The following is a 57,671-nucleotide window of genomic DNA, read 5'->3' on the forward strand; positions in this document are numbered from 1 at the left end:
CACCTCAGCCAATCGGCCATCAGCCACGCCCTGGCGCGCCTGCGCACCCAGCTGGACGACCCGTTGTTCGTCCGCGAAGGTTACGGCGTGGCGCCGACGCCCCTGGCCAAGCAACTGGCGCCGGGGATCCAGGACGCCCTCAGTGGCCTGCGCCGCAGCATCAACCCGGCCCAGGGCTTCGACCCGTCGCGGGACCGGCGGCGTTTCACCCTGAACATGCCGGAGCAGCTGGAGCCGGTGATCCTGCCCTTGATCCTGGCGCACCTGAACCGCGTCGCCCCGCACCTGGAGGTGCGCAGCACCAGCGTGCACTGGGCCGACCTGAAGCTGGAGATGATTGCCGGGCGCATCGACCTGGCCATCGAACTGTCGCGTCTTACCGACCCGCAGCTGCAACAGCAACGGCTGCTGCAGGACTCGTTCTGCGTGATGGCCGGGCCCGGCTTCAGCGGCGAACTGACGGTGGAACGCTACCTGGCGGCCGAGCATGTGGCGGTGACTTCACAGCGCCGAGGCATCTGCGTCGAAGACCTGGCCCTGGGGCACCTGGGGGTGGTGCGGCGGATTCGCCAGCACTGCCAGCATTTCCTCACCGCCGCGCAACTGGTGGCCCAGGGCGATGGCCTGCTGACCCTGACCCGCAATAACGCGCGGCTGATCAATGCCGGCCTGGGCAATCGCCTACTCGACATGCCCCTGACCCTGCCCGAGGTATGCCTGAACCTGTACTGGAGCAAGCAGGTGCAGAACGAATCGGCCAATCGCTGGCTGCGCGAGCAGTTGCTGGCGTTGGCTGGCCGAGCCTGAAAGGCGCGCGCACCGCCAATTTCGCCTTGCGCGGCGTCGCTGTGCTCTAATCCGCAGCCACTGAAGCGCACAAGGAAGCCCGTGGATGCACGAATCCGCCCGCCATATCGTCGATCTGTACCAGCGGCATGCTCACGCGTGGGACCGCTTGCGCCAGGCCAACCGCGAAACCTTCGCCCGGGAACGGGTGTGGCTGGAGCGCTTTCGCCAGGTCATGGGCGGAGGCCGCGAGGTGCTGGACCTGGGCTGCGGAGGGGGCGAGCCGGTGGCGCGCTACCTGATCGAGGAGGAATACGCGGTGACTGGCGTCGACAGCTCCGCCGCCTTGCTGGAGCAGTGCCGCCAGCGTTTTCCCCAACAGCAATGGCTCAACGCCGATATGCGCGGCCTGGCCCTGGACCGGGACTTCGACGGCATCCTCGCCTGGAACAGCCTGTTCCACCTGAGCCCGGACGATCAACGCGCGATGTTTGCCGTGTTCGAGCGCCACGCCCGCCCGGGCTGCGCCCTGATGTTCACCAGCGGGCCGCAGGCCGGGGAGGCCATAGGCGAATTCGAAGGCGAGGCGCTGTACCACGCCAGCCTGGACCCGGGGGAGTACTGCACCTTGCTCGACACCCATTGTTTCGAGGTGGTGCAGCAGGTCAGCGAGGACCCGGACTGCTGCGGGCTTACCGTCTGGCTGGCCCGGGCGATGGATTTCGGATAAAGAATCGCCAGCGCGAGAAAAACCTGCGGCGGGGCGCTTGCTCCCGTTGGGCCGCACAGCGCCGCAAAAAAAATGGGACGGCTACGCCTCAGGGCGTCGGCCAGTCCCACGGGAGCCCTACAGGGCTTGTCAGTGCTTCATCATGCTGTGGTCCGGCGCATTCAGCGCTCGGGCTTCGGCTTGCACCTGGACGGTTTCCTTCTCGCCCTTGGCGTTTTCCACGATCAGGGTCAGCGGCACGGTGTCACCGGCTTTGATCTGGCCGGTCAGCTCCATGAGCATCACGTGGTAGCCGTGGGTGTCCAGGCTGACTTTCTGCCCGGCCGGCAGGGCGATGTCCGTCACTTGCTGCATGCTCATCACGTCGTTGTGCATGCTCGACTGGTGAATCTGCACGTTCTTGGCCACTGGCGACTGCACCTCGATCAGCTTGCTGTCAGTGCTGGCGGTGATGTCCATGAAGGCGCCGCTGGCGTGCTGGCCGGCCACGGTGGCGCGTACCCAGGCATTGTCTACTTGGGTCGCGGCGCTGGCAGTGCCGGCCAGGCCGAGCAGGGAAGCCAGGAGCAGGGCGGCTTTGAGACGGGTTGGGCGCTGTAGCGAATGCATTAACAAACCTCCATGACGGTGAGCAGATCTTCCGCGCATTCTTGGGCGGTCAGGGACTGGGAGAGCCCCAGGCGCAAGGTGCCTCGGGAATCGAAGACAAAACTGGTGGCGGTGTGCGACAGGGTGTAGGTCGAACCGCTGGGAATCTTTTCGTAGAACACGCCGAATTCCTTGGCGGTGGCCGCGGTCTGTTCCAGGGTGCCGTACAGCGCCTCGAAGCTCGGGTCGAAGGACTTGACGTAGGCATCCAGCACTTGCGGGGTGTCGCGCTCCGGGTCCAGGGTGATGAACACCACTTGCAGGCGCTCGCCATCACGGCCCATCAGCTTCTTGGCCTGGGCCGCGCGGGCCAGGGTGGTGGGGCACACGGCCGGGCACTGGGTGAAGCCGAAGAAGATCATCGGCATCAGCCCGCGGTAGCTGGACAGCGACTTGGTTTCGCCTTGGGAATCGGTGAGTTTGAAGGTCCGGCCCAGAATCTGATTGCTCAGGTCCTTGCCGTATTTGAAGGACAGTCGGGGACTGTTGTCGCAACCGGCGAGCAGGCCCAGGCCGAGCACCCCGGCGCTGGTAAGCAGGGTGCGGCGAGTCAGCAGAACACTCATGAAATAACGCCCTTTGAACAGCCAGACAGGCAAAAACCCGCGCATGGTAACAAACAGACGAAAGTGGCGGCGGGCTAATTAGACCAATGCCTGCGGCCATCGGTCGCAGGTTGGCCTGGGTTGGCGCGTGGATTGCGGGGCGGATAGCCGCGTGGATTGACGCGTGGTTTTTCAGCTTTCCAGGGCGGCCATCTGCACCAGCGCGCGCACGGCGCTGCGGGTGGCCTGGGTCAGGGGCTGGGGCAGGCGGTCGAGTTCGAACCAGGCCACGTCGCTGTGCTGGTGCGGTTCGCCATAGTGTGGCGCCATGGCGGGGGCCGAGGCCAGGTACACCGGTGATACCCAGTGCTCCTGGCGCTGCGGGTCGATCTGATCAACCACGCACAACAGGCTGACGCCTTGCAGGGTCAACCCCAGCTGTTCGTGGACTTCCCGGCGCATGGCCTGTTCCACCGGCTCCAGCCAGCCGACCTTGCCCCCGGGCAGGCCCCAGCAACCGGCTTCGGGATCGCCCAGGCGCCTGACCAGCAGCAACTGGCCGTCTAGGACAATGGCGACACCGCACCCCAGGCGTGGCTGTTGTTGCATGGCGGGTCCTCCTAGCGCTCATGGGCGGGGCCCGACGGGCCCGATACCGCTCCGACCCTCTCGGCGGCGGTGCTCGGCGCAGATTATTGCTTTGTTGTGTCGGTGTGATGACGGTTGCAGGTCAGCGGCTCAGTGGCGCCACAGGGTGGCGCCGATCACCAGCAGCGCCAGCAGGATCAACACCACCCCGGTGCCGCGCTCCAGCCAGGGCAGGGCCCGGGCAAACCGCTCGCGCACCCGGCGGTTACCGATCGCCAGGGCGACCAGCACATCCCACAGCAGCACCGCGCTGAACATCCACACGCCGTAGACCAGCTTCCAGCCGGCACTGGTCTGGGCCCCCACCAGGGACGCCAGGCTGACATAGAACAGCGCGTTCTTCGGGTTGAGAATGCCGGAGAGAAACCCCATGCCCAGGCCCCGCCACCAGCTGGCGCGACCCAGCGCCCGGGTTTCGCCGTTGCTGTCCACCGCGGCCAGGGAGCTGGCGCCGGCATGGCGGATAAACAGCCCGCCCATGTAGAGCAGGTAGCCGCAGCCGGCCAGCTGGATGGTCAGGAACAGCGGGCTGTCCGCGCGGAACACCGACACCCCGGCGAACGCCAGGACGATGAACGCGCCGTTGGCCAGGGCGATGCCCAGGCAGGCACCGGTAGCCGCACGCCACCCGGCGGCCATGGACATGCGCGCCACCAGAAAGAAATCCGGGCCGGGGGAGAGCAGGGCGAGAAAGTGCGCGGCGGCGACCAGCAGGAACTGTTGAATCATCGGTGAAGACTTCCAGTGACGGTAGAGCCCGGAAGTCTGCGGCGCCGCAAGGGCAGGGGTATTGAAGAAAATTGCGCGGCCTCAGGCCTTGTACAGCCCCGGGGTCACGCCGACGTGGGCCTTGAACACCCGCTGGAAGTGCGCCTGATCGGCAAAGCCCAGGCGCTGGGCCAGGGCCGCCGAGGCTTCCCCGGCCTGCAGCGAGGAGCGGGCCTGGATGATCCGCTGGTTCAACTGGTAGGCATGGGGCGTCATCCCGGTGGCCGCGCGAAAGGCCCGGATCAACTGATAGCGGCTGATCCCGGCCAGCTCCGCCAGTTGCTCCAGCGCGCGGCTCTGCTCCGGGTCGCGCTGAAGAAACGCCATGACCCGGCGCACGCCGGCACTGGCCCGGGCAGGGTCCGCCGCCAGGGCGATCACCGGTTGTTCATGGGCGGCAAACCCGCCGATGAACTCGATCAGCGCGGCCTCCTTTTCCTGCCAGCTGTGCGTGGAGAACAGCAGGTCGTTGAGCCGGCAGAAGCCCTGGTAAAGCTCGTCATCGTTACTCAGCAGCACCTGGCACAGCGCGCTTGGCGCGTTCTGTTGCGCTTCCTGGCGCACCGCTTCGACCCAGAGCGGGTCTAGGTGCAGCATCTGGTAGCTCCAGGCGTGGTCGGGTAAAGGGTTGCAGGCATGGGCGCAATCGGCCGGGACAAACACCACGCTGCCCGCCTGAATCAGGGTTGGGCCCTGGGCACCGCCACTGAACACGCTGACACCCCGGTCCACGGCGCCGATGGACACCGTGGGATGGCTGTGGGCCTTGTAGTTGGCGCGGCTGTCACAGGCCCGGCGGCTTTCGACGTAGGGCAGGTTGGGGTCGCGCCAGAATTGCGCTGAAGGGGGCATGGGGTGGTTCCTGGCTGAGGCGAACCAGCCTAACAGGCTGGCTTGCGCCCGTGCCAGTACTGCCTGAGCGCATATTTAGAGAAAAGAACAAGACGCATTAGTTCCTGGCAATTGCTGTTCATACAGCGCCATCAGAACTTTGCTGTATTCATCTTTAAAGTTCGGACCCGTCTTACATGCTTTTCGCGATGTTTAATTTAGTATCCGTGGGCGACGGGTTAACTTGGCCTGCTTCAGAATGGCCCCACCATCTATTTCACACTTGATCACGTTAATCGTAGTGCTCTCTACGATTGTCCAGTCAGAACCAGGCAGCTTTGCTCGGTACTTATCAAACACAGCATCCACAGGGCATCTTGGAATGAGATATTTGAATAGATTGGCCGCGCGGTGCGCCGGTTGGCGCCGCCATGACTACTTGTGCCTGGTGTTCCTGATGCTGGGGTGTTTCGTGATGAACTCGGCGAACGCGGCGCCGTTAGCGACATGCAGCGTGCGTAACGGCACCTTCACTCCAGTCGGCGGGTGGACGGTAAACAACGTTCCCAATCCGACCAATAACTCGCTGCTGGCCAGTATCGATTTACAAATGGACATTGACTACACGAACCTGGCGGCCGGGAGCAATAACACTGAAACGACATTGACTGTTTCTCCCTCCGCGGACTTCACCGGTTTCAACTCGGTGACAGCGGCGTTGCCGCTCAAGTCGCTGCCAGGCGTGGGGGCCACCGTGACCTTTACAGCAGGCATGACACCCACGATGCCGAGTCTCTGGATATGGCCTTGGCCGTCACAGACGGGGACGGTCTTTACAAAAAAGGGCGACTTTTTGTCTTATGCCTATCCCGGAGCGTTATCAGGTGCTCGATACAACACCAGCATGAAGGCGGTCTTTCGTTATCAGCTGTATGTCACCGATGCCACGGCCTATGGCAAGGATCTGTCAAAGATCAACATGAGCCTGGAGAAAGGCCCGCAGATTCTTTGGACGGCGCAACTGGATGGCGTCATGAGCAATTGTTTTGATGGCGCCAACGCCGCCAATCGGTTGACCAACGTTCCTGCGCCAGTGCTACCGGTGCCCACGGTACCGACCTGTGATTTCAACATGACCCTGATGAACCAGGCCGTCTCCCTGAACCCGGCAATCAGCTCTTCAGTGGCCGCTGCCGGCGCGGGGCGCAGCGCTGGCGCCGCGGGTGAAAAGAGTTTTCAGCTGCAGGCCTCGAACTGCAAGAACGGCGCGCTGATGAATATCTACTTCACCGACACCAGCAACCCGGCCAGCAGCAACGATTATCTGCTGCCGACGGGGGGCGGCTCGAGCGCCGGCAAAGTGGGCATACGCCTTTACCACGACAGCTCCCCGACCCCTATTCAGTTCGGTCCTGCACCGGTGGGCAGCACCTTGCCTTCGCGCGCTCCCATCACCTACAGCTCCAGCGGCGGCAGCCTGACGGTGCCTTTCACCGGCCAGTATGTGCGCATACCCGGAGGCACCGGCAGCACCGCTCCTGCTGGAGCCGTGTCGGCGGCGACCACCGTGACTATTGTCTACCCATGAGCCAGCCCCCCGATGAGCGAGCGCCGTCGAGGGGGCCGAAGGTGGTTTTGACGGCCGTAAAGAGCGCTCAGGCGCCTTCGAACTTGAAGGCCGGGGTGACCTTGAACGCGCTGGATACTTCGCCGGAATAGGTCGTGGACTGATCCTTGCCCAGGTCCAGTTTCATGACCTGGCCTGTACCGCTGGAGAAGTCGATCTTCTTCAGGTCCACCCAGAACGTGTTGGGTGTCAGCGCCGACTCGAAGAAATACAGCTTGCGTTGATGGTCGACCACCGAGCGCCAGCGGGTCGAAGAAATGTTCGGCTCACCCGGTGTGGAGATGCCGTAAGGCACGGAGACGTTCCTGATCACGCTGAACACGCTGGCCAGCGACACCTGTGGGTTCTCGGTCTTGGGTATCGCGTTGACATAGAACGAGGCCCTGGCGAAACGGTCCGCCGCGCGGTTGGTGCCCGGCAACATGACCGTGCCGCCAATCGCTTTCCAGTAGCTGTTCAGGGCCAGTTGTTGATCAAAGGTCGGGGAGTTGGTCATGACCTGATATTCCCGGCCATGGTGAATCACCGGCTTGCCCTTGATGTATTCGATGATCGCGCTGTCGCCTGTGGCGTCGGAAATCGACAGGTGCAGGGTGGCCAGGCGGGTGTCCCCGGGAACCGTGGCCGTCACCAGGGTAAAGGGTTCTTTTCTCAAGGCGTCCACGGCTTCGGCCACGGTGGCGTAGTTGTCCAGCACATATTGGGCCCAGGCGGCGATGCTCAGGCCGGGTTTGCCGCGGTCGGGTGCCGGGTACTCGGACTCCACCAGCCACAAAAGGTTGGTCACCAGACCTGCCTGATTGACTCCATCGGTGGTGGAAATGTCGTAGCCCGAGGCAATCACGCTGCCATAGCGCGAGGTCCATTTGATCGAGTTCGGGCCCACCTCGCCATGGCGCTGCATACCCTGCGGGAAGATCCACAGGTTGGTCGCCACATCGGTTTTCCAGTCCATGGAGCGGGCGGTAATCACCGTCTGGTTGTCCCCCAGGTAGGTCAGTCGGGTGCAGGCCTGGGCCACTGGCAGGGCACACAGGAAGCCGGCCAGGCTCAAGGCCAGAGCGCGGGCGAGGGGTTTCGGGGCTGGCAACGCGGGCTTCATTCTATGAGTCCTCAAGGGCTGATCAAAAACGCACGGACAGGCCGAGTACCGGGCCGCGCTGGGTAACGTCGTACTTGAAGCGGTTACCGGTGAAGTCACGGGTCTGATACTCCTGGGACAACACGCGATAGCCCGCACGCAGGATAGTCGGGTATTGGAAAAGGTAGGTTCGATAACCCAGATTGCCCTGGGCGTTGTAGCTGTTCTTGGTGGCGGTATCGAAGCCGCCCAGGTCGGCTTCGCCGGAGAGCGTCCAGCGATCGGTCAGGTCCGCCTGCATCCGCAGGCCGAGGAACGGGTCGCTCCACTGGGCCTTTTTCTGCGTGGCAAAGCCGAGGCTGTCGATCTCCAGTTTGCTTGCCAGCCGGGTCCAGCGCACACCCGCGGTGGGCTCGACACGCCAGGCCCGAGGTTCGCCGAAGATCGTCGCGCCGCCCAAAACCTGCTCGTAGGCGCGGTAGTAGGCACCGACGGCAACGGTGGTCTGGGTGATGGAGAGTCCGACTTTCTGGCCCATTACGCGATGGGACTCGTGGGTGTCGGCGTAGACCCCATCGACGTAGAAGCCAAGGGTACGGTTGGTGACTTCGAGATTGCCCATGAAGACCGAGTTGAGGTTGCCCAGGGTCTGTGAAAAGGGCACGTCGACATGGGTATTTACCCCGCCCAGCGTGGCCTGTCCGCTCATCGAGGGCGCCCAGACAAAGGGGCTGACCAGTACCAGCCATGGAGCGTCGTCACGATCGGCGATGGTGCTCGAGCCTTCGGCCCAGGCCATGGGGCCCATCATGGAGGTGCCCATCATGGATAAGGCGGCGCTGGCGATGAGCAGGTGGAGGCGTGTTGTCTTGGAACGCTTGGGCGTCATGGGCGGTATTTTCCACTTTTGCACAATGGGTTCGCTCCCCGAAATCAATGCTGATCCAAGTCGGTTCCACTGTATCGGGGGGATGAGGTGACAAGCAGGGACATTAACTAATAAAGCAAGTAAGGATTTTATATTGCGCTCTATTAGTTGGAGAAGGAGGGGCTGTCCGCATTCATTCCAGTCTCATTCATTTGCGCTAAAAAGCAGACGAGTACGAGAGTCAGTAATGCGGGTGGCAATTATATTATTCCTCCGACACTGATGGAACTTAACCATCATCACCCTGTGAACACCATGAAAATAAATCTCATTATCGCTGACGATCACCCTGCACTCATTGCAGGCATAAAGTACGAGTTGTCGAGTATTCATACATTGGAGGTGGTGGGAACCGCCAGCAACTCTACCGAAATAGTGGAGTTACTGGCGAAAGAGCATTGCGACATCCTGATCACGGACTATGTGATGCCGGGCGGGGAGTATGGCGATGGCATGACCATGCTTTCCTTCCTGCGGCGGCGCTACCCGAACCTGAGAATCATCGTCTTCACCACGATTGACAGCCAGATCATGTTGACCGAACTGATCAAGCTCGGCGTGCATTCGGTCCTGAACAAGGTTGAGCACATCAGCCACCTGATATTCGCCATCCACGCGGTGCACGCCGGGGCGACGTATTTCTCGCCGAAGCACTATCCCAGCAGCAGTACCTCAAGGCACGCACAGCCTCACACGACCCGCCGCCTGTCGCGGCGTGAAGCCGAAGTCATACGCCTCTACGTGTCCGGTCTTTCCATCAATGAAATTGCCAGCCAGTTCAACCGAAGCAAGCAAACCATCAGCTCGCAGAAGACCAGTGCCATGCGCAAACTTGGCATTAAGCGCGATGTCGAGTTGATTCGTTTTGCACATGAGATGGGATTGGTCATCACCACTCGCCCTGATGATTGCTTCGAGGCAAAGATCGATTAGTTGAAAGGATTCAGTGGCCAACTTGGCACTTTTGATACTGGTCTGATTGTTCGGCTACAGGCGTCTCTAGATACTGACGGCGTTCGCCATCAATAGCGGTTACTTCATCGTGCACAGGGAACTTTCGATTGTTAAATCCCTTTTCCTGCTGTCGGCATTCCGCTTTCTGGCACGTCATCAGAGGATCGACCATGAGTTGCCATGTGCTCCAAAATATTGAACTCGCTGCCAACTGCACGTCGGCTGTACAGGCCATTGCTCATGACTTCGTATACCTGCCTGAAAATCCAGAGGTGGCCGATGCACGACACCCGGCGGTCTTCTCGCGTATTGAGCCGTTGATCAACGACAAGGAACTTATCCAGGCGATTGTCGGCGACAAGGCGTTCCGTGTGGTCTTGCAACCTCAGCATGACCTGCACAGCGGCGCCCTGGTCGGCGCTGAGGCGCTTGCACGCTGGAACCATCAGCGTCTCGGGGAGGTGGCGCCGTCGGTGTTCATGCCAGCCTTGACCCGCATGGGCATCGAGCCGGTACTGTTCGAGCACGTCATCAACCAGACCCAGGCGCTGCTGCGGGTGTTGGTGGCGGCCGACGCTGCGTGCCCGATTTCAGTCAACACGTCGGTGTCGACGCTTTCGCTCCCGGGGCTCTTGCGCCAGCTCGATTCCAGCCTGAACCAGAGCAGGGTGCCCGCGCGCCTGATGAAGATCGAGATCACCGAAGACCTGGCCATCGATGACGTGCACAGCCTGGCCGATGAACTGCAGTGGCTGCGTTCCAGGGGGTTCGGGATCAGCATGGATGACTTCGGCACCGGCACATCCACCCTGGAAAGATTGATTCAACTGCCGTTCACCGAGCTGAAGATAGACCGCTCGTTTGTGCGCCGCATGCTGGATGAACCCGCCGCTGGCGCGGTGGTGCGGGCAGCGCTGGAGCTGGGCAAGGCCCTGGGCGTGGACGTCGTGGCGGAAGGGATCGAGTGCGCCGAACAGATCCAGGCGCTGCGTGAGCTTGGGGTACGAGTGGGGCAGGGTTATGGGTTGGCGGCGCCCATGGAGCTCGATGCCTTCATTGCCTACGCGCGGGCCGATGCCGCCGGGCGCCGCACTACCGCTCGCCCCCCTAGCTGAACCTGCCCACGGGCGCATGCCTCACTGCGGGTTGGAATCCGCCACGCGGGGGGAGTCGGATGCCGTGGCGATACCGGTTTCGTAGGCGAAGCGGAACAGGTCGGCATCGCGCTCTATGCCCAGCTTGCGCATGGCGCTGGTCTTCTGCGAACTGATGGTCTGTTTCGAGCGGTGCAGTTGTTCGGCGATTTCGTTGATCGATTGCCCGGAAACGTAGAGCCTGATCACTTCCAGCTCTCGCTTGGTCAACTCCAGCCCTTTCCCGCTATTCCCATGAGCGCTGGCCGATCCTGCGCGCGCGTTCTCGGAAGGGAAATAACGAGCCCCGGCATGCACGGCGTGGATGGCCGAAATCAGATGACTGGTTTCATTGACCTTGCCCAGCACCGAGTCCACTCCAAGCTTGGCCAATTCCTGAGTGATGGCGGGACTGTCCAGTGTGGTGAAGACGACAATCTTCAAGGTCGGAAAACGGCGGCGCAGATAGGAAATGAAGATGATCCCGTCGCCATGTGCGCCTCCCGGCATCGCGTAGTCGGTGACCAGCACATCGCAGGGGTGCTGCTGCAGCAACTCGACCAGTTCGCCGGAGTCGCGAGCAACCCCCACGACCTCAAGGGTCGGGATCGCCGCCAGGTCATGTTGAATACCCGACAACAGGGCAGGGTGATCATCGGCCAGCAGAATACGAATTTTCATGATGGATGCGCATGGCTCTTGGGAAGTGGAGAGGCGACCGATTAAAACCGCCTCGAATCTATAATAAAACCACTGGCCAGAGTAGCTCGCTGATTGTTTCCAGGGGAAAGGAACTAACGCCTTATTCATTCCAGTACTAAAAGCTGGGCAATAGGACTAGTGCCTGTCCACAACGACGCTCAAGCCATCCTGAGTAAGTCTGACTGGGTTCATAGTGTGCTCTTTCAACAGGTTGAGCCCAATGCTGTGATCGACTCCCACCTTAAAGTCTTGACTCGCTATCGCCGTTTTCAACGACTGCTGCTGTTTGGAGGAGGCCTGTTCACCACCCTGATGGTGTTATTGACTTTTTCACTGGGAGTGCAGGATCGCCTGCGCACGCATTTGGAAGCCTTGCGTCAGGTTTTCATCGTCAACCGCAACCTGCTGGCGACACAGGACACCAACGCCCTGGTGGCGCCATTGAGTTCCAATGGGCTGTGCGGCAGCGTGCTGATCTTGTCCCGCGAGGGCGAAGTACTGGCGGGTACCAGCGGCCTTTGCGATGACGACCAGGTACTGCCGACCGCCTATTTGCTTGAGCTGGTCGAGCAGCTCGAAAAAAACCACTCTCCGTTGCAGGAGCGCTATGAGAATGGGCTGTTCAGCCTTTCCGGAGTGGTGGCGAACAAGGACTGGGTGCTGGTGCACACCTGGACCTGGCGCAGCATTGGTGTGGTGATCGGCCGCCAGATGGGCATGGAAGGGCTGCTGACCCTGGCGACGCTGGTCCTGATGTGGCTGTTGTTGATCTCTCTCAAGATGCGGGTCTTTCGACCGTTGCTGGAATGGGCTCGACGCGTTCATGAAAGCGAAAAGCTCAACCGCGCCCTGATCGACACGGCGCCGGTAGGCCTTGGCTTGATTACCCTCGACAGCGGCCAGGCGCTGCTGTGCAGCCCGGCGATGCTGGAGGTGAGCAAGCACATGGCGCCCGAGGAGTCTTCGTTGCCGGCGGCCTTCATCAAGCGACACAACGAATTGATGCGCGAATACTCGGGGCCTTCTGGGAAACAGCGCGCGGCCTTCCAGGAAGAGTTGAGCTTCGCGCTGCGCGATGGCTCCAGGATCGACCTCTCGGTGAGCATGGTGCGAGCCCGCCATAAGGGCCGGAACGTGCTGGTAACGGCCTTCACGGATATCACGGCGAAGAGCCGGGTTGAAGAACAGCTGCGTGAAGCGCGTCAGGCCGCGGATTCGGCCAATGCCGCGAAATCGGCGTTCCTGGCGGCCATGAGTCATGAAATACGCACACCGCTCAATGCCATTCTCGGCAACCTGGAATTGCTGTCGCATTCCGCGCTGGATGCGGTCCAGCGTGACCGGCTGGGGGTGATCAGGGCGTCGTCTGATGGGTTGCTGGCGATCATCAGCGACGTCTTGGACTTCTCCAAGATCGAGGCGGGAGAAATGCGCCTGGAGCACATCGAATTTGACGCGCTGGAGGTGCTGTCCCGGGCGTTGATGATATTTGCCCCAGTCGCCAGTGCCAAAGGCCTGACCTTGATGGGAGAACTCGGGCAGGCCTCGACGCAACCGGTGCGCGGTGATCCGACCCGGCTTGGCCAGGTGGTCCACAATCTGCTGTCCAACGCGATCAAGTTCACGGAGTCCGGTCAGGTCCTGCTGCGCCTGACGACGGACAAGCCCAGATCGCAGCTGGTGATCGACGTCCAGGACACCGGCATCGGCATGTCTGCCGAGCAACTGGCGCGCTTGTTCCAGGCCTTCAGCCAGGCAGATACGTCGATCAGCCGACGGTTTGGCGGCACCGGCCTGGGGCTGGCCCTGTGTTCGCGCCTGACCCAGGCCATGGACGGTACGCTGGCCGCGGACAGCGTACCGGGCCAAGGCAGCCGCTTCACCCTGTGCCTGCCCTTGGGCGCCTGTACCCAAGCGCCGTTGCTACCAAGCTTCAACGGCCAGCACGTGCTGTTGATGGCGGCCGCGCATTCGGCCTGCAACTACGTCTGTGGCGTGCTGCAGGCCTGGGGCCTGCGCGTGACCTGCTACAGCCATCCGGCGCAGGTTGGCTCGGGCGCAGTCGCTGCGGCGGCGGCACTGATCCTCTGGGGAGAACGCAACAGCTGGCAAGCCGTCGAGGAAAACCGCCTGGTGGAAGAGGCCGCCTGGGTTGTCGACTGCGCCATCGAGGGCACGCGGGAACCCGTAGCCGCAGGACGCTTGCTGAGTGTCTCGATGTTCGCCCTGCGGGGCCTGGCCACGTGCCTGCGTCATGCCCTGCAAGGCGAAGCGCTGGCGGCCCCGCAAGATGGCAGAAAAGTGCTGCTCAAACCCTTGCGAATTCTGGTGGCGGAAGACAACGCCTTGAACCGGCAGCTGTTCCGGGAACAGTTCAAGTTGCTGGGGTGCGACCCGTTGGTGGTGGCCGATGGCGAACAGGCACTGGCGTGGCTGGCCCATGAACACTTTGATGTGTTGCTGACCGACCTGGGCATGCCCGGGCTCAACGGTTACGAACTGGCGAGCCAGGTGCGCCAGCGCTGGCCCGACATGCCGGTGCTGGCGGTCACGGCCCATGTCACCCCACAGGAACTGCAGCGTTGTGAAAACGCCGGGATGTTCCGGGTGCTGGGCAAGCCCTTGTCGCTCGATACCCTGGCGCAGGCGCTGTCGGAGGCCACAGGCACCGAATGCACTTACTGCGAAGTCGGCCAGGGCGTGGGGCTGTTCGGCGGGCAAGTGTTGCCGGAAACCATCCAGCAGATGTTCTGGGAATCCTGCGAGGCCTCGCTGACAGTGCTGCGCCAGGCGCGCAGCGACGGCGACGTGCAACGCATGCTCAGCGAGCTGCACTCCTTGCGCGGCATGCTCGGGGTGTACCGGATGCGTGGGGTGGGGCGCAAGCTGATCGATGCCGAGGAAGGACTGCGGTTGCGGGCGTTTTCCGCGCTGGAGGAGGTGGATCTGCTGATTTTTGAACTGGAGGCGGAGATCAAGAGGGCACGCGCCACCATCCACGTGTGAGTTTCTCTTTACCTTGCCTTGAGCAGGCGAGCCATACTCCAGCGAAATGAGTGCACTGTGGGGGGCATTCGAGTGATCACTACAACCTCAGACCAGAATGGTGTACTGACCCGGCTGCGGCGCTATCAGAACCTGTTGGTCACCGGCGGTGGCATCGTCATCACGGTGCTGGTGCTGGCAGCTGGCGTACTGGAAGTGGTTGCCTCGGTCAGGGCCTATATCGCCCGGAGCCATGAAGAGGTATCCATCGATGTGCGCCGAATCATGGATTTCAGCGCCCGAGCCACCGCGACACTGCGCAACAACGTACAGAACATGGAACTCGCCTGGGAGCATGCCGGCGCGCCAGACAACCTGCGGCTTCAGGCGTACGCCGCCGGCGGCAACCTGCTGCGGATCAACGCTGCGTCTGCTCCGCTGTCGCTACTGGTGCTGGGCAGCAAGCCCGAGGATCGAGCAACCGAGGCCTGGCGCTATATTCGCCTGGCCGAGCAGATGGCCCCGGCCACCGCGGTGATCGCCGCGCGAAACGCCGGGGACCTGAGCGTCTATCTCTACAACCCTGAACGCAGCCTGCTCATCCTCGCGGTAGCACCCTGGCCTGGAGCAAGGTGGCAGGAGCGAATTGCCGCGAACCGTGACAGCCTGTTCCAGGCCTTGACCCACCAGGGCGACCGAGCCCTGCTCACCCCGGACACCCGCGAGCAGAAGGCCGCGACAGGGCTGCCGGTGTTCCAGTGGCTGGCGCCCTACGACAGCCCACTGACCGGCGCCCCGGCGATCCGGGTGGCAACGACCTTGACCGGACGCAACCTGGAGCGCTTTGGCACCCTGGTGTTTGAGCTGCCCCTGGCCAGCTTCGCCCAGGAACTGCCGCAAACCGGTCTGCAAGGCACCTGCATGATACTGGGGCCCGATGGATCGCTGATCCTGTCCTGCCAAAGGGACGGCGCCGCACCGGCCCTGCAAGCAGCCCGCGAGGCATTGATCGCGGGCCTGGGACGCAGCCACCAGAGCACCTATCTGCAAAGCCATGTGCTCAGTGGCTGGCCACTGGGGACGACCTCATGGACATTGGTCTACGCCCAGTCATGGCAGGAAATCGCCAAGGCGGTCGCGCCGCAGATCGCGCTCTCGGCCCTGACCTCGGCGCTGATCATCCTCGCGACCTGGGGGGTGTTGCTGCTGGTCAAGTGGCGCTTGCTGGCGCCGGCGGTGGAACAGTCGCGACGGGTTTTTGAAAACGAGCAACTCAGCCGGACCCTGGTCGAAACAGCGCCGGTAGGGTTGGGCTTGATCGCCGTCGACAACGAGCGCCCATTGCTGCGCAGCCCGGCAATGATCGAACTGGCCCGGCAGATCTCGCGCCCCGGAACCAGCCTCTCCGCGCTGTTCGCCCGGCACTTCAAACAACACCAGACGCCATCGGATACGCCGCCCGGGCACATCCTGCGCCAGGAGGAGCTGGGGGTTTCCACCCTCGACGGCCAGCACATCGATCTGTCGGTCAGCATGGCCCAGGCCCGCTATCAGGACCGGGATGTGCTGGTAACGGCATTCACCGACGTCACCGCAAAGAAACGCCTTGAGCAGCAACTGCGCGAGGCACGTCAGGCGGCGGACCTGGCCAACGCGGCAAAGTCGGGGTTCCTGGCTGCCATGAGCCACGAAATCAGGACACCGCTGAATGCCATCCTGGGGAATCTGGAGTTGCTCGCGCACTCGCCACTGAGCCAGCGTCAGCGCGACCGCCTCAAGACCATCCAGGGGACGTCCGATGCTTTGCTGGCGATCATCAGCGATGTGCTGGACTTTTCCAGGATCGAAGCGGGCGAGTTGCGCCTGGAGGACCTGGAGTTTGATGTCCTGGAAGTCGCGGCCCGCGCGCTGATCATGTTCGCGCCGGTGGCCCGGGCCAAGGGTCTGGGCTTGGCCGGCGAGTTGGGGGAGGGCGCTTCGCTGCCAATGCGTGGTGATCCAACACGTATTGGCCAGGTGATTCACAACCTGCTGTCCAACGCCATCAAGTTCACCGACAAGGGGCAGGTGCTGCTGCGCCTGGGCCTGGATGAAACCACCCGTGCGGTGACCATAGAGGTCGAAGACAGCGGGATCGGCATGACCGCCGAGCAGCAGGCGCGACTGTTCACCGCCTTCAGCCAGGCCGACGCCAGCATCAACCGACGTTTCGGCGGCACCGGATTGGGGCTGGCGCTGTGCTCGCGCCTGACCCAGGCCATGGGCGGCAGCCTGGTGGTGCAAAGCGAAGCCGGCCACGGCAGTCGATTTACCCTGCGCTTGCCACTGGGCGCGGCGACCGGCCAACCGGACCGGCCGCAGTTTGCGCAGCAACCGGTACTGCTGGTGGCGGCCGCCGCAAACTGGCGCGATTACCTGACCGCGGCCTTGCAGGGATGGGGCTTGCAGATCCGAGCCTATGGGCATCCGGCGCAACTGCAGGCACAGCAACTGGAAGACGCCGCCGCACTGATTCTCTGGGGCTCTCGGCAGACCTGGCATCCCGATGACGAAAACCGCCTGGTGGAAGAATCCTCGTGGGTCATCGACTGCAATGAAGACGGACCGGCGGAGCCACTGGCCGCCGGTCGCGTGATCAGTGCTTCGGTCTTCGGCCTGCAAGGCCTGGCCGCGGCCCTGCGCTACAGCTTGCAGGGCAGGGCGTTGGCGAAATCCGAACCCGGCCTGTCCACCCTGGCCAAACCGCTGCGGGTACTGGTGGCCGAAGACAATGAGGTCAACCGCCGGCTGTTCGAGGAGCAACTCAAGTTGCTGGGATGCCTCGCTACCACGGTTGACAGTGGCGCACAGGCGCTGGCCTGCCTGGAGCAGGAGCCTTTCGATATTCTGCTGACGGATCTGTCGATGCCGGGCATGGACGGTTATGAACTGGCCCAGCGGGTTCGCCAGGGCTGGCCTGACTTGCCGGTGCTGGCCGCCACCGCGCATGTCACTCCACCGCAGCGCGCGCGCTGCGAAGAGGCCGGGATGGCCCGTGTGCTGAGCAAGCCGCTGTCGCTGGCGGACCTGGGCCAGGCCCTGGCCGAAGCGACCGGCACCGAGTGGGGAGGCCAGGTCCGGGCGGGCGAGGGGCTGTTGGCCGACAATGCGCTTCCTGAAGACATACAACGCGTGTTCCGTGAATCCTGCCGGACTTCGCTGACCACCCTGCGCCAGGCGCGGGACGCGGGCAATGTCGAGGCGATTCTGGCGGAACTGCACTCACTGCGCGGCGCCCTGGGTGTGTTCAATATGCAACACCTGGCCGAGCAGTGCGTGAACCTGGAGCAGGACGTGAGGGCCAGAGGTCTGGACGCTTGCAACGAAGGCGTGGAGCCGCTGTGTGACGCGTTGCTGGCCTGCGTGATCACGGCGCCCGAGTCGACGAACGAACTCCTGGAACGGATCCTCCAACTGGCGCAAAGCGCGGATCCCGAAGCCGCGGTGACGCAGATCGCCATGCTTGCGCGCCAGGCCCAACACCTCCAGCGCAATGCTTGACTGTCGCAACACCGCGCAGCCACGCATTGCCGTAGGCCGGCCCGACACACGTTGTTGTTCTCGGAAATATTTCGGCCACTCGTATAAAAAATGATCTGGATCAATAAAACTTTTAGCCCGCCAACTTTCCCCTCTCGCCAGTTCAACTTCCGGACTGGTCCTACATTAATTTTCGCTGTTTTTCCTTAGCATTCTTCCGTGCCGGAAACGGCTATTAAACAGATATGCAAAGGCCCGTGGAGTGGTTTGTTTTCCATCGGCAAACGGTATCTATACTCCATTAAACGCAGACACTAATACATGAAAAAGCTCATTCTAAGCATTGCAGTTATTTCGGCAATGGGGCTCTCGGCCACCTCCAATGCCGCTCCCACTGTTGGCGCTTCTGGCACCATCACCTTTAACGGCATCATCAACACCGATAGTTGCGTAGTGCACAGCGACGGCCCCGGCAGTTCGGGTGGCAACCTGACTTACAACCTGGGCACGGTGTCTTCCAGCTCCCTGGGTTCGGAAGACCAGCCAAACGTGAGCACGACCAACGTGACGGCGCTGCCAACCGATCTGAACCTGGTGATCGAGTGCGCCACGACACCGACTTCGGTTGACCTGAAGCTGACCCCGACGCAGACATCCGGCAAAGGTATTGCCGTGACAGGTGGCGCGCAAAACGTGCAGATCATGCTGACCAAGGCCGACAACAGCATCATCGACTTCACCTCGGGCAGCTCGACCTTGAATGGCTTGGTCAGCGGCGGTAACAGCAGCATGAACCTCAAGGCCTACTACACCCGCAAGGCAGGCAAGGCGGTGGCTGATGTCACTGCCGGCCAGGCCAACGCCACCGTGGCCTACACCCTGTCCTACAACTAAGCCCTCGGCTTGCCTCAAGCAGGGGTGCAATAACCTGCTTGAGGTCTTCCTCCGGAGGATTGCGTTTTGATAAGCCTCACTATCCGCAACTTCATGACCCGGGTCATGTTGCTGACGGCGTGCTTGATTTTCAGCCTGTCCAGCCAAGCCGCCATTTCACTCAGCGGCACTCGCCTGGTGTTTGATGGCAAGAACAAGGAAGCTTCCATCATTGTTCGCAATGCAACTTCGAAAGTTCTGGTCCAGTCCTGGATCGAGAGTGATACACCTGACGATACCGGTGAACTTCCATTCGCTGTAACACCGCCATTGGCGAAGATGCAGCCCAATGCACAACAACTGTTACGCGTGCTCTACGCGGGCAACAGCAAGTTGCCAACCAACACAGAAACCGTCTTGTGGCTCAATGTTCAGGAAGTTCCGGAACAAGTGTCCGGCGACAACACGCTGCAATTGGCGATCCGTCAACGAATCAAGTTGTTCTATCGCCCCGCGGGCATCACCGGAACAGCCGCCGATGCGGTAACCGGCCTGACATGGCAACTGGTCCAGCAGGCAGGGAAAGCAACGCTGAAAGTGGTCAACTCAAGTGCCTTTCATGTGCCGATCAATACCGTGGACCTGAACGCCGGGGCTCAACAGGAAAAGCTTTCGACGCCGTTCATGATCGCACCGGGTGAAACCCGCTACTTGCCGCTAAAGAATGGCACGCCCCCAACCCAGGCGCGCTTGAGCTTTCAGGCCGTGAATGATTACGGCGGCGTGGAAACCTTCAACGCCCAGCTCGTCAATGGCGCCCCCGCTCAAGCCACACGCGCCGCGCTTTAACCACGGACCCGAGATTCCCCCAGGTTCTTTCATGCAGGCGTTCAGAGCCGGCCGTTGATATCCGGGCTAGTGGTTGCATGTTCCTTTTCTTGAACAGACTCCCTCGTGACTATCATGTCGACACCTAGCTCGATGTTCACCTCGCACACGCCCGTTTTTGGGTATCGCGCCAGTATCCTGAGCCTGTTGCTGTCGAGCGTGTGCCTGTTTTTCTACAGCGACACCCTGGCGGCGGACAGCCCGGCGAACGGCACGCCCAGCCTCGGCACGCAGCAGGTGGCCAAAGCTGACGCCGTGGCCCCCACCCACGCCGAAAGCAGCGATATCAGAGGCTACAACGTTGCGTTCCTGTACGGCGTGGGGCAATCCGTGGATGTCAAAACGCTGTTGATGAACAGCGATGTGCTGCCAGGTATCTATCGGGTCGACATCTACGCCAACAACACCCTGGTCGGCCGCCAGGATGTAACCTTTTCGGAAAACCCCAAATCCGGCGAAGTCGAGGCCTGTTTCAGCGAAGAACTGCTCAAGCTAGTCGGCATCGACACCGGCGCGCTGCGCCATGAAGACAAGCTCAAGGGCGACCCCCTCTGCTACCGTCTGGCGGACCTGATCGATCAAGCCAGCGCGGTCTACGAGGCCCCGCGCCTGCGCTTGAACCTGAGCGTGCCGCAAGCCGCGATGACTCGTGAACGCCGCGGCTACATCGATCCGTCCGTGTGGGATTCCGGTGTCGCCTTGGGGTTTGTCAATTACAACCTCAACAGTCGCTACGACTACAGCGCCCGCGATGAAAACCGCCAATCCACCAACCTCGGCCTGCGCATGGGGCTCAACCTGGGTGACTGGCATCTGCGCAACAACTCCTATCAGACTTCCGGGACCGGACAACCTTCGAAGTTTCAAAGCCAGAACACTTACCTGCAGCGCGATATCACCCCGCTGAAAAGCCAGCTATGGCTGGGGGAGACCTACACCAATTCGCCGTTGTTCGATGGCGTGCGTTTTCGCGGCGCGCAGATGGCGTCGGACGAGGCCATGCGCCCGGACAGCGAGCAAGGATACGCGCCGGTGATTCGCGGCAGCGCCGAGTCCAATGCCACCGTCGAAGTACGCCAGAATGGCTACCTGATCTACAGCACCAACGTGGCGCCAGGCCCTTTTGAAATCACCGACCTTGCGCCATCCGGTTCCAACGGCGACCTGGAAGTGACGGTGATCGAGGCCGATGGACGCCGTCGGGTCATGCGCCAGGCATTTTCCAGCCCACCGTTGATGGTGCGTGAAGGACGCGTGGTGTATGACGCCACGCTGGGGGAAGTCCAGCAGGGCTCCGGCAGCGGCGAACGCCCGGTCTTCGCCAACGGCTCGATGATGTACGGCTTGACCAGTGACCTGACTCTGGCCAGCGGCCTGCAGGCCTCGTCCGGATTCCAGGCCTACAGCCTGGGGGCGGGGCTCAATACCAGGATCGGAGCGGTGTCCCTGGACGGTACCCAGTCCAACAGCAGCGTCGATGGGGCGAGCAAGTCCGGCCAGCGCGTGCGCCTGCGTTACGCAAAGTTCCTCGAAAGCACCAACACCAACGTATCGGTCAACGCCCAGCGCAGCCTCAGCGAAGACTTCCGCAGCCTCACCGACCATGTCTATGCCAGCAACGCTGCGCAGGAAGGTGCCTGGTACTCGATGCATCCTTCGTCCTCGCGGACGCGCCTGGATGTCTATCTGGCGCAGAACCTGGGCAAGGACAACCGCTTCGGCAACCTGTACCTCAGTGGATCGGACGAGCGCTATTGGGACAATTCCAGTTCGCGCAGTTACTCGGCGGGCTACAGCAATTCCTGGCGCAGCCTCAGCTACAACCTGGGTGTCAGCCATGCGCAGAACGTTAGCTCGCCGGAGTATCGCAACCGGTACAGTGACACCACGCTGACACTCTCACTGTCCTTCCCCCTGGGCTCGGGGGAACGCCCACCCCAGGTCTTCATGAACAGCACTCGTCAGCAGGGCGGCGACACCAGCCTGCAGACCGGCGTCACCGGCACCTTGCCCAGCGACCGCGACGTGAACTATTCGGTGGTTGGTGGCCGGGGCACGGACGGCACGGGCAGTGGTTCGGCCTCCATCGGCACCAGCACTGCCTTCGGCAACATGAGCGCCGGCTACAGCTACGGCAACCAGCACCACTCGGGTTCGCTACAGGCCAATGGTTCGGTTGTTGCGCATGCCGGAGGCGTCAACATGGGCCAGCCCCTGAGCGAAACGTTTGCCATGGTCAAGGTCGAACCAAGCATGGCGGGTGTGCCGGTGTCGAGCTACTCCGGGGTGAAGACCGGCTCCAACGGCTATGCGGTGGTGCCCAATGCCACGCCGTATCGCGCAAACTGGCTGGGCCTGAGTGCCGATGGCGTGAACTCGGACGTCGAGATCGATACCGCCATGCAGCAAGTGGTGCCGCGCCGTGGCGCTGCGGCACTGGCCACCTTCAAAACCAGCAGCGGTCGCCGGGTCCAGTTCGAGTTGTTCCGGCCGGACGGCAAGCCGATGCCTTTCGGTGCGACGGTGGATCACAACGATGGTCAGCGCCTGGGTATCGCCGATCCTCGTGGAAGGGTGCTGGCCTTGCTCAGCGAGGAGCAGGCTTCGGGTGAACTGCTGATTCGCTGGGATACTCAGCAGTGCCGAGTGCGGTACGCCTTGCCAGAGAAGAAAGCAGGGGAGAATTACCAGAACATTTCGCTGAAGTGCAACGACGTCACACCAGCGCCCGACAAGCCAGCGCCTGCACCGAACAAGGGCAGGGGGGCTGCAGCTGTCGTTGCCTCCTCATGATCATTGCCTATCCCTGAAAGCCCCGCAGACGCCAATCGCGCACCGCCTCTCAAGGGCGGTGCCGTCCATAGCCATGTGGATGATCAGAAGTAACTCAGGGTGACTCGGTAAGCGCGTTGCGAATCATCATTCTGACTGAGAGCAATGCCTTTTCCTGTAGGACTTAAAGAACGCCAGACGACCACGTCGTGATCCATTCTGGCAGTGACCAGCGAAGTCATTTCGCTGCGCTCACATTGGACCGACAGGGAGGAGGGGGAGGATGCATGAACGGGGGAGTTGAGAGGCTGACATTGAGCTGCTTCAACGATTGCTCCACGGAATTGAATCTCTCCTTTGGTGATGGTTTCCGCGCTGGCTCGACTTAGTGAAAGAGGGCCGATGAGCAATGCAAGTAACACCATTAGACCGCGTTGGGTGGCATTCATGGGTTTCTCCTGCTGAGTACTGGACCGAGAACCGGACCAGGCTACTGCTATCTATTTCAACGGCACCTTTTGAATAAACTTTAGGGTTGCTCATTGAATTTAGTTGGCAATTTCAACGGAGAACACATGTTGCTTGGTTAATTAGAGATCAACCTCTTTTATTTAACGATATGTGGCGAGTCTTACTCAGTGCGAATATCGAACAGTGTCTCGCAAAGGAGCAGATCCACCTATCTGCGGTATTAACAATTGCAACTCGGCAAGATCTGGAAAAGGGGCATGACAGATCTTGACCTTGCCGCAACGAATGACGGAGCCGGGGACCAGTTGATCACTACTGTAGATCAATGCTGCCAGTATTTGCGGGTTATCAAGGCAATATGCCAAGGGGTCGAAGCTGTCATGCTGGCTGAACTTTTCATTGATGATCAGTGCATCAAAAGGGTCGTCGGCGTACTCCACCAAACGCAGCAACTCCATCACGGACTGCACCGGCGCGATCCGGTGAAAGCCCAGTTGGTTCAATGTCCTTTCAATTCGCAAACGGAAAAAATGCTGTTCATCAGCGATAAGAATTCGTGAAGCCTTATGTATCATTTCTGCGGCCCTGCGCGGTCAGGTATGGAGCGGGCGAGAACCCACTCCTACAATTGCCTAGTCTAGGGACAGCATTTATTAATTAATATAAGACTAATATTAAAAACACAAAAACATATACCACACAGATCAGAGAGTGCCGCCAAACAAGGTCCCTTATAACTGAAATCAGCTAATAAATAGCTGTCATCATTCACAAAAAACCATGCCAATACACAACTAATAACCTACGACTGTGCAGGGTTTTTCGGCTTGAGTGCGCAGCCCGGCAGAAAATAGCCTGTGCATATTAACTACACTAAATAACCATTTAGTTTAGTTATAAGCCGAACCGCTCGGATTCCAGGAGGAAAGGCCGAACCGCTCTAGCGCCGGAGATTGCCTGGATAACGCCGGGTTGTCATCATGCGCGCTCTTTAACACTCAAAGGGACAGGGATCGCCGCAATGCCCATTTATCTAGCAGCTGAAAGTGAATTGAAGGTAGGCCAGGAACTGGTGCTCGAGGCGCCTGCGGAGGAAGGTTCCTTCGCCGTGGTTTTTGAAGACGACGGAGACACCGGCTATTTCTACGCCCTGGATACGGCGGCTGGCGACAACCCAATTAACGATGCGCTGCATATCTACAACGTCGCCGATGTTTCTGACAGAGATAAGCCCTCGGTGGTGAAGATCGGCTGGTCGATCGATCACTGCAAGGCGGTGCTGCTGATTAATGATTATCCCCACGCGGTATTTGATTTCGATGCCAAGCAAGGATATTGCCGATCCGGATTCCCGCCGCAGGTCGGCAAAGGTTGGTCCGAAGCGGGTCACCAGTGGGATGAAGCGGCGCTAACGTTGTTTGCCTGATGAAAAGCCGGGTGTGGCCCTCCTTTAAAATTGGTCAAACGCTCCAGCCCTTGTAGTACTGGGCTTTCAGCGATTATGACTTTTGAAAATGGCTGAAAGCCAGAGCGTAGCGGGGGATTTGGCCACTTCAAAAGGAAATCAGGTTGCCCCCGTAAATGCGGAGGTTGCGGAAAATTTCTGGTATCGCGGATTATCCGTAGATCAGTAACATGCTGATAAACATAAGCTTTTTTTAGAAGTTGAGATCCTTCAGGGCTAGAGGAATCGGTCAGTTCTAAAAGTCAGAAACACCGGCCCTTATCGCTCTACTTATCCGCTGCCCTAGGGGCATCTGTTGACAACAGAGTAGTGAAGGGGATGTCGAAATCGGCCAACGTTTATCACACACAGGGTAGGCACCCTCCGCGCCCCAATTCGCTGGAACACCGTGGTCGCATTTGCGTTCTAAGCCTGCCCGAATGAGATGGTAGGGAGGGGCAAAAGGCCCGATCTCCCACACCCTCGAATGTCGAGCGCACCTCACCATGCCGAAATTAGGCTGATCTCCTAGGCGAAACTGCACGCATCAATATTTAGTTAAGGCAGTTTTTCCGCATTACAACCGCCTGATGTAACGGAAAATATGGTGCCTACGAGCCTAGATCGTAGTGGTGAGTCATTTTTTTGGCAGTCGTTCTTATTCGGCAGACTAACGAACAATGAATGGTAAGAAAAACCGTGGAACTGTCGCGCACAATCACACCCGCTCAAATTGAGCACGATTCATGCACCTAGGCGCAAGCTTGAACTTCTCTGAATAGAATTGGCTTTTATCAATAATTGATTTTCTGTACAGCCAACGAAAAACAATATTGAAGAAAATTCACAGCCTAGCAACTGTGGCGCTTTCAAGTTGATGGCGTGCTTATTGCTTTAAAGAAGGCCATCAATATATGCGATATCCCACTATGCTCCTAAATTAATAATTCAATATTAGGCTAAATGTAGCGCCAATTATATGACCGTTGACAAGCTCACCGGTAGCGCCGTTATGCTTTTGCACTTTCCGGTAATTTTCCAGGTGCTGAGGCCTTATGCTGCAACCCATCGTTGAAGGGAATTTAGTTAGTTTTGAAGAGAAGGTATATCGCGTATCAGCTTGTGGAGCTGACGGCACCGTCACCCTGAAAAGCCTGGAGACCGAACACTCGTTCGATGTGCCCTTCACTCAGGTGACTTTGGTCGAGATTGATGAGGAAAAGTATCAGATACACAATGATCGCCGCTTGATCTGGATGGAGCAAACCGATGTAAATCCCAAAGAACTGGCAATTGCTTCGGAGCGATCAAAAAACATTAATGAATACCTGCAAGGTACGATTTCCAGAGAGCAACTGGTCGAAAAGATCGGCGCCTCGGAAACAACGACTCGACGTCTATTGAAGCGATTTGATCCGGAGCTCGGAGCCGTTTCTCTTGTTAGGAGTATCAGAGGGCGCAAGAAGAATTCGCGATTGCTCTCTGACATCCAAGAAAAAATCATGGAGAAAGCAATTTCGAAACGACTCAAGGACAAGACGAAAAAACTAGAGACGTTCACTTCCCTTTGGGAATATGTCGATTCCCTTTGCCACACCATGGGGGTTAAAACCCCAAGTATCAATGCGCTGAAGAAAAGGCTTGAATCGTTCGGAGAGAAAGCAATCTACTCCCTTCGGCATGGCAAGGAGGCGATGCTTCAGAAGTTTGATCTCAAACCAGGAATGATCGATGTAGATACCATTCTTACCATGGTGCAAATCGATCACACGCGGGTGGATGTCATTATCTGCGATGAGCATGGTCGACCCCTTATGCGGCCTTGGCTGACTGTAGTAATCGAACTTAAGAGCCGCGTCATTCTTGGTTACTATCTTGCTCTTCATCCACCCAGCGCAGTTAGCGTTGCCATGGCCATGCTTTCTGCTTGTTTCCCAAAGCAAGATTTTCCGGTCGCGCTTGGTGGCGGCCTGAATACCCGCCACAGGTTCTGGGGCGTTCCAAGAGCAGTGGGCATGGATAACGCCGCAGAATTCACTAGCCCAGAACTTGAGGCGAACTTGAAATATTACAACATAGAGCCTTTGCTACGTCCCATTGGTAAAAAACATTATGGGGGGCACGTTGAACGGATTATCGGCACGCTGATGGGAAAGGTGCATCTTCTGCCAGGCACCACCTACTCGAATGTGTTGAAAAAGGCAGATTATGACTCCGCCAAACATTCAGCCATGACGTTCTCAGCATTTTGTGAGTGGTTCGCGAATGAAGTCGCTATCTATCACGGCCGTGCCCATGAGGGACTGAACAGGCTTGCGCCGTTTGAAGTCTGGGATGCAGAGATGGGCAAGAATGGTAAGGATTATATCCAGCCTATGCCGGGAAATTTTAGAACCTTTGCTCTTGACTTCTTCCCTAGCATAATTCGAACAGTTCAACCAAAGGGTGTCGAATTCAGCCGGTCTTTCTACTCTTCGGCAATACTGAGAAGGCTGGTTGGTCAGCGCCTCTCGTTTAAATACAATCCGTTGAACCTGTCAAAGATATGGTTGCGCCAGGATGGTCGATATCATGAGGTTCCCTATTCAGATCTTACGAAAGCACCTATCTCTTACAGCGAGTACTGGGCTTTTGCGCGACCGCGCGACCGTCGCCCCGGCATGCTGGTGGACGAAGAGTTGCACCAAGTTCGCCTAGAGAACTACGAACTAGTTGAGAGCTCCAAAGCAGCGACAAAGCGACTTCGGCAGAATGTCGCCAAAAAAGTTACGGCCGCCGAAACCATGTCTTTCCTGATCTACGGCGGCGAAGGTAGTTCGCTGCAGCTGTCCACTAAAGAACCAAGCGCCGACCAAACGCGCAAAAAACTGAACTGGGAGGGTTGATGATGGTAGGTGAACATTTGCATGAGAGCCGACGTTATGCATTGGCTCTGTCAGACGAGGAGCGTTGCCAGATCATTCGGCAGGACATAAAAATCAACACGGAACATCTCCTGACCGTTTCAAACATTGTTCACAACATGCTTAGTATCGTACGGGGTAGCACGGAAGCTCCGTGCCTATTGGTGTCTGCTGGTTCCAATCACGGTAAAACAACAATCTGTAATGCGATAAGGGGTATGGATGAATCTTGGAGCCATAAAATCAGGTATGTGAGCTTCGTCAAAGACACTGAAAAAACTAAGCCTATGATGAAGCTTTTGGCTGCTTTGGGAATGGAGGCCGGTAGGGCAGGAATTCCTATTAGTATGGTGGCGGAGTATTGCATCGCCAATGATATTCGCGCTGTGTTTATGGATGAGTTTCATGACGCTCTCAAGGGGCTCTCCAAGGGAGAGCAGGATACATTTCTTTCTTTGCTACGAGGTTTGTGTGGGGCCCCTGCGTATCTGAGCTTTTTTATATTCGGTATTGATGAAGCTTACAACGCTCTCGCGATTGATCCTCAGTATGTTCGCCGATTTGAGCTTTACGAGCTTTCTCCATGGGCTAGGGCAGATGCGGAGTATCTTAACTTCCTAGACACATGGGAGGAAATCGCTCCCTTAGCTAAGAAATCACATCTGTCCTCCAAGGCCATTGCGGATTACATTTATAGCAAAACCTCTGGCGTGATTGGTAATATTTGCTCACTACTTCGCGCGGCTGGATGTTTGGCCGTCACATGGGGGGACGAGAAAATTACTCTTGAAGGCCTGCAAGCCTCTACTAAATCCAAATGGAATACCCGCGTAACGCGGCCAAGTATTATCGAATGAGGTATCTATTATGTCCAAAACAGTATCGGGCTGAACGCTGCATTGAAAATAGCTTCTCCGACAACGTATCTGCAATGCTAGGTGGTAACTCACAAACGGGGAAGACCACAGTTGCGAAAAGACTAATCAAAAATGCAGATCGGGCGCGCGTCTATACAGCCTATGTGCCTGGAAGCTTTACCAAAGCATATGGCAACGTCGAATTGGCATTCTCGGCAGCTTTGGGATTACCTGTAACCAGTGATTTTATGTCCTTTCATAATATCGAGCGTGCGCTTAGAGATTTGATTGGTGGTCGAGAGTTTTGGCTGGTTTTTGACGATGCGGATGTGCACTTTGGTGGCGGTGCGGAACAACGCAATGCCTCTATAAGTTTAATCCGAACCTTGATCTGGAGTTTTCCAGGTGTAAAACTATTGTTTGTGGGCAGGATCGATATTTTTATTGGTACACTGAGAGGTATCGTTCCCGATAAGCCACGCTACGTCACCATAGATGCGTGGCAACATGATAAATCGGCGCGGGTCTTCATCACTCAAATCGGTAGAACATACGGCTTCAAACCTTCCCAATTGACTGACGATTACTTTATCAGCCGTCTTCTGGAGAAGTCGAGCGGCGCCAGTGGCGCGATCATTAAAATTTTCCAGGCATTAGCGCGACACTCTCGTTATAAGACTTACCCTTATTTACCTGCTGAGTGCCTGCGTAATCTGTGGAATTTCTAATTTGTTTGACGAATTTACTTCGGGGTTAGCGCCCCGCTTCATTCTGGGAGAAACACTGCTTTCCTGGGTGATGCGGGGCCTCGCTCGAAACAGAATCCAGAATCCTCATATGTTCCGTGAGGCCATTAATCGGGCCTTTTCCAACCCCAGGCATGTGGTTCCCGGATTTGTAGAGCCATGGCCTTTTCCTGCATTCGAGGACATCGAATTTGATTGTAACTGTGAGCTTTTCAAGGTGATAAGTGCCACCTACGGTACCGATGTAGGTTCCCTTACGAGGATATTTGCGCCACAGCAGTCCTCATTGCTTCACATCCACTTTCGGCACTCATACTGCTATGAGTGCCTGATCGAAAGCATGATGAACACTGGATTTCCCATCTGGCGCCAATCTTGGTGCTACACGACCAGCTCATATTGTGTCGCTCACAAACGCGCGCTGATGAGGCCCCGTGATACGTTTTCCCCTGAGAGACGTATCTGGGATGCCTATCTCTACTCAACTACTGTACGACCAACGAAGGACTCATTTTTTGATCGTCGGATTGCAGGAATCACAATCCGCGTGCAGCAATGGATGGAGTCTCTGGTACCTGGGCAGGCTCTCACCGAGGGAGTAGAAACTCTATATGGGTTGCTGCTTGCGAAGCGAACGGCATTCGCACCAGGTGGTGTAGCTTCGGCAGGATTTTCTCGCTCCCAACAGGTTCTGTGCAGATTCAAGCTGGATCTGTGTGAGCGTATTGAGTACGGATTGCATGACAGTCATCCCTACCAGCGAATGGGTGCGTTGCTCGTGGTCGGGTGGTTGAGCGGTATTGTATCCCAGGCCGAGATAGCCTACTTGGGGCAATACGACCATTGCGTCCGCAGAACCCTACCATCCTCACCACAGCAGTTGGCGCACTTGATGACCATGCTGCTTACCGCAGAGGAAATGAGTTTTCTTCGAGGGAAATTGGCCAAGCTCGAAGCGGTATCCTCCACTTCGATGTCAAGCTTTTTGGAAGCGCTCGATGGAGCAGTGCTGCGCTCGCTGCGCACACGGAGGTCGAAGCGTTAAATCTGACTCGACTCGTCGTTCGTGCGGAAGGAGAGATTGCGCTGTTCGCGCGTTAGCTGGAGAGGTCGAGTTAGGCCGGAGAGATTGGTTTCGAGATCGTGTCCCAGGAAGTGGTGTAACTCATCATGGCTCTGGCCATTGAGCTTGCCGTTTAGTTGATCACGGCCGACAACTTGGCCTGTGGATTATCGCTGACCGCCTCGAAGGCCTCCAACTGCATATATCTCCGTTGTAGGCACCACTCGTCGTTCTGTTCCAGCAGCATCGCCCCCACCAGTCGCGTGATGGCCGGATCGTTGGGGAAAATCCCAACCACATCGATGCGGCGTTTGATCTCAGCGTTAAACCGTTCAAGCGGATTGGTGCCGTGCAGTTGCTGCCGGTGAGCCTTGGGAAAGGCCATGTGCGCCAACACTTCATCCTCGCAGCCGTCCATGAGCGCCGCGATCTTGGGGTACTTCTCACGCAGTTGATCAGCGACCAAGCGCCATTGCTGATGGCATTCGGCACGGCTGTCCTGAGCGAAGACCGTGCGCAGCAGAGCCGCGACCATGGTGCTCCGCTTGCGTATCCATGTTGAGCGCGCTTGACGGGCGCTGTTTGAGGCCTTTAAACCTGCGGCTCAATCCATCTCTAAAACGTAACGGCAGTAGCCACAGATCCTATCGTCATCATCCCCTTCGTCTTCATCCAGCGTGGTGCCGCACTGTCTGCATTCTGGAGCTTTAGGGCCATCCCCACAGATGGCGCATTTCTCTTCTTCGATGACGTATGAGTTGCGTAAGCAGTGGTCACAAACTTCCAATGGGTCTTCCCCACCCTGTGTAGCGGCAATGTAGAGGTCGGCGAAGTAGCGTCCTGTGATCATCGAGTCCACTACATCCACAAAGGATGAGCTGGCATCGCATCGGGTGCAATGGAAAGACACAGTCGAAAGGGAGTCGAGATCTCCCGTCGCTTTCACCAGCTCTGCTCTGCAGTATGGGCAGCTCAGATGTTCTGTTGCGCAGGCAAGGATGTCTGTTGGCCAACTGACGCATGCCAGTGTTTCCATGCAGATTTTTCGTTCGCGTTCGTAGAACGCTTCGTGCTCTGTCAGGAAACCCCATACTTCTGGGCCTAGCAGGCTGATAGGGCTTACCTCAAGATACCGAGGTACAAACTGCTGTATGAGGTAAAAGCAGTTCGCAACGGTTTCCAGGAGCACCGCCGTAGGGCGAGTGGTGTGGTAATGCTCAACCTCATTCCTGGTTTTGGTGAGGGTTTCGAGCAAACTCCACTCTACGTCATCCACACCCAAGCCCTTAAGGCGAGAAATTATCGAAGCGACGTCAACGGTTTTGGCTCCGCTTCCGACCCACAAAGTTTCGCCGTCTGGGCCTACAATGGGGGTCACTCTCTCTTTGAGCAGTGCTTCTTTGGAGCCGGGTGGGCTAAGGGCCTGTAGCTTCACTTTAAAAAGCAGTAACAGGCCTGCTGTTAGGTTACGGATGGAGGAGAGGGCACGAGCCTCATCCTCAGCAGCAGTCTTGAAATCCTCTACCCCAAGCCGAATTGAGTTCACAGCGTTTTGTAGCATCGTCATCCGTATCACCTTTATGAGCAAAATGCCGGTACGAGTGGACAGTTGAAAAGGCCATCGAAGCAGCTACTGCCTGGAGGCATAGGATCCATCGAGTGGCTTGTTACTGCTGACCTTGGTGATGGACTGCTCAAGCACTGTCGACGATGTGTTAAATGATCGGTCTTCCTTGTCTCCCGAGTTCACATTGTGAGCAATCATGGCGCCCTTCTGGCGCTCCGATAGCTCCTCCAGCTCTCTGATCCTTCTGTCCTTCTCGAGGTGCTTGGATTTTTCGGCAGCTGTCATCGACCTCTGCTCCTCAAGCGCTTCGGCTATTGCCGAATACTCACTCAGAAGCTCAGCATTCTCCTCGGTGGCTTTCTCGAGCCCCAGGTGGGCTTTCTTCAGCTTACGTTCTTGATCCGCCGATTTTTCCTCAAGCGATTCGAGCTGATCTTGCAGCGCTTTCAGATCAGCCTTGAGCTGTTTCAGCTTCTGATTTTTCCGCTTCTTTTCTACTGCGTGCTTGTTCGTTTCAGTCGTTTTCTGATCGGCTCGCTCCTGATCAATCAAAGCGTCGACTTGGTCGGGCGTCATTTCGATGAGCAAGCGACTGTTTTTTTTACCTGGTAGGACGACCCTGGTTAGGGCAAAAAAATGCGGCTCTAGCCAATCGAAATTCCATCCTTTCGGATACTTTTCTCCCGACTCAAACACCTGGCGCAGGGTGCGTGAGATGGTTTCCCCAGTGTCTTTACTCATGGTTGTCTATGCCTTTTTAGTCATTGTCTGACAGTGGTTGGAGCAGGTACATCAGCGGCAGCTGTGGCGAAGAAGCTACGCAGACTGCCGCTGGGATTACTCTCCTTGGGGAATGGCCTGACTACCGAAGCTTCACCATTTATTGGCCAGGTAGGGCCGGAGGTCTTCCAGGGCCGGAGGAAGCTTCTTGTGACAGACCATGCCGAGGTAAGTCGCTGCCCGGGTGGCCCCTACATACAGGAATCGCTGGAACAGAGTAGGCTTGGCTTCTACGAGCTCATCCAGCCCGATGAAGAACACTGCTTCGAACTCGAGCCCCTTGATATGTTGGACATCAAACACCCGGATATCTGATTGGTTACCCAGTGACTGCCCATCGACGCAGGGAGCTGCAATCAGACTCCTGCTCTCCAGTTTTTTAGTAAGCGCATCGGCGACGGGTTTCACCTGCGCCTCGGATGCGACCAGGACGGCAATCGTAGGCACCGGCTCATTTTTGGAGCGGATCTGATCTTCGATCTCGAAGATCCTCTCGGCGACCCAGGTCACGACGTCTTCACCGCGGAGGTTCTCGCCTAGCACAGGCGATACACCTTCGTGAGAGGAGTGTTCCGGCAGGCTGCCTACGGCTTGAGTGTCTCCATCCATGTGGTCAAGCAGTTTGGTGGCAAAGCTGTTCAACAGACGACTCTGCCGATACACCGTGTTGATTCGCTGTGGCTTGAGGCGTGGGGAAATCCACCCGAGCTGGTTGAGGTGCTTGAGGCCATTCCCTGTGATCCGTTGGTTGAAGTCTCCGCACGCGAAGAACGATTCAATGGACGGATCGGTAAGGCTCTCCATGCAAGCAAGCTGTAGGAGCGAGAAGTCCGTGGCTTCGTCCACTAGGACTTGCTGCAGGAACTGGCTTGAGATCCTGGCCAACTCGGTGAAGCGAGGTTCGTCGATATGCCGCTTCACAAAATCTTGGCGGATCAATTCGCGAGCGGATCGAAGCATGAGGAGAAGAATTGCGTCGAGCTCTGTCTCATCGATGTGGGAAGCGTGCTCTGGCCGCTGATAGCTATAGCGATCGAGCGTAACGCTGTCGCGGCGGAATGCTCTGTAGCTTGCTGGAACATCAAGGATGTAGCGTTTCCAGGCGTCCCTAAACCGCCGTAAGGCGTTCTGAAAGCACATCTCTCGTCCGAGCGTTTCAAGCCATTGATCTGAAGGGACTCGATCCCCGAGCCAGTCTCGTAGCTGAGCTGCGCGGCTTGCCTTACCTAAATTGCTATCGCGGTAACGAGTACGCGCATAGGCCTGGAGAAACTTTCGGTAAGCTTTAAATGCTTTGAGCTCTGCCGTGTGTGATGGGGTAGGAGAGCCTTCTTCAGCGCTATCATCATCAAATTCGGAACCGTCTTCGTCCTCATCATCATTCTGGCCGAGGCCATCGAGGAAAGTGGCCATTTCCGCAAATACAGACTTGTTGCGATTGTGAAGAAGGTTGCCTTGCTTCTGGATCAGGTCATCTGTGGTTGAGCGGCTAGCTTTAAGCATAGGATCAATCCGCGTCTCGAGATGGTTCCAGTCGGCATAGGCGCTCAGCAATCCTTCTGGTCGAAGTCCATCTGACATTGCAAATAGCTTGTGCACCACCGCATCTACCAGGTTCGGGGCCGAATCTCGTAGTAAAATTGCGCCTTCCTTCAGAGATGCGAGGAGGCGGCTTTGGTGAAGAGCTTTGAAATCAGCAAACCACTGGCGCGGATCATCGTTGATGTCCACCGGGGCGAATTGGCAATCCTCCTTGAGAATGCATGTGCCTCCGTTGCCCGTCTTCAGGATTCCAAATGTCGACCTTGCCAGTTCATGTCGGCGCTTACTCCAGGTCTTGATGTGCTCATCCGAAGCCGGCACATTCTCTCGATTGAAGGCCTCTTTGACGTAATGCTTTAAAAGGTCTGACGGCGTGAACATCATCCAGCGTGAGCGCTTAGATTGTGGGCCCAGCAGAAGGCGTTCTTCCTGGCTAAGCGCTTCCCAGTCCAGCTTCTGGCCAAGACGTTTGATCAAGGTTGTTGTTTTTCCTGTGCCAGGTGGGCCAAGGATGATGAGCTGGTGGTCTACAGAAAGGCGGAAGATTTCGTCCTGGAATTTGTCGAGGATCGCTTGGTCTCGAAGGGCCATAGCGTTTCGGATCTCGTGACGTACACCTTCCCGGATCTTCTCGGTTTCAGAACTGCCGGCGAGCATTGCAAAAAAAGAACCGCTTTCGTCGTCCGGCTGAATTACCTTGCGAAGAGAGGGGATCGTCTGAGGTGCTGAGCGTTCTTGCTGCCAAATGCTATCGATTGAGTCCCAGAGCTCAGCGCTTTTCTGAGGCTTTAACTCGAGTTTATCCAAGACGCGGTAGCTGACTTTTTTGCCCGCTATCTCTAAATCAACGTCATCACCTGCGCCGTGGGCAGCCAAGCGACCGAAAGGAGAGCGGTAACCTGCTAGCTTGCCGTGATTGAGGATGAATCCTCCAGTCGTGCGACAGATGTAGTACGTCTCAACCTGGCCTTTCTCATTCTCCACCACTATCCGCGACACAGCCGGCTCTCGAACGAGGCTTATCAGTGACTTGGTCACGTCATCCGAGATGGAAGCAATCTGCTCGACGGCCGCCGCGCCAGTGAAGGTATTGACGACGGCCAAAGCCTCCGAGGCTTCGCGACTTCCGGTGGCGAGCTGCTTGGAAGCAATTTGTTCAATTTGTTGGAACGAATCTAACGCGTCATTGGCAATTTTCTCGGCATCGCTGGAACTCATTGAAGCTCTCCCTGTTTCGAACGGTCGTGGCCTGAGCGTAAGGCGGCGAGTGAGCAGCTTCCTTGGCTCAAGATGACAATGTCTGTCGGCTGATCCAAATCCTAAATCTTGGCAGCGGGAGTTGCTAGCGAATTGCCATGAGTGAGTTCGATTTAACGTGAACCGGCATCCAACCATACTCGCGGTCGGTCGACGACATGATTCTGGAGCGCGTGGTGCTTCTAGAGCTAAGCATCACGTCCTCAAATGACACCTGGTTGGTCACGTGGCCTGCAGGGCCGGTGAGCCAACTAAGCCAGCAAGCAGACATTCGAGACGCGCAATCGAAGTTGATATGCACCTGAGCATAGGTGGAGGTAGCTCGCTCTTGATCAACCCCTGCATACTGGGTTGGGTTCGCTGAACGCCATTTGTATCCAAGGCTGCAGTTTGATAGAGCGTCGCGCGAGCAGAGATGACATCACCACTCTCCATTTGCTGCAGCAGTTGGACGTAGATATCTGGGCGGATCTGCGCTGATGCAGAGATCGCACCGGCACCGCCAAGGGCAAAGTTTGTGAAGAGGCCTCTCACACCATCAGCGAGCAGTTTATAGGCTAAGCATTGAAGGGCGTCGATATCGATCTGCTCGTCCGGGATAACTACCCAGGCGAGCCCAGTTCGTATGCAACTACCAGCTAGCCAAGCTCTGTGATCCAAAGTATTTCTCGGGCATCATTACAATCCTTGACCCTCAGGCCGGCCAGCGCACTCGTACAGCCCAAGCGCCGCAGAAGTCTTCGAGAAGGGCTCGCAGCGTGAAGACCTACAAAAATCCCCATAACGGTGAGGTAGTCGAGACTAAAGGAGGAAGTCACAAGCTCCTTAAGCAATGGAAGACTGAGTATAATGCTGAGGAGATCGAGTCCTGGGTGGCCTAGACAGGCTCGGTGGGCTTCGGATAGTGCGGGGCATCGCTACGATGCCCCAGGTGGTGGCAGATCTGCTAGGTCACTTGTGCAGTGCTCAGTGAGTTATTTGCAGTCCTGTTCGAACTCTTCGAGCATGTCAGCCCTGATCAGCGCTTCCGGATCTTCGGCATGAACGGCATCGACCCTGCTTTGGACGCATGCATCAGTGTTATTGCTTGGCGCTGATGCCACTACATGAACAGTGCTGGGCACTACCTGCGCAGGTTGAATGGCCTGACCAACCGCGGGGATGTCAACTATGGTCACGTGATCAATTGCGTAACCACCACCACCGGAACGGCTAGGTGTCTCGAAGTCTGGTATCTCATCTACTGGACTCCCCCAGCCCCAATTGCGATCTATCAAGGCCATCTTCCCTGGGTACTGACTGCGGCGATCAGTTGGCAGGTTGACCACCGTGCTGACGATCTGACCAGCGTTCCAAACCAATACGGCTTCAAGATCACCATTTCGGTCGTAAATTCGCTCCTGGCCATGCTTTACGACGGCATCTTGATGAGCCTGACCTCCTCGAGCTACACCTTGATACCTGCCAACCTCTTTATCGCCGACCCATGTGTACGCAGTCGCACTGACCAGTCGCCCTTTATTCCATTGCAGCTCCCGAAGCAGGTGGCCTTCGTCGTCCCAATATTGCTCTAGGCCGTCATTGCTGAGGTCGCTGGCGATGTACTCATTTACGTCTTCCTTGATCGCCAAGCGGCTAACATGGTGGACGTGCTGACCACCGTAACTGTACTCATCTACGGTGCGGGCACGCAGTTTTCCATGCTCGAATTCGCTCAACTCCGTTACATTGCCGCGGGCGTCAAAACGCTTCTGAGTGCCATGGAGATCGCCGCCCATGTAGTTCTCTTCACGGGAGACGTAGAAGCGGTTGCCATCGAGACCGAACGACTTCTGGGGGCCATTGTATTTACCGGCTAGGTAGGTTCGATGATCGGTACCACGATTGTCGAATCCTGTTTGCTTGCCGTTTTCCCACTCGAGGTCAGCGATGAGCTCATTTCCCTGGCCATCCCAGGCACGCTCCCTACCTTCCTTTCGACCGGAAACGTAGTGAACCTCTAAAATTCGCTCCCCGCTCTCAGGGTTGAACTGCTCCTGCAGTCCATCTTGCTGACCCTGTTTCCAATTCCCTTCAGCAGTCTTCTTCCCGGTTTTAGCATCGAATTTTTCTTCTTCGCCGTCTCGTTTCCCGGCTTTAAAGTGACCTACACCTAACAATTGACCAGAATTGTCTGAACAGCGCATCTCACCATCAGGCAGTCCCTTCTTGAAGTCGACCTCGCAGGAGCCCACGCTGAAAAGCCCCAAAACCGACATGGGGTAATTAACTACGCGCCCTGTAAAAGGATCATCCGCATGGATTTTGTAAAGCAGCCCTTGGATTTCTTGGGTCTGGCGTTTGTCGATTTCCTCTGTGAAGCAACCGGAAAGGCTGAGAGAGGCGACGGCGATCGCACTTAGTGCGAAATAGCGGCGAGCAATGATAGACACCAGAATCTCCTTATCCCCGTACCGGCCCATGCCGATCTGAAAGGAATACATTGTAGGGAAGGCGCGAGATGATTCCAATGTGCCATCCCGCGTCGCTCAACGTTTTCCCGGCAAGGCAGGGTGATGCCGTTGCTAAAGAGGCTGGCGTTACGAAGCTGGCTCATGCTGGACGCTTGCGTATCGAGAAGGCTATCCGTCACTGCCGAGAAGCGTAGGGGCGGAGAGAGGCTTGAAGGGCTTGATCAGTCAAGCCCTTCGTTCCTCAACGGGCGACGAGCCTCGTTGATTAGGCTGATGTTCCAGGCTAGAAGGAATATCACAGACCTCCTGATTCCCCAGAGAACTCCGGATACGCATGATCGACACAGATGGCCATACCGAGCAGGGCGGGTTGAGAGCATCTTGCCCAGATGCATTCCTTATCGCATTCACCGCCATGAAACCTGACGAAAAAACCTCGCCGTAAGGGCAGGTCGTTGAAGGATGACCATTGCTCAGGCGCGGCTACTTTGATAGCGAGATCGCTTCGGCCGTCGACATCGATTTGCCAACTGGTCTGACACTGATCGCAACGGTAAAGGTGCACTAGAGAACGCTCTTCCAGGAATGTGAAGCCTCTACGAAAATCCTGTTCAGACTCGCCATAGCTGACGCAATCTTCTAGTTCTGGACAACGACACTGCATAGGTCATTACTCCTAAAGCATGCAATCCAGGGGCTGACGTATACAACCCGCTCAAGACCATGCTCACCAATAATGGGGGCGTTCACTCCAAGAACGCGAGTTCAGTTTGCATTGAGTTACGTTCCCTACCGCTGCCAGCTCTCTTGAACTGTGGTCTTCTGCGGCAGAGCATTTCTGGAGTGATCAGAAGGCCTGGCAGACCATCATCTTGCTGCAGCTCCGCGATCTCGATCTTTAGCTTACTCAGCAGCTCTGACGGAGGTTTGCCGGTATCTTCGCTAAGGGTCAGCATGAGCAGGGTAAGGGGACTGAGATCTAGGCGCCGACTAATCTGATCGAGCTTGTCCAGTGTGATGCTCGACTTACCTAGCTCAAGCTTCGATAGATACGTGCGGCTAGTCGTATCCGCAAAGTCTCGCCGAGAAATGTCCCGTTTGTGACGTAGGGCCCGAAGAACGCTGGCGAAGGAAGTCTTGAGAGCCATGCAGCGATTTCGGCGGGTTGGCAATCAATGATCATCGTCCATTTCCTAAAGCCTGGTCGATAGGAGACTACGTATTGAACCCGAAGCCTACCATGACTGGGAACAGAGCATCCGACCAGTAAAAATCGACGACGCGCTAGTGCGCGTGTATGGCCCCTGCGGTGATCCAAGAAAAAGGAGGTGCACAATGGGCGCGAGGTTGACCGTCCCAAATGAAGACCTCATCTGGCAAGCAGCCTGTGCGCACATCGGGAGAGACGGCTGGCAGCAGCTTGTCGCTGATCTACTCCGTAACCACGGGAAGAGACCAAGTCGGAATTTGTTACGGTATCTGCGCCGTGAATGGGTCGGCGTGAAGGGTCTAGAGGCTCTCCAAGGGGCTCTGGAAGCTACAGATCTGAGCTGGCCTGCCTTTGATGATATGCCCAAGCATGTGGCAATCCTTGAGTGCTATCGGTGGTATCTAGCTCACAGGTTACTTCATGCCTTGCCCCCAAAGGGCGTACCGGATGGCGCTAAACCCCTTCGTGTTGAGCTCGATATGGGGCTGTGAGATTGAAATTCAGGAGTCATTGGATATCCCCTAGTGATAGCCGCTGTTTCGATGCTGGCCGGAACTTTACTCAGCTCCGAGGCACAAGCACGTGCCCTCGCTCGGATCCTGTCCGTCAGCTCTGGACAGGGCAGTAAGATTCACGGTGCTCAGCGTTCGTACCGCCGCAAAAGTGGTAGACGCTCAATGGTCATCTTTCCACAGTCTGCTAACCGTCGACTGCCCAAGTCCCAGCAGCCCCGCAGTCTCCACCTGCGTTTTCCCCTCAGCCTTGCACTTAAGCACTGCCGCCCGGTTGATCTCTTTCGAGCGGATGCGCGGATGCACCGAGTGAAGCTTCCCATCCCTGAACTCGCCGTCGAGGCTGTCTAGGACACCTAGCTTTTCCAGTCTGCCAAGCTCGCCGGCCAAATCTTTCAAAAACTCCTTGGGTGTCTGACGGCGCGCATGGGAGGAGGCCGCGGCGAGGAGAGCGACTAGATCTATGTCGAGAACTGCAGATATGTTTTCGAGGGTGGAGAGGGTAGGACTGCTTTTAGCGTGTTCGATATTGCTGAGCTGACGAGGCTCTACCCGACCATGGAAGTCCTCCTGGGAGAGATTCTGGGCTGCGCGCGACAGCCTCAGGACAGCGGCGAGTGGTTCTCTCAGCGACATTTGGAGCATCCAAAGCTGAGGATAAAGCCATATTGCACGCTTCCGCTCCATGCAATATAGTGCCTGGAGAGAATGCATAGGCACTGTGCCTGAGTTTTGATGGGAGTACTGGGAACCCCTCAATACATCTCATCGGCATGCCCATGCGCTCGCCGCGCTGATAGATACGGTGCGCGTCAATTTACTGCTAAATCCTCAAGAGCCAGCGTTTGCGAATCAGAATTTACTCAGACCTACACGCCGAGTTTCACCGTTTCGACCCGCCGCCCCTCGATGCTGGGGTTGACCTGATAATCCTCGCCGGCGACATCAACAAAAAGGCCAGTGGCATCCACTGGGCAAACGAGACCTTCGCCTGCCAAGTCGCTTACATCGCAGGGAACCACGAGTACTACGACGGCCACATCGATCGCACCTTGCAGAAAATGAAGGACTCCTCGGCCGGCCATGTCCACGTGCTGGAGAACGAAGCCTTGGTTCTGGACAACGTCAGGATCCTGGGTACAACTGCTTGGACTGACTTCACCGCCACAGGGGATCAGATCGCGGCTAGCAGCGCTGCCAGGCAGTGCATGAACGATTTCAAGTACATCAGGGCCGACTCGAACTACAGACGGTTGAGAGCGGATGACCTAGTTGCCCGAAATCACATCGCCAGGGACTGGCTCACTCAAGAGCTTGCTCGACCGTTTGGCGGCAAACGGTGGTGGTCACCCACCATGCACCATCCCCCATTTTGATCGATGAGAAGCATGAAGGGCATCTGACCGCCGCGTACACGAACGACTGGCCGCGCCTGATCGAGAAGGCCCATGTATGGGTGTTCGGTCACACGCATGAGGTTACAGATGTTGCGTTGGCGGGCTGCAGAGTAGTGTCGAACCCCGGTGGCTACTCGGGGGAGAGTACTGGTTTTGACCCATTCTTTGAGATTGAAATTTGATGTCGGATTCTGCGAAAGCCCTGGATTTTCTTGACCTCCGAGAGAGCACGCCACTGAATACGGATGTGCCCACGGAAGTCGTTCGGGCACAGCGCCAGGACTGGGGCGTCATCGTTGATGCGTACTTGTCCCAGGCTGGGCGCGTTGGCCAGCGGTATGCAGCCACGGTCTTCAGCGATCTATCTGGCGTCAACGCGAATGGGATGACCATTGCCACCCCCCCTTTGCAGCTTGTGAAGGAGAGGGCTGGATTCAAGCTCATGCGTAGTGTCAGTGGGAACGATCACTTCGTGATTACAAGCGAGATGGGCACATAGCCGATTGCTTTCACGCCCGGTACTGGATAAAGCGCAACCCCGTTTAACTTGGCTTCCCTGGCTCAACTAGGGGGCGATTCATGCGAGTGATTCAAACCACGGGTTTCGCTCGTCTCAAGTTCTTGGCAGCTAGGGTGATTCCGCTGCCGCTCCGTAGATTAATGTGCCTAAGGAAGATGCATGTCCAATCTCAAGAAGCTCACGCTGACTGTCAAGAATTTTAATCTCAAAGCCAGTGCCGATCTTGACACGCTATATGACACGGTTCGTTGCGAAGATGACCTAGGAAATACTTTTCACTTTAAAGAGGTCATGATGCTCGACTACCTCAAGCGCCATGGTGCTATGTTGACCGACACGCCGAGAACTTGGTATTTCAAGCACCTCACCAAGAAGTCAATTGTTTTGGTGGCAGTTGGAAAGCCCGATGGGAAAGTAGAATATGATCTTGATCATATGAGGCTTGTTGCAAGGTCAAGCGTTTTGAAAGGAATTGCGATGGCTGTGGCCGCGGTTCCAGCAGGGATCATTATTGCAACTGCCACCTACGGTCTCGGGCTATTGTTTATTCCAATGGCGCTTTTCTACAGCTATAGGACTGTCTTCAAGATCCCGCGCATGTTGCGTCGCAAGACTCTGGTGAGCGATTTGGCGCAACACGGCGTTGTCGTTCGCTAGCCGTATTATCTTAAAGGTGCCTATGATCAATCCTCATTTCCTTTAGGATACTTTGATGATTGCGGCGGTGATTTTTGATGTCTTCGGTACGCTTGTTGAAATCCAGAACCGTCAAAATCCATACAGGCAGCTCCTGCGCCTGGGCGTAAAGCAAGGCCGCGTGGCATCCTCTGACGACCTTCGGTGGATCATGACCCATGACGCTGGGTTCCAGGAAGCCGCGGATGCCCTGGGAATCAACCTAGGCTCTGGAGATCTGGCAGAACTGAAGGATGCTCTTGAGCTCGAGCTGCAGTCTATTCGGGTGTTTGATGATGCCTGGGCAGCGATTGAGCTACTCAGAGCATCGGGCATAAAAGTTGGTGTCTGTTCGAATCTGGCAGGGCCCTATTGCCAAGAGGTACGGCGTTTGGTTCCGGGCCTTGATGCCTATGCTCTTAGCGCAGAGTGCAGCATGATGAAGCCTGACCCTGTCATTTACCGATGGGTATGCTCAATGCTTGGTATTGAATCCGGGTACATAATGGAACCGAAGCATGGGCGGGTCTTCATGGTGGGCGACTCAAAGAAATGCGACGAGCAAGGGCCGCGTGCCTGCGGAATTATGGGTATACATCTGGATCGCTCAGGGGCGGGACGGTTTCGGGACTTGCTTGAGTTCGCCAGGGCAATAGTCGCAAAGGATTCGTACTGATCCACCTTTTTGGACGCGCCTGCTGTAATGGCGGGTGAGTAACGAAACAAGCGAGGGAAGATATTGAGCCGGAATAGTACGGCCCATAGTCATTCCGAGGTTTAAGCATGACCAGGCCTGAAATTGTTGCGCCATGCACTGCCCACGTGATTGCTTGTTGGAGCGTTGAGCATCGCAGTTTCATCGCTTGGTACCAGCAGATATGTCGGGTCGCAAACCAGGTGTATGGGAGCTCCACGCTCAGAGCTGGTTGGATGGAAGCTCCAAGAGTAGGGTTTGGCCATCAAGCCCCATGCATCCTGTTGTCCACTCCAACAGGGTATTCAGTGATCTATAAATGGCTCATGCGCCTCGATCACGGGATCAGCATCTAACTAATGGAAATGTAAAAGGCCTCATCGGTAAGATGAGGCCTTGTTCACTAGTTAACGAGCCTTCGGATACCAGTTACTGTCACCCGCGGTGATTTCGCCTGGATTGTATCCATAGCGGATTTTGAGCACGGCTTTCAGTTCGGCATAGTTGCCAGAGAGTGTGTCCTGAATCATGGACACATAAAGGTCGAACGAAGGGTGCTTGCGCCAGTATTCACCATAGATCGCCTTCGACAGAGAGCGATCAAACCATCCGCGCACCAGCAACAGCAAGCCTTCCAGCCGTGCCTCGAGGTCCTCTGCGCAGAGCGCCTGGTCACGGCCATCACGCTTCATCACTTCGCGCTGAGCATAGTGAGCAGGGCTGTAGCTCAAAGCTTCGCTCGCCTCATGGAAGCGCTCATGAATCTCTCGATGAGCTTCGCGATCTTCTTTGAGGTCAGCTGCGAAGCTGAACTCGCAGAACGAGCATTTGCTCACGCCATCGGAATCAGGAGAGGTGTGGGCGTGAAGCATGAGCCATTGGTCATACCGGCGGGTCGCTTCGTGGTAGTTCCTGACGCCCAGCTCCTGGATGGCAGCCTTGTCTTGACGCTGACCGAGCTTGAGGGAGGGATACGTGTCTTTCAGCGCTTTAGCGACACGTTTAACTTGCTTGATGTGGCTGTAGGTAACCTGCATTGTGCAGCTCCTGGAGGGGCTGGCCTGGCGTCCACTACAAGGTAACCTGATAAGAGTCAGGTCGGGGTCTTTCAACTGTCACGATAGTGCCTAAGCTACGCGGCGTGGACTGCAGGCACCTACCGAGCACCTGGCGGGGAGACTATCATCCGCGCCTGCGGCTGACAATCTGGCTGGTGGAGGGCGCCAGTCCGCTCGTAGAGGTGGGATCGACCAGCAAGCCCAGGCTCATCAAGCGCAATCGTACCGCAGTCCTGGACACATTGAAGTGTTTGCTCAAATCATCTGACACGTACTGAACGAGCTGATAGTTCACGGGCTGGGTATCCAGGTACAGGAACCCGTGTCCGCGGTTGCGAATGTTGTGAATCACCGCAAGGCGCGCGAGTCTTTCTAAAAAAGCCTGCTTTGGCATGAGCAAGTAGGCGGCGAAAGCGTTGAAGCTCTCTCGGTATCGGGAGAAGTACTTCTTCTTACGATAGATCGTGCTGAACTCAGGGGTGAGGAGAAGTCTGCCGGCAGCTAGCTCACCTGACAGGTAATCGAACACCTTCTGCTCAAAGAGCTCTCCCTTGGCATAGTGCTCAATTTTGGACTTTCCGTTTCTGGGGGGCGTCATTCCGTTTACAGGCCTGCTCCAACGCATTGGCTTGAGCACAATAGCCTAAAAGCCATGCCCCGCATGATTGGGACTTTCAACAGCAGCACGCGAGTTCGGGATGGAATGCAGATCCCTAGAAGTGGCTCGTCGAAAGCCACCGCCTGGGTTCGGTCACGGCGTTATCGAAGGGATGACAGACCGGAACCGTTCGATGGCCTGCGTGCTGCAGGGCTGCATAGAGGAGGGGGGGACACATGATGTCCTCGCCTGACTTTCTTAGATGGCACTCTGGTATCATCTTTCGGTTGGCAAATTTGTATCACTTGCTACATCGGGAGGCTTTTGTGCAGGTTATGGATGACACAGAATCAAATACGGTTCACGACGCGTCGCCAGCCGCCCTGGGATTTTACTTTCAGAGTCAGTTTGCATTGCTGACGCTAATGTCGCAGACCGCTGACGACGCCGCTGTGGCCGTTGAGAGACTGGACGATGTGGAGCTCAAGGCCAACGGGCAGAAGTTGCTCTTCCAGCTCAAGCATTCCGTCCAGGACAATCCTCCGGCTGTCACTCTGGCATCCGTAGCGCTGTGGAAGACAATCAGGGTATGGATCGACGCCTTGCCTCTGGTTTCGCTCGCCGACACGACTTTCCATCTCGTTTCGGTGGGGAAGGTGCCGGATAACTCACCACTGCTGGCGCTGTGCGACAAGCAAGCTGATCGTGAGGCGCTGCTCAAGTCGATGGTTGAGGAGGCTGCCAGGGTAGTGGACGAGCGTGCTAGTGCAAAAGCTGCTGGTGACAAACCTCCTCATGGGCCACGTGCCGGTGGCTGTGAAGCGTTTCTTGCTCTCGATGCTTCGGTCAGATTGAGTCTACTTCGGCGAATTCATATTCAGCAGGACAGCGTCACCATCGGGCAAATCCCTGACGTAGTTTCTAAAAGATTGCACATCCTCCCCAAGGAGCAACGACTAAAGGCCGCCGAACGTTTGCTTGCATGGTGGGATCAGCAAGTCATCTACACCCTTTGCGGTAAGCGTGAGCGGGTCATCCAGCGCAGCGAGATGGAGCATTGTATTTCCTCAATCATTGTCCAGTTGGAAGAGGACAAACTTGTAGCCGAGTTCGATCTGATCAACCACCCCGAGGACTATGAAGCTGATGGCATGCTGTACCGCCAGATTGCTTTGGTCGATGGTAAGGGATCGGACGTCTCCAAGGCCGTTCGCGAGCAATGGCGAGCGAAGGAGCAGCGATCAAAATGGATCGTCGATAATCCGCAAATGCGCTCAAAGATTGCAGGTTACGACGCCAAGCTCACCGAGTACTGGTCAGATCGGCATGTCCAGATGGCCGAGGACTGCGAGGAACTCGACGCCTCTCAAGTGCGAGCCAAGGGGTTGGAGCTTCTGCGCTGGACTCACGAACTTGCCCCGAATCAAGTTGAGCCCATTGCCCCTAGTTGGCAAGGACACTACTACGTTCGAGGCACTTTTCAGGTACTGGCCATCGACCTTCAGGTTGGATGGCACGCGGACTACCGAAAACTTCTCAAGGACTAGAGCATGGTCATTGCCCATGACATTTTTGCCGAAACCAATCCGGCTTATTGCGCTGCGCTATTGGCTACGTTTGTGGGTGCCTATCGTTCCCAATGCGACACCGATCCGGAAATCGCTTTGTGTTACGTAGTCCTGCCTCTAGCGTTGTCTGGTGATCTCGCAACCACGTTCGACCGCACCAATCGCCGGACAGGCCTACTGGAATGGCTTCATCGTAGTCCAGTCATTCAGCTCCGGCTCGCTGGTCGCGTGAATGGCTCATTGGACATCGTGACAGAGGCCATCCGGTTTGCCTGCTTCAGCCACCTCCTCGTGATCAATGCCGAAGGCCGATTAGTCCCTGGTGTCTCTAGCGTGCCGAAAGGCCTCACGAAACAGCTTGGCGAAAACACCCAGCAAACCTTCAAACACATTGAGCGCCTGGGCTGCTGGCTGGCCTTGGCAGGCTCGACAAGGACGGTATTCGACATGATGGGGCTGGAGTTATGAGCCGTTGGAACATTTCAGACATCTTCTTTATTGGGGAAGGTGGGCGTGTTCGCATCCTCAACCTGAAGCTTGGAGAGGTTAATATTTTCACCGGGGCATCCGGTACAGGTAAGTCGACGTTGATTAAGGCTATCGACTATTGCCTTGGCTCCAGCAAATGTGAGCTCGCAGCTCATGTGAAGCGTCACAGCCTTGCGGTGGGTGTGAAGTGGGTACTGGGTGAGGCTCAGATAATCACAGGTCGGCTCATTCCGCCCGTGGGTAAAGGAACCAGTACGCGGATGTTCGTCAGTAACGGGCGTAATCTCCCCATTCCGAACGCCGTAGAACAGTTCGAAGGCGCCACAACACTAGATGCAGGTAAGTCTTATATCGAGCGCGCGTTCGGCATAGGCGGTGTACCTGATGTCTCCGATGACAAGACCTTCCGAAAATGGCGTCCAACGGTGCGCCATGCGACGGCCTACATGTTCGTCCCAAAAGATGTGATCTATAACGAAACGGCGCTTCTTCACGGGCTTGATCAGGCTGATGAGGCACCGGCCATCATCGAAACGATGCCATATTTCCTGGGCGTTGTGACGGAAGACAATGTGCTTCAGGAGCGGCGACTGCGCGATCTTCGCAAGAAGCTTGAGCGCGAGGAGCGGCAATTGCGTACTCGCCTGGCTGCGGGCAGTGATTACAAGAAGCACGCGATGCGGTTGCTCCTGGACGCGCACCGCAGCGGGCTGTGCAACCTCCCTTCAGACGAAGCCTCCGAAAGTGAGTTGCAGGGCGCCCTGGTTCAAGTCAAGCGGTTCAAGCCGAGCGTTGATACGAATCCTAATGAGAGTGAGCTGGCCAATCTTTATGCGCAGCGGCGTAGCCTGCTCAGCGACATCGAAAAAGTTCGACGTAAGTCTCGCGCAACTCGAACTGCACTGCAGGAGATGGTGGGTTTTGAGGGTGCAGTACTGCGTCAGTACGACAAGCTTAAAATCGCTGAGCACCTTCAGGTAGTGGGCCAGGTATGCCCTATATGCGAGACTCCGAGTGAGCGCGGCGTCTCGATATCTGAGGCTATCCGACACTCAATGGATATCGTTAGATCGGAGAGCGTCGCGGTCGAAAATGTCCGACCTCGCCTGGTAGAGCATGAGGATTCTTTGCAACTGGAGCTTGCCAGGCTCAATCTCACGCTCAAAGACGTTGATGAGCGCCTCAAGACTTGGATTCGGCAGAGCGACGAAGTAAAGCGATTGGATAGTCTGGCCCAGTACCAGGCCCATTTGCTTGGCAAGGTATCTCAGTTCTTGGAAATGAATCCGACAACTCCACCGTCTGGCCCTGACCTCAATGTATTGCGAGAACAAATCCAAGGATTGGAGGGACTCGTTGATAGAGGTGCCAAACAGGTACTGCTCTCCCGTGCTGAGCGCAAAGTATCCCGGTTCCTGTCAGAGGCATTTGCCCAGTTACCAACGGGCGGTGTTTGCGTTGGCGCTGAGTTGGAGTTCTCTTCCAAGCCCCCGGATGTCGCGATTATCGAAGCACACTCCCAAGCGGTATTACGGTTGCCAGATGCGGGGTCAGATGAGAATTACCTGGCCATCCATATCGCGCTGTCCTTTGCGCTACAAAAGTACCTTGGAGAGATCAATGCGCCGGTTCCTGCGTTCTTGGCATTTGACCAAATTAGCCGCCCCTACTATCCACAGCGTGGCGAAGATGAGTCGACCATCGGTGAGAACGAAGAAGTCTTGGCCATGCGTCGGCACCTGGACTTCCTGTTCAATGAGACCGCTGCACAGAAGGGTTTACAGGTGCTGCTGATTGAGCACGCCTTCTTTGGGGATGATCAACGATATGTCGCCGCCACGCGTAAGCGTTGGCATAAGCTTTCAGAGGATGCACTCATCCCGTTCGACTGGCCGAGGAGGAGTGACTCGCAATAGGTCGGGGAGGGTGGAGGGACTTGGGTCTTGGAAGTGAAAAGCTCTTTGTGTCGCAAGGGGCTTGCAGTCTGCTGAGATCGCTTCAGGGAAAGTGGCTTGATACTCTTATGAAATGAGCACTCAGGTATGAGGTTGACCAGGCCAGAGATCATGGATCTTCTTCTGGGCGCAACCCCACCGTGATTGACGTCTGGCCAGGCTTACACGGTGATGGCGAATTTGATGGTGCGGAGGGGTTGTGCAAAATTTCGATCTTGTGTGGCAAAAAGCTGAAGCGGTGTTCGACGACAAAGCCAGAGCAGCTGTGTGGCTGTCGACGCCGAGGCACCTCTTCGATGGGATGATACCGCTGGAGTTCGTGAAAGATCAGGAAAGCTTAGATCGGGTTATTGAGGTGCTGACGCAGATCGATCATGGATATGCCGGCTGATAAATAACAAGCTAGGGTTCGAGCCAAGGAATCCTTGGCCTGGTGGTGGGGCGCCGATTCTTTCTGCGGGTGGCTGTGCCCTGTGATGCGATTCAATTTGCCTTCTCAGAAAAAGCAAACGGTGTGATGTCCCTGTCATCGATCGCCTCAAGCTTGAAGTAACATCCATTGGCCTTTAACGCATGGATGATGTGACATTCGGCATAAGCGGTGCTGTAAAAGGTGTTCGAGCCTTGGATGTTGAATACAAATTTTCCTGCGTAGCTCCGTTCATAGTTCAGGTTCTCCAAGGCTCCCGCCGCCTCACCATTTGCCTCGGCTATTGCGATCACTAATTGCCGTAGAGTCGATTGATCCGCTTCTGTCATCTCAGCAGAAAATTTGACCTGGCGCTGGCTACGGAAACCTCCGCCACCACTAGCTGAGCCGATGCGGTTAAATGTGATGTGAGCGAGCCGGACTACTTCCATAATGTGAGCCTTTTATGTGGGTCGTACGCTTTGGTAGCGGGATAAGCGAGACCAGTGCACCGTGCTCTGGCGAATTCGTGACTCAACGATTGCGTTGGAGCGGTGCGATCAGAAGGCTCCAAAGAGTTTCGGCACCACCTTCTTGAGAAAGCTTTTGGTCTTGCCGAGTATGAAACGACATACCGAATGTCTTCAGGTATAGGGATTGATCGTCCGTATCAACCGTTAGCGCCTCGTTGTACGAGCCTCCGCCAAACGAATCCCCATGGCTGTAGTAGATCCCCGCGCCTAGCTGGCCACCGGTGAACACAGTTGCCTTCGCAACGTCGTGACCATCCTTGTAGATACTCGCAGCAAAGCGATTTGCATCTACACGGCGGAAGACCCCTTCATACCCTGCGTTCCGTACTTGGAGCTCCGTCAGTGAGTTCTCAAAGTATCGGGAGATGTACTCGAAGCTGTCGAGCAAGAAGCGGTCTTTGTCCAGCTGGGTATAGCTCTTAGCCATCCGGAGGTTGCTTGACCTAGGGCCAGGCGGTGTCGAAGGGAAGGGCGCTGCACCTACAGAAAAATCGTCGCGGTCAGATCGCGCTGATATAGCCGTTGGGCTGACGCTGCATCGCTCAGCGGCCTTCCGCACCTCCTTTGCTACTTGCAGGAATGCTTCGTCCTGATTAGGCCAAAGTGTCACTGGCTTGCCGTCTCGAGGCGTGCCAAGCAGCTTGCCGAAGGGAGCGTGGTGCCAATCGCACGGGCGAAGAATCACAGGAATGACGATCGCTTCCTTAGCAGCATGGCGCTCCATCGCGCGGGCCATCTCGATGTTGTAGCAGTAGTCTGAGGCGATGAAATCAGGGCTAACCAGCAACAAAATGATTTCGTCACTGTTGATGTGATCGTCAATGGCTGCATCGATCTCTTGACCGGCGCCAATTCTGCGGTCGTGCCAGGTCTCAATGACCCGCTGGCGCTTGAGCATCGAAAGCTGCTTTTCCAGCTGGTCGCGCAGCGCCTCGTCTGCATGGCAGTAAGAGAAAAACACGTTCGGCAAAATGGTTACTCCCATTCATTGGCTGCTTTCCGATCATATGGTCAGCTCAGAGAAGAAGTACAGGCCTGGGCTTTGCTGGAACATTTATTCGAGGCACCATCCCGCCAACCGCAGAACCACGGGGTAGGCGACGGAGCAGTTGTTATGATCAGAATGCAGCGGGCTGTAAATGTGGGACGAGAGCGCCGTTAGCCACCGAAGCCTTCAACGCTTTGGGCTCTGGCAACGTCATCTGCTGACCAGGTCGCGATTTCTTCTTTGAAGATCTCGAGCGACGTAAACGGCATCGTCGACACCGCGTTGATCATTCCCACGCGCCGATTCTCCCACCTGTCTTGGTCATCGAGTTTCAGAAAATAGCTGTCGGCGAACTCGGAAAAAATGAGTTCGGCGGTCTCGTTGAGTTCCAGCTTACTGCGTATGAGCGTGAGAGGGTAGCCGGGCCCCTTAACCAAGCTGATGGTTTGGATATACTTCTTGGGGCAAAGGGGTAGCTCATTTCTGGAGTCTGGCATTCACGGCTTCCTTCAGGCGTTAGAGCGGTGATTCTAGCCATTACGAGGCACAAAGGCACTGTTGAGGTTGTGCTAGGGCGGGGATTACCAAACTGTATTTGAGAAAGGCCAGCGATCCGTTCCCGTTGCAGGTATGCGCAGTGTAAGCGTCCGGCGAATTCATCTACCGATGATTATTGCATTCCCCTGATAATGCTCCAGGCTACCACCTTGCTGGCAAACAATGCCAGTCAGCTTATTTAAGGCGGTGGCAGCGGTTACGTTCATTCGCCAAGCCGACGCCGATTCACTCGCCAAGCTGGATGATTTGGATGATGTGTTCGAGTATTCAGTCTTCCGGGCTTTGGCGAACGCATCGCTCACCACAGGTGCCTTGTTCCAATTGGTTGCCGACTCCCAAGTGGGTGAGTCGGTTGCCGGATATTTGGCTTACCTCATTCAGGGGCGGCGAATTGGGCCTCTGAACTGTGATTGGGTCACGACAAAGTTCAGTGTGCTTGCACAGTCGCTTGCGGGCGTGGGTTTAGCTGAGGCCGATGTCGCGGCTTGGCTCACGAGGTGGGATAGTCATATTGAAAAAGCCTGCAAGGATGCTCTCAAGGCGGACGTTCAACTGATCAATGTCATCATAGCGTCGGACGAGAAAGTGTTGCCCAACACTCGGAAGGGGCTTCTCAAGCAACTCACGAGCGAAGAGCGTACTCGTGATGAATGGGTACAGATGATCTCGGCAGGAGCGAAACAGCATCAGGCAATCGTGAGTGCGATAGTGCAGAAGGGTATTTCCATACCGACGATCGCGGCTGTCGGGGATGCCTTAGGCTGCTTTCGACCCCAAACGGACACTGATCCAAAGCGCTGTTGTCAGTGCCGGCGATGGGCCGCGAAGCAGCTCCAGCTATAATAGATCTCCGCAATTGATCGCTTCCCCCGGCGGCGCCCAAGCCGCCTGGCATTCCCAAACCAGAGAAACTCAGTGTGCCGGACAAGTTGATTGATCCCCATCCGCTGGTGCGTAAATGGCTCCAGGCTGTGAGGGCTGCGAAGGACGTTGAAGGATGGGTAGAGCTACGTCGCGAGCGGGTGCTGTATACCCGTATTTCGCGTGACATGGTCGATCGCGCCGCATTGCTTCTGGACGCCGACCGTAACGCCTCGGAAGATGCTGAGCCCCTTGTTTACTAAGCGGCAGGCTATCCCCCTTGACCCTGTTCAATCTGAAACCCACACACTACGCTGGTCGTCCAAGCTGACCACCACATACTTTAATCGAAGTGCTGATGTTGGCCTGCAAAAGTATGGCGGGCATCGGAACGACGCCGATGCGGATAACTACCACGGATCGGAAGATGCCCTAGGCCAGAGCAACGTTGATACGACGGTCAAAGGAACTACATTCGCCCTTGACCTAACTTTGAGCGGCTCGCAGCTTATTCAATCCTGATAGTCCACCTTACTTACCAAGCTTGCGTTAGGCCATAGTCCTATGGCCGAGCTAAAGGATTGACTACGCTCTCCAAAATTGCTGGATGATTCTCAGCGAGCCGAATAAACATTTGTACTGCGGCTTCGTATTTCTTTCTTTTATAGTCACATAAGAATCTCTGCCGGTTTTCGTTATCCTGTTGTTTCATTATTTCTTTGCCCACATGAAAGCACTCTCCGCCGCAAAGAGACCTTGCCCAGCAATCGGTACAATGCTTGGTTTTGCCAGGACTCCTAATTTCATGAATTAAATTTGAGGTGGCTGGGTTGTTGATGTCGTTAGCGGATAGTTCATACTCTTCGTTCCCTAGATAACGATGGCAGGCTTGCATTTTTCCATAGGTGTCGAAAGCGACATGGTTTCTAGTTGCTCCACATATTACGTCTTTAACGCGGCCATAGTAGAGGTTGGATATAACCTCAGTGAACCATGCGTGGCGCACAATTTTTCCTGTGATAAAGTCGGTTTCAATTTCTGCGGCTAAAGAATCTATCTCGGAAAAAAGCTCCTGTTGTATTGAGCTATCCACCCTGCCAGATTCAAACTCGTGAGAACCAGTTGAGATGTCGTTGAAGCCAGTGTCTCGCAAGAATTTATATGTTGCTAGTAATCGGCCAGGCTCCAGTTTGTAAGTGGCACGAGCGGCGCGAATGTTGTGTGGATAATATTTGAAGAAGGCGTCGATTCCGGCCATGACCGCGCCGGAACTTCCATTGCCGCTTAACAGTTTTCTAGTTTGATCATGCCAGATAGGCGGGCCATCCAAGCTGATGGAAACTCGGATGTCGTTACGGAGTATTGACTTGGCGACGGTTTTTTTTCCAAGACTCAGTCCATTGGTTGTAACCAGCAGCGTAAGCTCCTTATCGTGCTCCCTAGCTTTATTTCTGGCAAATCTAGCTAGCTTGTCAAGAAGTCGCGGATAGAGGAAAGGTTCGCCTCCAATAAAAGCAAGGTTAACTTTTTTGTTTACATTCATCTCGCCTAACGTAGCAATAATCTTTGAAATCGCAGGTTTCTCTAATTGAGGCGTGGAACGAATTTTTTCTTCAGCTCCCTCCTGAAAATTGTAACAATAGGTGCATCTTAGATTGCAACCTAAAGTTGGGCTTATCGCGAGGTAAGCGATTGGTAATTTGGCGTCTTCAAGGCGAATTCTGTTGATTCCTTCAAGAGCAATTAACTGCTTTACACTATCCATGTCGGATTTGCTTAAATCTGATGGAAAATTAACTAGGTTTGAACTTATTCTGAAAAGTAATTTGCTTGCATTTGAGTTTGGATCTAGTATGCTATTGGTCGGCGAGTGGTATATGTAATGTTTTTTGTCTCTATTTATTACTAGGATGTTGTTGGGGTTTGTAATGCTTTTCCAAGCATCATCTATTAACGCAGTTTGACCATTTATTGGTCTATCCATGGTTGGCTCCGGGAACTATGTTCTACGTTGGGCATAGCCCGTCTTCAACACCGCGCTCACCGCTAGGGCCACATCCACACGCGATTACGAGTTTAAGTTTTTCAATATCTAACTTGGCCCCGATTCTTTGAAAAGCCTCAAGGGCCGCCATTTTTTCCTCTTCTGTTGTCATTGATGCAAGCTTTTTCAAAGCCAACTTTAATTCGGTTTCTGTCTCGTTATTAGAGCTCATGCTTGCAACTCCTAGAGTGAGTGATAGCCATAGTTTTGACGTGGCTATCAATCTGTCAAAGAAAGAGATGTGTTTTTTGATGCCACTCGTCGGGAATAACACTTATCTATCGGTGGTTAGAATTGTCGGAGATAACTCTTACGCTCCCCCCGTGGAAAAGTTATTACGGTGTGCTGTTGAGTCGGCAAATTGGGTCGTACTGAAAGAGGTAATATAGTGGTCTAATGAAATCGGACACCCATTTAGGCGAGAATACTCGCCAGATAGAGGTGTCTGATGACCAAACAACGTCGTTCATTTTTCCGCTGAATTCAAATGCGAGGCCGCAGGCCTCGTGCTTGCTCCGAACGTTGAGCGGATGGTTTTGCGTAGTCGCGTGAACGAGCTGTTCTCCCAAAGCCGCAGCGCAGCGGGCAGCCGAAGCATCATGTTCATGATGCGAGAGGACGGCATAGAGATTGGGCGATTCAAGGTACGCAAGCTGATGAGCGAGATGAAACTGGTCAGCAAGCAGCCCGGCTCACATGCCTATAAAAAGGCGACAGTGGAACGGCCAGATATCCCGAACGTGCTGGATCGGGAGTTCACTGTAGAGAAACCGAATAAGGTCTGGTGCGGTGACATCACCTATATCTGGGCTCAAGGCCGCTGGCACTATGTGGCGATTGTGATCGAGCAGTTCAACCCGCACGACGCTTCGCTCGCCCAAATGTAAAACATCCTTCTGATTGAACTTAAGAAAGGTGGGTTCAAACTCAATCGTAAAGAAGTCAACCAGGCCGACGAGTACGTCCAGGACATCGCGAGCTCAGGGTATGTAAATGGTTCGCCTTTCATAACGGCATGGGTAGTGGGGCAGTCGATTGCGGCAGGAGTGGCCACCACGAAGACCGTTGGCGATGAGCACCATAAGTATGGGCAGGTGCGCGCCACCACCTACGGCACCTTGGTCGGCACGGCCAATTTACGTCTGATGCGTCTGCGGGAGACCTTGGAAGATCGATATGGCAACCTCAAGACCGGCGCGATTCTTCACAAGGTTCTCGCGACTCAAGAGCAGACGAGCTTTGACTTGGGTGCGGTGCCGGAATCTGGAGCCAAGGACGAAGCCTCCGTGACAGAGGTGGTCTGATCTACTTCACCATTACCTCTAGCGCTTCGTCGCGGAACACGATATGTGCATTGTGCAAATTCTGCACATTGCATCAGCCTGAGTGCGGTGCTGCTCGCATATGGGCCTGAGCAAAGCTCGGTGTGCTGGTAAGATCCGCTGCCTAGCGCGGGTACAGTTGTCCCCTGACATCCAAGACATCGGAAAAAAGGCTGGTAGAGAGTGGGTTCTCAAGAACAGATCAATGGCGTGAAATCAAAAAATGTTGCTCCCTCAGGGCCAGATCGTGCGGACGGTTGGGTAGGCGGGATCGTTCAAATACTGGCGGGACTCATGCTCAAGGCAGTTCGCGCTCATGACCGAGTTTCCTGGAACGCAGGCCATGCTCACGGCGTGAACGAGGCCAAGCTTGTTCTTAAATTTCCGCCTGCTGAAGTGGCTACGCCCGGGCTCGACACAAACCTTTTTGAGAATTTTGTCTTCCCCATATCGAAGACGTTAGCCAACACGATCAAAGCTGACGTCGAGAAATTATTGCCTGAACACCAGCAACCAACGCCAGTTCAATGGGACATGATTTTATCGACTGCCCCATCAACATGTATCGTAGCAGGAGCGGGAAGTGGAAAATCGACGACCATGGTGTTACGCCTTCTCGTCATCCATCATTACTTGGGCGTACCGCTGCAAAAGATTACTGTTGTCACTTTCACTAGGGATTCCAGATTTGACTTCATAAAAAAGCTTCAAAAAGTTTTCTCCGAATGGGAAATTAAAGTATCACAAGAGGAGGGCATGGCACTCGTCAGAACATTTCACTCGCGAATTTTGGACTTCTTTAAATGGTCGCCGACTTTTGTGGGCGTTAAGCCCTTTGAGTTTTTGTCTGAAAAAGCAGGCGGAGATGACGATGAAGAGCCTGAAAATCTGCTGAACGTCAAGCTGCATGCACGGCAACTGGCGCTGATGAACCAATGCTTCGCAAAACTTTATGAAAGCAATAGACAATTTCGCGATCTGATTATCGAACTAGCGACCCACCAAATCTCAATCGGGGACGAACTAAATCCTAATGATCCTGAGCATCAAAAAAGGATCTCCTCGATACGCCATATATCAAAACGCGATGAAGAGGTCTGCAATATTGTAGGTGGATTGTGGCGGAAGTCAGGTAGCTGGCCCATACCAGGTGTCGACGCTAGCCTTACTGAGGTTAGCTTGGGTGGACATAGGTTTTATGCCGATGGTTACATTAAGGAGCTCGATACATATGTCGTACTGGGCTTGGATGCGCGGGAACATTCCAAAGAAATAAAGCTTGAATCGGAAGATCGCCCTTTATCCCAAGCTGCGAGCCTAAGGAAAATATTTTTCCAACTCTACTTTAAGGGCAAAGTGCTTTATCTGACAAACTATGAGCAGAGCAAAGCCACCTTAGAGGTGTTGCTTGGCAGAGTCTCATCCGGCCCTGGCTTTAGCTATAAAGTTAAAGGAGAGATAAGTGCGTCTCCGTTGATGCAGGCATTTCACTCCACTGCGTCGTTCCTGGAAAACCTAGGCTTGGACGTGCCTGGCTCAGTGACGAAAATGCAATTCAGCTCGACTGACGTGGATAAGAAATTTTTCATGGCCCTGGCTATTTACTGGCCAGAATTCGAGCGCTTTTTGAGTGTTCAAACTCCTAAGAGCATGACTTTCAATAGCATGTTCGCGTTGTTCGGCAGGGCTAGTGAGGAAAATTTCAGCAAGGTACCTCTCAATGCTCTGATGGCTCAAACGGTGACATTGGTAGATGAGTTCCAGGATTGTGGGGCGAACACTATCTCATGGTTGCAAGGGGTCTTCAGTGAGTTGAGAAAGCGTCGAGCAGCGCTTCACACATCCTATGGGAAAGTCTTTCCCTCACTCATGGCTGTAGGAGATGACTGGCAGAGTATCTATGGCTGGAGAGGCAGCTCCCCCAAGTTTTTCCAAAAATTTGAGAAGTATTTTCCATCTCCGAGAACGCGGCATCTACTGCTTAAGGATAATTTTCGATCCCAACAAATGATCATCGATGCAGCCGAGAGCATTGTCAAAACGGCGAGGACGTCTCCAGAAGCTCCAAAAGATAAAACGGGCATCGCTGCACATCCAGTTATAAAAAACGTTCTAAACCCCGTACAGCTATGGAAGCGAGACGATGATCGCCTGTTGGAATTGGTCGAACGTCACTACAATCAAGGGCACGAGATCATGGTGCTGACGCGCTCCAGAAGCACTAAGAGTGCGCTCACCACAAAACTCAACGGCATTCTCAACAAAGCGAAACGAGACAAAAAGCCTGACAACATACGCCTTATGACCTACCACGGATCCAAAGGATTAGAAGCGGATGTGGTTTTTCTAGTCGGCGATTGTGAACAGCTCACGCTGTCAGACTATCGTAACCAAGCCTACGTGCAGGCGGATCTGTCTATGAACGGGGAAGCGCTCGCATACGATGACGCTCAAGGCGACGAAGTCATGCGCTTGGCATACGTAGCAATCACTCGTGCCAAACTCTACTGTTATTGGTTTATGGAAGAAAACGCTACTGGGGGGAACGGCTTACCAAAAGCCTCTGAGCGCGTTGATACTTCACACCCATTTTTTGAAGATTTTCGCCAATAGGGCACTGTTAAAGTTTTTCTGTCGGTGATTCCGCACCCGAGCTTTCGCCCTAGCTGAGCAGCAAGAGGTGGCGCTGGACGCCCCATGCCTTACCTGTTGCTCGGCATTAGTGATTCCAGCTTGGCGGCTCAGAACGCCGTAGTCACTCTGAAATCTCCTCAGCAGT

47 protein-coding genes and 4 pseudogenes (1 of these 51 cut by a window edge) are annotated in these 57,671 nt (G+C 56.0%); 27 read left to right on the forward strand and 24 right to left on the reverse strand.

Annotation, left to right across the window (positions count from 1 at the left end; genetic code table 11):
- Window positions 1–807 carry the 3' portion of a LysR family transcriptional regulator gene (locus LXM55_RS03005; protein ID WP_233318454.1) on the forward strand. The gene continues 111 nt to the left of window position 1, outside the view, so 807 of the gene's 918 nt are visible here — the last part of the coding sequence; its start codon lies beyond the left edge, outside the window; the stop codon is at window positions 805–807.
- Window positions 808–892: 85 nt separating this feature from the next.
- On the forward strand, window positions 893–1,516 hold the full coding sequence (locus tag LXM55_RS03010) for a class I SAM-dependent methyltransferase (protein WP_233318456.1): 624 nt from the start codon (window positions 893–895) through the stop codon (window positions 1,514–1,516).
- 129 nt (window positions 1,517–1,645) lie between these two features.
- On the opposite strand, the gene LXM55_RS03015 is transcribed toward LXM55_RS03010, so the two are convergent.
- The 5 genes from LXM55_RS03015 to LXM55_RS03035 all read right to left on the reverse strand — a co-directional run bounded on the left by LXM55_RS03015 (window position 1,646) and on the right by LXM55_RS03035 (window position 4,977).
- The gene (locus LXM55_RS03015) at window positions 1,646–2,125 is read right to left on the reverse strand and encodes a copper chaperone PCu(A)C (RefSeq protein ID WP_233318457.1); all 480 of its coding nucleotides are present in this window, start codon (window positions 2,123–2,125) and stop codon (window positions 1,646–1,648) included.
- Window positions 2,125–2,730 carry an SCO family protein gene (locus LXM55_RS03020; protein WP_233318458.1) on the reverse strand — a complete coding sequence of 202 codons (606 nt, stop codon included), beginning with the start codon at window positions 2,728–2,730 and terminating at the stop codon, window positions 2,125–2,127. Before LXM55_RS03020 ends, LXM55_RS03015 begins: the two co-directional genes overlap by 1 nt.
- 171 nt (window positions 2,731–2,901) lie before the next feature.
- Window positions 2,902–3,318 carry an NUDIX hydrolase gene (locus LXM55_RS03025; RefSeq protein WP_233318459.1) on the reverse strand — a complete coding sequence of 139 codons (417 nt, stop codon included), beginning with the start codon at window positions 3,316–3,318 and terminating at the stop codon, window positions 2,902–2,904.
- 129 nt (window positions 3,319–3,447) lie between these two features.
- A complete protein-coding gene (locus tag LXM55_RS03030; protein WP_233319031.1) occupies window positions 3,448–4,083 on the reverse strand; it encodes a LysE family translocator in 636 nt (211 codons plus the stop codon).
- Between the two features lie 84 nt (window positions 4,084–4,167).
- Window positions 4,168–4,977 (reverse strand): helix-turn-helix domain-containing protein, encoded by an 810-nt coding sequence (locus LXM55_RS03035; protein WP_233318460.1) that lies wholly within the window; start codon window positions 4,975–4,977, stop codon window positions 4,168–4,170.
- Window positions 4,978–5,413: 436 nt separating this feature from the next.
- Here LXM55_RS03035 and LXM55_RS03040 point away from each other — a divergent pair, with 436 nt between their 5' ends.
- Window positions 5,414–6,544, forward strand: coding sequence for a fimbrial protein (locus LXM55_RS03040; RefSeq protein ID WP_233319033.1), 1,131 nt, complete (start codon window positions 5,414–5,416; stop codon window positions 6,542–6,544).
- A gap of 67 nt (window positions 6,545–6,611) precedes the next feature.
- Here the strand turns inward: LXM55_RS03040 and LXM55_RS03045 are convergent, their stop codons facing one another.
- Both LXM55_RS03045 and LXM55_RS03050 read right to left on the reverse strand, forming a co-directional pair.
- A complete protein-coding gene (locus LXM55_RS03045) occupies window positions 6,612–7,685 on the reverse strand; it encodes a linear amide C-N hydrolase (RefSeq protein ID WP_233318461.1) in 1,074 nt (357 codons plus the stop codon).
- A 22-nt stretch (window positions 7,686–7,707) separates the two neighbouring features.
- Window positions 7,708–8,553: a hypothetical protein gene (locus LXM55_RS03050; protein WP_325169827.1), complete on the reverse strand. Its 846-nt coding sequence runs from the start codon at window positions 8,551–8,553 to the stop codon at window positions 7,708–7,710.
- 294 nt (window positions 8,554–8,847) lie between these two features.
- On the opposite strand from LXM55_RS03050, the gene LXM55_RS03055 reads away from it, so the two are divergent.
- Window positions 8,848–9,525 (forward strand): response regulator transcription factor, encoded by a 678-nt coding sequence (locus LXM55_RS03055; RefSeq protein ID WP_233318462.1) that lies wholly within the window; start codon window positions 8,848–8,850, stop codon window positions 9,523–9,525.
- 293 nt (window positions 9,526–9,818) lie between these two features.
- Window positions 9,819–10,661, forward strand: coding sequence for an EAL domain-containing protein (locus LXM55_RS03060; RefSeq protein WP_233318463.1), 843 nt, complete (start codon window positions 9,819–9,821; stop codon window positions 10,659–10,661).
- 21 nt (window positions 10,662–10,682) lie between these two features.
- On the opposite strand, the gene LXM55_RS03065 is transcribed toward LXM55_RS03060, so the two are convergent.
- On the reverse strand, window positions 10,683–11,360 hold the full coding sequence (locus LXM55_RS03065) for a response regulator transcription factor (RefSeq protein ID WP_233318464.1): 678 nt from the start codon (window positions 11,358–11,360) through the stop codon (window positions 10,683–10,685).
- Between the two features lie 342 nt (window positions 11,361–11,702).
- Here LXM55_RS03065 and LXM55_RS03070 point away from each other — a divergent pair, with 342 nt between their 5' ends.
- The 5 genes from LXM55_RS03070 to LXM55_RS03090 all read left to right on the forward strand — a co-directional run bounded on the left by LXM55_RS03070 (window position 11,703) and on the right by LXM55_RS03090 (window position 22,439).
- Window positions 11,703–14,387: a hybrid sensor histidine kinase/response regulator gene (locus tag LXM55_RS03070; protein ID WP_233318466.1), complete on the forward strand. Its 2,685-nt coding sequence runs from the start codon at window positions 11,703–11,705 to the stop codon at window positions 14,385–14,387.
- Window positions 14,388–14,459: 72 nt separating this feature from the next.
- Entirely contained in the window at window positions 14,460–17,906 is a 3,447-nt protein-coding gene (locus LXM55_RS32490; RefSeq protein ID WP_233318468.1) for a hybrid sensor histidine kinase/response regulator, read from the forward strand.
- Window positions 17,907–18,206: 300 nt separating this feature from the next.
- Window positions 18,207–18,779: a fimbrial protein gene (locus tag LXM55_RS03080; RefSeq protein WP_233318470.1), complete on the forward strand. Its 573-nt coding sequence runs from the start codon at window positions 18,207–18,209 to the stop codon at window positions 18,777–18,779.
- A gap of 66 nt (window positions 18,780–18,845) precedes the next feature.
- The gene (locus tag LXM55_RS03085) at window positions 18,846–19,607 is read left to right on the forward strand and encodes a fimbrial biogenesis chaperone (RefSeq protein WP_233318472.1); all 762 of its coding nucleotides are present in this window, start codon (window positions 18,846–18,848) and stop codon (window positions 19,605–19,607) included.
- A 114-nt stretch (window positions 19,608–19,721) separates the two neighbouring features.
- Window positions 19,722–22,439 (forward strand): fimbria/pilus outer membrane usher protein, encoded by a 2,718-nt coding sequence (locus LXM55_RS03090; RefSeq protein ID WP_233318475.1) that lies wholly within the window; start codon window positions 19,722–19,724, stop codon window positions 22,437–22,439.
- 83 nt (window positions 22,440–22,522) lie between these two features.
- On the opposite strand, the gene LXM55_RS03095 is transcribed toward LXM55_RS03090, so the two are convergent.
- The gene (locus LXM55_RS03095; RefSeq protein WP_233318476.1) at window positions 22,523–22,867 is read right to left on the reverse strand and encodes a hypothetical protein; all 345 of its coding nucleotides are present in this window, start codon (window positions 22,865–22,867) and stop codon (window positions 22,523–22,525) included.
- 186 nt (window positions 22,868–23,053) lie between these two features.
- On the reverse strand, window positions 23,054–23,392 hold the full coding sequence (locus LXM55_RS03100) for a response regulator (RefSeq protein ID WP_233318478.1): 339 nt from the start codon (window positions 23,390–23,392) through the stop codon (window positions 23,054–23,056).
- A 518-nt stretch (window positions 23,393–23,910) separates the two neighbouring features.
- On the opposite strand from LXM55_RS03100, the gene LXM55_RS03105 reads away from it, so the two are divergent.
- The 5 genes from LXM55_RS03105 (at window position 23,911) to LXM55_RS03125 (ending at window position 29,884) form a co-directional block, all read left to right on the forward strand.
- Window positions 23,911–24,315 carry a DUF2251 domain-containing protein gene (locus LXM55_RS03105; RefSeq protein ID WP_233318480.1) on the forward strand — a complete coding sequence of 135 codons (405 nt, stop codon included), beginning with the start codon at window positions 23,911–23,913 and terminating at the stop codon, window positions 24,313–24,315.
- 1,073 nt (window positions 24,316–25,388) lie between these two features.
- Window positions 25,389–27,218 carry a Mu transposase C-terminal domain-containing protein gene (locus LXM55_RS03110; RefSeq protein ID WP_233318483.1) on the forward strand — a complete coding sequence of 610 codons (1,830 nt, stop codon included), beginning with the start codon at window positions 25,389–25,391 and terminating at the stop codon, window positions 27,216–27,218.
- The gene (locus tag LXM55_RS03115; protein WP_233318485.1) at window positions 27,218–28,093 is read left to right on the forward strand and encodes a TniB family NTP-binding protein; all 876 of its coding nucleotides are present in this window, start codon (window positions 27,218–27,220) and stop codon (window positions 28,091–28,093) included. The genes LXM55_RS03110 and LXM55_RS03115 overlap by 1 nt, the downstream gene beginning before the upstream one ends.
- Window positions 28,090–28,821, forward strand: a complete 732-nt coding sequence (locus LXM55_RS03120; RefSeq protein ID WP_233318486.1) for an ATP-binding protein — start codon at window positions 28,090–28,092, stop codon at window positions 28,819–28,821. The genes LXM55_RS03115 and LXM55_RS03120 overlap by 4 nt, the downstream gene beginning before the upstream one ends.
- 1 nt (window position 28,822) lies before the next feature.
- Window positions 28,823–29,884, forward strand: coding sequence for a TniQ family protein (locus LXM55_RS03125; RefSeq protein ID WP_233318487.1), 1,062 nt, complete (start codon window positions 28,823–28,825; stop codon window positions 29,882–29,884).
- Window positions 29,885–30,035: 151 nt separating this feature from the next.
- Here the strand turns inward: LXM55_RS03125 and LXM55_RS03130 are convergent.
- The 4 genes and pseudogenes from LXM55_RS03130 to LXM55_RS03145 all read right to left on the reverse strand — a co-directional run.
- Window positions 30,036–30,500 (reverse strand): annotated as a pseudogene (locus LXM55_RS03130) (transposase); the annotation flags it as partial.
- 6 nt (window positions 30,501–30,506) lie between these two features.
- Complete coding sequence (locus tag LXM55_RS03135; RefSeq protein WP_233318488.1) at window positions 30,507–31,469, reverse strand: hypothetical protein; 963 nt, start codon at window positions 31,467–31,469, stop codon at window positions 30,507–30,509.
- A 63-nt stretch (window positions 31,470–31,532) separates the two neighbouring features.
- Entirely contained in the window at window positions 31,533–32,210 is a 678-nt protein-coding gene (locus tag LXM55_RS03140; RefSeq protein ID WP_060839261.1) for a hypothetical protein, read from the reverse strand.
- Between the two features lie 132 nt (window positions 32,211–32,342).
- Window positions 32,343–35,009 carry an ATP-binding domain-containing protein gene (locus LXM55_RS03145; protein ID WP_233318489.1) on the reverse strand — a complete coding sequence of 889 codons (2,667 nt, stop codon included), beginning with the start codon at window positions 35,007–35,009 and terminating at the stop codon, window positions 32,343–32,345.
- Window positions 35,010–35,722: 713 nt separating this feature from the next.
- Here LXM55_RS03145 and LXM55_RS03150 point away from each other — a divergent pair.
- Window positions 35,723–35,929 (forward strand): annotated as a pseudogene (locus LXM55_RS03150) (histone-like nucleoid-structuring protein, MvaT/MvaU family); the annotation flags it as partial.
- 93 nt (window positions 35,930–36,022) lie between these two features.
- On the opposite strand, the gene LXM55_RS03155 reads toward LXM55_RS03150, so the two are convergent.
- The 3 genes from LXM55_RS03155 to LXM55_RS03165 form a co-directional block, all read right to left on the reverse strand.
- A complete protein-coding gene (locus LXM55_RS03155; protein ID WP_233318490.1) occupies window positions 36,023–37,480 on the reverse strand; it encodes a toxin-antitoxin system YwqK family antitoxin in 1,458 nt (485 codons plus the stop codon).
- Between the two features lie 767 nt (window positions 37,481–38,247).
- Window positions 38,248–38,649 (reverse strand): helix-turn-helix domain-containing protein, encoded by a 402-nt coding sequence (locus LXM55_RS03160; protein ID WP_233318491.1) that lies wholly within the window; start codon window positions 38,647–38,649, stop codon window positions 38,248–38,250.
- A 736-nt stretch (window positions 38,650–39,385) separates the two neighbouring features.
- Window positions 39,386–39,859 (reverse strand): helix-turn-helix domain-containing protein, encoded by a 474-nt coding sequence (locus LXM55_RS03165; RefSeq protein WP_233318492.1) that lies wholly within the window; start codon window positions 39,857–39,859, stop codon window positions 39,386–39,388.
- Between the two features lie 209 nt (window positions 39,860–40,068).
- Here LXM55_RS03165 and LXM55_RS03170 point away from each other — a divergent pair.
- The 3 genes and pseudogenes from LXM55_RS03170 to LXM55_RS03185 all read left to right on the forward strand — a co-directional run bounded on the left by LXM55_RS03170 (window position 40,069) and on the right by LXM55_RS03185 (window position 42,491).
- Window positions 40,069–40,802: pseudogene (locus LXM55_RS03170) on the forward strand (metallophosphoesterase family protein).
- 497 nt (window positions 40,803–41,299) lie between these two features.
- Window positions 41,300–41,797: a hypothetical protein gene (locus tag LXM55_RS03180; RefSeq protein WP_233318493.1), complete on the forward strand. Its 498-nt coding sequence runs from the start codon at window positions 41,300–41,302 to the stop codon at window positions 41,795–41,797.
- Between the two features lie 55 nt (window positions 41,798–41,852).
- Entirely contained in the window at window positions 41,853–42,491 is a 639-nt protein-coding gene (locus LXM55_RS03185; protein ID WP_233318494.1) for an HAD family hydrolase, read from the forward strand.
- Window positions 42,492–42,916: 425 nt separating this feature from the next.
- Here the strand turns inward: LXM55_RS03185 and LXM55_RS03195 are convergent, their stop codons facing one another.
- Together LXM55_RS03195 and LXM55_RS03200 are read right to left on the reverse strand one after the other, a co-directional pair.
- Complete coding sequence (locus LXM55_RS03195; RefSeq protein WP_233318495.1) at window positions 42,917–43,546, reverse strand: hypothetical protein; 630 nt, start codon at window positions 43,544–43,546, stop codon at window positions 42,917–42,919.
- A gap of 145 nt (window positions 43,547–43,691) precedes the next feature.
- Window positions 43,692–44,165 (reverse strand): ImmA/IrrE family metallo-endopeptidase, encoded by a 474-nt coding sequence (locus tag LXM55_RS03200; RefSeq protein ID WP_233318496.1) that lies wholly within the window; start codon window positions 44,163–44,165, stop codon window positions 43,692–43,694.
- Window positions 44,166–44,500: 335 nt separating this feature from the next.
- On the opposite strand from LXM55_RS03200, the gene LXM55_RS03205 reads away from it, so the two are divergent.
- The 4 genes from LXM55_RS03205 (at window position 44,501) to LXM55_RS03220 (ending at window position 48,568) form a co-directional block, all read left to right on the forward strand.
- Window positions 44,501–45,712, forward strand: coding sequence for an ABC-three component system protein (locus LXM55_RS03205; protein WP_233318497.1), 1,212 nt, complete (start codon window positions 44,501–44,503; stop codon window positions 45,710–45,712).
- Window positions 45,713–45,715: 3 nt separating this feature from the next.
- The gene (locus LXM55_RS03210; RefSeq protein ID WP_233318498.1) at window positions 45,716–46,201 is read left to right on the forward strand and encodes a three component ABC system middle component; all 486 of its coding nucleotides are present in this window, start codon (window positions 45,716–45,718) and stop codon (window positions 46,199–46,201) included.
- Window positions 46,198–48,138 carry a DUF3732 domain-containing protein gene (locus LXM55_RS03215; RefSeq protein WP_233318500.1) on the forward strand — a complete coding sequence of 647 codons (1,941 nt, stop codon included), beginning with the start codon at window positions 46,198–46,200 and terminating at the stop codon, window positions 48,136–48,138. Before LXM55_RS03210 ends, LXM55_RS03215 begins: the two co-directional genes overlap by 4 nt.
- Before the next feature lie 238 nt (window positions 48,139–48,376).
- Window positions 48,377–48,568 (forward strand): MbcA/ParS/Xre antitoxin family protein, encoded by a 192-nt coding sequence (locus LXM55_RS03220; protein ID WP_233318502.1) that lies wholly within the window; start codon window positions 48,377–48,379, stop codon window positions 48,566–48,568.
- Window positions 48,569–48,660: 92 nt separating this feature from the next.
- Here the strand turns inward: LXM55_RS03220 and LXM55_RS03225 are convergent, their stop codons facing one another.
- From LXM55_RS03225 to LXM55_RS03235, 3 genes are all read right to left on the reverse strand, one after another.
- Complete coding sequence (locus LXM55_RS03225; protein WP_233318504.1) at window positions 48,661–49,038, reverse strand: hypothetical protein; 378 nt, start codon at window positions 49,036–49,038, stop codon at window positions 48,661–48,663.
- Between the two features lie 82 nt (window positions 49,039–49,120).
- Window positions 49,121–50,089: a toll/interleukin-1 receptor domain-containing protein gene (locus LXM55_RS03230; RefSeq protein WP_442799734.1), complete on the reverse strand. Its 969-nt coding sequence runs from the start codon at window positions 50,087–50,089 to the stop codon at window positions 49,121–49,123.
- A gap of 188 nt (window positions 50,090–50,277) precedes the next feature.
- Window positions 50,278–50,604, reverse strand: a complete 327-nt coding sequence (locus tag LXM55_RS03235) for a hypothetical protein (RefSeq protein ID WP_233318508.1) — start codon at window positions 50,602–50,604, stop codon at window positions 50,278–50,280.
- A gap of 223 nt (window positions 50,605–50,827) precedes the next feature.
- Between LXM55_RS03235 and LXM55_RS03240 the strand changes: the two genes are divergently transcribed.
- The gene (locus LXM55_RS03240; RefSeq protein WP_233318510.1) at window positions 50,828–51,508 is read left to right on the forward strand and encodes a hypothetical protein; all 681 of its coding nucleotides are present in this window, start codon (window positions 50,828–50,830) and stop codon (window positions 51,506–51,508) included.
- 580 nt (window positions 51,509–52,088) lie between these two features.
- On the opposite strand, the gene LXM55_RS03245 is transcribed toward LXM55_RS03240, so the two are convergent.
- Together LXM55_RS03245 and LXM55_RS03250 are read right to left on the reverse strand one after the other, a co-directional pair.
- Window positions 52,089–53,510: a radical SAM/SPASM domain-containing protein gene (locus LXM55_RS03245; RefSeq protein ID WP_233318512.1), complete on the reverse strand. Its 1,422-nt coding sequence runs from the start codon at window positions 53,508–53,510 to the stop codon at window positions 52,089–52,091.
- Window positions 53,511–53,532: 22 nt separating this feature from the next.
- A complete protein-coding gene (locus LXM55_RS03250; RefSeq protein WP_233318514.1) occupies window positions 53,533–53,742 on the reverse strand; it encodes a hypothetical protein in 210 nt (69 codons plus the stop codon).
- Window positions 53,743–54,088: 346 nt separating this feature from the next.
- On the opposite strand from LXM55_RS03250, the pseudogene LXM55_RS32495 reads away from it, so the two are divergent.
- The 3 genes and pseudogenes from LXM55_RS32495 to LXM55_RS03265 all read left to right on the forward strand — a co-directional run.
- Window positions 54,089–54,418, forward strand: a pseudogene (locus LXM55_RS32495) (IS3 family transposase); the annotation flags it as partial.
- A 198-nt stretch (window positions 54,419–54,616) separates the two neighbouring features.
- The gene (locus tag LXM55_RS32500; RefSeq protein WP_233318516.1) at window positions 54,617–54,874 is read left to right on the forward strand and encodes a hypothetical protein; all 258 of its coding nucleotides are present in this window, start codon (window positions 54,617–54,619) and stop codon (window positions 54,872–54,874) included.
- 201 nt (window positions 54,875–55,075) lie between these two features.
- Window positions 55,076–57,505 (forward strand): UvrD-helicase domain-containing protein, encoded by a 2,430-nt coding sequence (locus tag LXM55_RS03265; RefSeq protein ID WP_233318517.1) that lies wholly within the window; start codon window positions 55,076–55,078, stop codon window positions 57,503–57,505.
- Window positions 57,506–57,671: the final 166 nt, after the last annotated feature.

The organism is Pseudomonas sp. Au-Pse12 (assembly GCF_021341665.1).
Classification (GTDB): Bacteria; Pseudomonadota; Gammaproteobacteria; order Pseudomonadales; family Pseudomonadaceae; genus Aquipseudomonas.

Excerpts from the sequence above, each read along its gene's own strand:
- LXM55_RS03225 (WP_233318504.1), bottom strand. The coding sequence starts at position 49,038 with ATGGAAGTAGTCCGGCTCGCTCACATCACATTTAACCGCATCGGCTCA.
- LXM55_RS03040 (WP_233319033.1), top strand. The coding sequence starts at position 5,414 with ATGCTGGGGTGTTTCGTGATGAACTCGGCGAACGCGGCGCCGTTAGCG.
- LXM55_RS03205 (WP_233318497.1), top strand. The coding sequence starts at position 44,501 with ATGGATGACACAGAATCAAATACGGTTCACGACGCGTCGCCAGCCGCC.
- LXM55_RS03010 (WP_233318456.1), top strand. The coding sequence starts at position 893 with ATGCACGAATCCGCCCGCCATATCGTCGATCTGTACCAGCGGCATGCT.
- LXM55_RS03105 (WP_233318480.1), top strand. The coding sequence starts at position 23,911 with ATGCCCATTTATCTAGCAGCTGAAAGTGAATTGAAGGTAGGCCAGGAA.
- LXM55_RS03065 (WP_233318464.1), bottom strand. The coding sequence starts at position 11,360 with ATGAAAATTCGTATTCTGCTGGCCGATGATCACCCTGCCCTGTTGTCG.
- LXM55_RS03145 (WP_233318489.1), bottom strand. The coding sequence starts at position 35,009 with ATGAGTTCCAGCGATGCCGAGAAAATTGCCAATGACGCGTTAGATTCG.
- LXM55_RS03180 (WP_233318493.1), top strand. The coding sequence starts at position 41,300 with ATGTCCAATCTCAAGAAGCTCACGCTGACTGTCAAGAATTTTAATCTC.
- LXM55_RS03120 (WP_233318486.1), top strand. The coding sequence starts at position 28,090 with ATGAGGTATCTATTATGTCCAAAACAGTATCGGGCTGAACGCTGCATT.
- LXM55_RS03185 (WP_233318494.1), top strand. The coding sequence starts at position 41,853 with ATGATTGCGGCGGTGATTTTTGATGTCTTCGGTACGCTTGTTGAAATC.
- LXM55_RS03080 (WP_233318470.1), top strand. The coding sequence starts at position 18,207 with ATGAAAAAGCTCATTCTAAGCATTGCAGTTATTTCGGCAATGGGGCTC.
- LXM55_RS03115 (WP_233318485.1), top strand. The coding sequence starts at position 27,218 with ATGATGGTAGGTGAACATTTGCATGAGAGCCGACGTTATGCATTGGCT.
- LXM55_RS03095 (WP_233318476.1), bottom strand. The coding sequence starts at position 22,867 with ATGAATGCCACCCAACGCGGTCTAATGGTGTTACTTGCATTGCTCATC.
- LXM55_RS03245 (WP_233318512.1), bottom strand. The coding sequence starts at position 53,510 with ATGGATAGACCAATAAATGGTCAAACTGCGTTAATAGATGATGCTTGG.
- LXM55_RS03025 (WP_233318459.1), bottom strand. The coding sequence starts at position 3,318 with ATGCAACAACAGCCACGCCTGGGGTGCGGTGTCGCCATTGTCCTAGAC.
- LXM55_RS03050 (WP_325169827.1), bottom strand. The coding sequence starts at position 8,553 with ATGACGCCCAAGCGTTCCAAGACAACACGCCTCCACCTGCTCATCGCC.
- LXM55_RS03210 (WP_233318498.1), top strand. The coding sequence starts at position 45,716 with ATGGTCATTGCCCATGACATTTTTGCCGAAACCAATCCGGCTTATTGC.
- LXM55_RS03200 (WP_233318496.1), bottom strand. The coding sequence starts at position 44,165 with ATGACGCCCCCCAGAAACGGAAAGTCCAAAATTGAGCACTATGCCAAG.
- LXM55_RS03195 (WP_233318495.1), bottom strand. The coding sequence starts at position 43,546 with ATGCAGGTTACCTACAGCCACATCAAGCAAGTTAAACGTGTCGCTAAA.
- LXM55_RS03135 (WP_233318488.1), bottom strand. The coding sequence starts at position 31,469 with ATGACGATGCTACAAAACGCTGTGAACTCAATTCGGCTTGGGGTAGAG.
- LXM55_RS03110 (WP_233318483.1), top strand. The coding sequence starts at position 25,389 with ATGCTGCAACCCATCGTTGAAGGGAATTTAGTTAGTTTTGAAGAGAAG.
- LXM55_RS03140 (WP_060839261.1), bottom strand. The coding sequence starts at position 32,210 with ATGAGTAAAGACACTGGGGAAACCATCTCACGCACCCTGCGCCAGGTG.
- LXM55_RS03240 (WP_233318510.1), top strand. The coding sequence starts at position 50,828 with ATGCCAGTCAGCTTATTTAAGGCGGTGGCAGCGGTTACGTTCATTCGC.
- LXM55_RS03250 (WP_233318514.1), bottom strand. The coding sequence starts at position 53,742 with ATGAGCTCTAATAACGAGACAGAAACCGAATTAAAGTTGGCTTTGAAA.
- LXM55_RS03035 (WP_233318460.1), bottom strand. The coding sequence starts at position 4,977 with ATGCCCCCTTCAGCGCAATTCTGGCGCGACCCCAACCTGCCCTACGTC.
- LXM55_RS03090 (WP_233318475.1), top strand. The coding sequence starts at position 19,722 with ATGTCGACACCTAGCTCGATGTTCACCTCGCACACGCCCGTTTTTGGG.
- LXM55_RS03235 (WP_233318508.1), bottom strand. The coding sequence starts at position 50,604 with ATGCCAGACTCCAGAAATGAGCTACCCCTTTGCCCCAAGAAGTATATC.
- LXM55_RS03165 (WP_233318492.1), bottom strand. The coding sequence starts at position 39,859 with ATGTCGCTGAGAGAACCACTCGCCGCTGTCCTGAGGCTGTCGCGCGCA.
- LXM55_RS03015 (WP_233318457.1), bottom strand. The coding sequence starts at position 2,125 with ATGCATTCGCTACAGCGCCCAACCCGTCTCAAAGCCGCCCTGCTCCTG.
- LXM55_RS03215 (WP_233318500.1), top strand. The coding sequence starts at position 46,198 with ATGAGCCGTTGGAACATTTCAGACATCTTCTTTATTGGGGAAGGTGGG.
- LXM55_RS03020 (WP_233318458.1), bottom strand. The coding sequence starts at position 2,730 with ATGAGTGTTCTGCTGACTCGCCGCACCCTGCTTACCAGCGCCGGGGTG.
- LXM55_RS03160 (WP_233318491.1), bottom strand. The coding sequence starts at position 38,649 with ATGGCTCTCAAGACTTCCTTCGCCAGCGTTCTTCGGGCCCTACGTCAC.
- LXM55_RS03045 (WP_233318461.1), bottom strand. The coding sequence starts at position 7,685 with ATGAAGCCCGCGTTGCCAGCCCCGAAACCCCTCGCCCGCGCTCTGGCC.
- LXM55_RS03055 (WP_233318462.1), top strand. The coding sequence starts at position 8,848 with ATGAAAATAAATCTCATTATCGCTGACGATCACCCTGCACTCATTGCA.